General features: G+C 62.9%; 56 protein-coding genes and 1 tRNA gene. 40 read left to right on the forward strand and 17 right to left on the reverse strand.

All coding sequences use genetic code 11. The features are described 5' to 3' along the window. The first annotated feature begins 290 nt into the window (after positions 1-290). Positions 291-683: a nuclear transport factor 2 family protein gene (locus EZV60_RS17725; protein WP_135507185.1), complete on the forward strand. Its 393-nt coding sequence runs from the start codon at positions 291-293 to the stop codon at positions 681-683. A gap of 39 nt (positions 684-722) precedes the next feature. Here EZV60_RS17725 and EZV60_RS19585 read toward each other — a convergent pair whose 3' ends face one another. Continuing rightward, a complete protein-coding gene (locus EZV60_RS19585; RefSeq protein WP_135507188.1) occupies positions 723-1,124 on the reverse strand; it encodes a YybH family protein in 402 nt (133 codons plus the stop codon). Positions 1,125-1,508: 384 nt separating this feature from the next. Continuing rightward, positions 1,509-2,393: a LysR family transcriptional regulator gene (locus EZV60_RS17735; protein ID WP_135507190.1), complete on the reverse strand. Its 885-nt coding sequence runs from the start codon at positions 2,391-2,393 to the stop codon at positions 1,509-1,511. Between the two features lie 95 nt (positions 2,394-2,488). Here EZV60_RS17735 and EZV60_RS17740 point away from each other — a divergent pair, with 95 nt between their 5' ends. From EZV60_RS17740 to EZV60_RS17755, 4 genes are all read left to right on the forward strand, one after another. Continuing rightward, the gene (locus EZV60_RS17740; RefSeq protein ID WP_167853577.1) at positions 2,489-3,247 is read left to right on the forward strand and encodes a class I SAM-dependent methyltransferase; all 759 of its coding nucleotides are present in this window, start codon (positions 2,489-2,491) and stop codon (positions 3,245-3,247) included. Between the two features lie 25 nt (positions 3,248-3,272). Next, positions 3,273-3,974, forward strand: coding sequence for a DUF2306 domain-containing protein (locus EZV60_RS17745; protein ID WP_135507194.1), 702 nt, complete (start codon positions 3,273-3,275; stop codon positions 3,972-3,974). A gap of 1 nt (position 3,975) precedes the next feature. Further along, positions 3,976-4,416, forward strand: coding sequence for a DUF6326 family protein (locus tag EZV60_RS17750; RefSeq protein WP_210115123.1), 441 nt, complete (start codon positions 3,976-3,978; stop codon positions 4,414-4,416). A 158-nt stretch (positions 4,417-4,574) separates the two neighbouring features. Beyond that, the gene (locus EZV60_RS17755; protein WP_135507196.1) at positions 4,575-5,312 is read left to right on the forward strand and encodes a dienelactone hydrolase family protein; all 738 of its coding nucleotides are present in this window, start codon (positions 4,575-4,577) and stop codon (positions 5,310-5,312) included. A 175-nt stretch (positions 5,313-5,487) separates the two neighbouring features. Here the strand turns inward: EZV60_RS17755 and EZV60_RS17760 are convergent, their stop codons facing one another. Together EZV60_RS17760 and EZV60_RS17765 are read right to left on the reverse strand one after the other, a co-directional pair. Continuing rightward, positions 5,488-6,267, reverse strand: coding sequence for a lysophospholipid acyltransferase family protein (locus EZV60_RS17760; RefSeq protein WP_135507199.1), 780 nt, complete (start codon positions 6,265-6,267; stop codon positions 5,488-5,490). 240 nt (positions 6,268-6,507) lie between these two features. Then, a complete protein-coding gene (locus tag EZV60_RS17765; RefSeq protein ID WP_135504181.1) occupies positions 6,508-6,933 on the reverse strand; it encodes an ester cyclase in 426 nt (141 codons plus the stop codon). 515 nt (positions 6,934-7,448) lie between these two features. On the opposite strand from EZV60_RS17765, the gene EZV60_RS17770 reads away from it, so the two are divergent. Genes EZV60_RS17770 through EZV60_RS17780 form a run of 3 tightly spaced genes read left to right on the forward strand, consistent with a single transcriptional unit; the run spans position 7,449 to position 9,206 of the window. Continuing rightward, positions 7,449-7,652 (forward strand): MerR family transcriptional regulator, encoded by a 204-nt coding sequence (locus EZV60_RS17770; RefSeq protein WP_135507202.1) that lies wholly within the window; start codon positions 7,449-7,451, stop codon positions 7,650-7,652. Continuing rightward, complete coding sequence (locus tag EZV60_RS17775; protein WP_135507204.1) at positions 7,652-8,155, forward strand: helix-turn-helix domain-containing protein; 504 nt, start codon at positions 7,652-7,654, stop codon at positions 8,153-8,155. The genes EZV60_RS17770 and EZV60_RS17775 overlap by 1 nt, the downstream gene beginning before the upstream one ends. Then, positions 8,130-9,206 carry a tyrosine-type recombinase/integrase gene (locus tag EZV60_RS17780; protein WP_245306352.1) on the forward strand — a complete coding sequence of 359 codons (1,077 nt, stop codon included), beginning with the start codon at positions 8,130-8,132 and terminating at the stop codon, positions 9,204-9,206. The genes EZV60_RS17775 and EZV60_RS17780 overlap by 26 nt, the downstream gene beginning before the upstream one ends. Here the strand turns inward: EZV60_RS17780 and EZV60_RS17785 are convergent. From EZV60_RS17785 to truA, 4 genes are all read right to left on the reverse strand, one after another. Continuing rightward, positions 9,203-11,038, reverse strand: coding sequence for a 7-cyano-7-deazaguanine synthase (locus tag EZV60_RS17785; protein WP_135507208.1), 1,836 nt, complete (start codon positions 11,036-11,038; stop codon positions 9,203-9,205). The two genes, EZV60_RS17780 and EZV60_RS17785, sit on opposite strands and share 4 nt — an antisense overlap. After that, positions 11,031-11,810 carry a hypothetical protein gene (locus EZV60_RS17790; RefSeq protein WP_135507210.1) on the reverse strand — a complete coding sequence of 260 codons (780 nt, stop codon included), beginning with the start codon at positions 11,808-11,810 and terminating at the stop codon, positions 11,031-11,033. The genes EZV60_RS17785 and EZV60_RS17790 overlap by 8 nt, the downstream gene beginning before the upstream one ends. Positions 11,811-11,951: 141 nt before the next feature. Then, positions 11,952-12,028: transfer RNA gene (locus EZV60_RS17795), tRNA-Arg, on the reverse strand. A gap of 55 nt (positions 12,029-12,083) precedes the next feature. Then, entirely contained in the window at positions 12,084-12,863 is a 780-nt protein-coding gene (truA, locus tag EZV60_RS17800) for a tRNA pseudouridine(38-40) synthase TruA (RefSeq protein ID WP_135507213.1), read from the reverse strand. 107 nt (positions 12,864-12,970) lie between these two features. Here truA and EZV60_RS17805 point away from each other — a divergent pair, with 107 nt between their 5' ends. Genes EZV60_RS17805 through EZV60_RS17815 form a run of 3 tightly spaced genes read left to right on the forward strand, consistent with a single transcriptional unit; the run spans position 12,971 to position 15,821 of the window. Continuing rightward, positions 12,971-14,386, forward strand: a complete 1,416-nt coding sequence (locus EZV60_RS17805; protein WP_135507215.1) for a YcjX family GTP-binding protein — start codon at positions 12,971-12,973, stop codon at positions 14,384-14,386. Then, positions 14,383-14,826: a GNAT family N-acetyltransferase gene (locus EZV60_RS17810; RefSeq protein ID WP_245306353.1), complete on the forward strand. Its 444-nt coding sequence runs from the start codon at positions 14,383-14,385 to the stop codon at positions 14,824-14,826. The genes EZV60_RS17805 and EZV60_RS17810 overlap by 4 nt, the downstream gene beginning before the upstream one ends. Next, positions 14,823-15,821, forward strand: a complete 999-nt coding sequence (locus EZV60_RS17815; RefSeq protein ID WP_135507217.1) for a YcjF family protein — start codon at positions 14,823-14,825, stop codon at positions 15,819-15,821. The genes EZV60_RS17810 and EZV60_RS17815 overlap by 4 nt, the downstream gene beginning before the upstream one ends. Positions 15,822-15,866: 45 nt before the next feature. Here EZV60_RS17815 and EZV60_RS17820 read toward each other — a convergent pair whose 3' ends face one another. Next, complete coding sequence (locus EZV60_RS17820) at positions 15,867-16,277, reverse strand: group III truncated hemoglobin (protein ID WP_135507219.1); 411 nt, start codon at positions 16,275-16,277, stop codon at positions 15,867-15,869. Between the two features lie 118 nt (positions 16,278-16,395). Between EZV60_RS17820 and EZV60_RS17825 the strand changes: the two genes are divergently transcribed. The 3 genes from EZV60_RS17825 to EZV60_RS17835 all read left to right on the forward strand — a co-directional run bounded on the left by EZV60_RS17825 (position 16,396) and on the right by EZV60_RS17835 (position 21,448). Next, complete coding sequence (locus tag EZV60_RS17825; RefSeq protein WP_135507222.1) at positions 16,396-18,000, forward strand: FAD-dependent oxidoreductase; 1,605 nt, start codon at positions 16,396-16,398, stop codon at positions 17,998-18,000. Positions 18,001-18,203: 203 nt separating this feature from the next. After that, entirely contained in the window at positions 18,204-21,176 is a 2,973-nt protein-coding gene (ileS, locus tag EZV60_RS17830) for an isoleucine--tRNA ligase (RefSeq protein ID WP_135507224.1), read from the forward strand. Between the two features lie 23 nt (positions 21,177-21,199). Then, entirely contained in the window at positions 21,200-21,448 is a 249-nt protein-coding gene (locus EZV60_RS17835) for a DUF3253 domain-containing protein (RefSeq protein WP_280952607.1), read from the forward strand. A 10-nt stretch (positions 21,449-21,458) separates the two neighbouring features. Here EZV60_RS17835 and map read toward each other — a convergent pair whose 3' ends face one another. Next, on the reverse strand, positions 21,459-22,322 hold the full coding sequence (gene map, locus EZV60_RS17840) for a type I methionyl aminopeptidase (protein WP_135507294.1): 864 nt from the start codon (positions 22,320-22,322) through the stop codon (positions 21,459-21,461). Between the two features lie 73 nt (positions 22,323-22,395). Then, the gene (gene sfsA / locus EZV60_RS17845; RefSeq protein WP_135507226.1) at positions 22,396-23,097 is read right to left on the reverse strand and encodes a DNA/RNA nuclease SfsA; all 702 of its coding nucleotides are present in this window, start codon (positions 23,095-23,097) and stop codon (positions 22,396-22,398) included. Between the two features lie 48 nt (positions 23,098-23,145). Here sfsA and EZV60_RS17850 point away from each other — a divergent pair, with 48 nt between their 5' ends. The 4 genes from EZV60_RS17850 to EZV60_RS17865 are packed head-to-tail and all read left to right on the forward strand — an operon-like array spanning position 23,146 to position 26,119. Further along, on the forward strand, positions 23,146-23,868 hold the full coding sequence (locus EZV60_RS17850) for a competence/damage-inducible protein A (protein WP_135507228.1): 723 nt from the start codon (positions 23,146-23,148) through the stop codon (positions 23,866-23,868). Then, a complete protein-coding gene (locus EZV60_RS17855; protein WP_135507230.1) occupies positions 23,865-24,605 on the forward strand; it encodes a GNAT family N-acetyltransferase in 741 nt (246 codons plus the stop codon). Before EZV60_RS17850 ends, EZV60_RS17855 begins: the two co-directional genes overlap by 4 nt. Further along, entirely contained in the window at positions 24,602-25,174 is a 573-nt protein-coding gene (locus EZV60_RS17860) for a peroxidase-related enzyme (protein WP_135507232.1), read from the forward strand. Before EZV60_RS17855 ends, EZV60_RS17860 begins: the two co-directional genes overlap by 4 nt. 3 nt (positions 25,175-25,177) lie before the next feature. Then, positions 25,178-26,119 carry an OmpA family protein gene (locus tag EZV60_RS17865; protein WP_135507234.1) on the forward strand — a complete coding sequence of 314 codons (942 nt, stop codon included), beginning with the start codon at positions 25,178-25,180 and terminating at the stop codon, positions 26,117-26,119. Here EZV60_RS17865 and EZV60_RS17870 read toward each other — a convergent pair whose 3' ends face one another. From EZV60_RS17870 to fsa, 4 genes are read right to left on the reverse strand one after another with little or no spacing between them, the layout of a single operon-like run. Continuing rightward, complete coding sequence (locus EZV60_RS17870) at positions 26,120-26,818, reverse strand: CDP-alcohol phosphatidyltransferase family protein (RefSeq protein WP_135507236.1); 699 nt, start codon at positions 26,816-26,818, stop codon at positions 26,120-26,122. 36 nt (positions 26,819-26,854) lie between these two features. Continuing rightward, entirely contained in the window at positions 26,855-27,769 is a 915-nt protein-coding gene (locus EZV60_RS17875; RefSeq protein ID WP_135507238.1) for a tyrosine recombinase XerC, read from the reverse strand. After that, entirely contained in the window at positions 27,766-28,473 is a 708-nt protein-coding gene (locus tag EZV60_RS17880) for a DUF484 family protein (RefSeq protein ID WP_135507240.1), read from the reverse strand. Before EZV60_RS17880 ends, EZV60_RS17875 begins: the two co-directional genes overlap by 4 nt. Before the next feature lie 36 nt (positions 28,474-28,509). Beyond that, positions 28,510-29,163 carry a fructose-6-phosphate aldolase gene (gene fsa / locus EZV60_RS17885; protein ID WP_135507243.1) on the reverse strand — a complete coding sequence of 218 codons (654 nt, stop codon included), beginning with the start codon at positions 29,161-29,163 and terminating at the stop codon, positions 28,510-28,512. Between the two features lie 107 nt (positions 29,164-29,270). Here fsa and EZV60_RS17890 point away from each other — a divergent pair, with 107 nt between their 5' ends. Further along, entirely contained in the window at positions 29,271-31,472 is a 2,202-nt protein-coding gene (locus EZV60_RS17890) for a primosomal protein N' (RefSeq protein ID WP_135507245.1), read from the forward strand. Between the two features lie 131 nt (positions 31,473-31,603). On the opposite strand, the gene EZV60_RS17895 is transcribed toward EZV60_RS17890, so the two are convergent. After that, positions 31,604-32,665, reverse strand: a complete 1,062-nt coding sequence (locus EZV60_RS17895) for a YeeE/YedE family protein (RefSeq protein WP_135507247.1) — start codon at positions 32,663-32,665, stop codon at positions 31,604-31,606. Positions 32,666-32,851: 186 nt separating this feature from the next. Here EZV60_RS17895 and EZV60_RS17900 point away from each other — a divergent pair, with 186 nt between their 5' ends. The 3 genes from EZV60_RS17900 to EZV60_RS17910 all read left to right on the forward strand — a co-directional run bounded on the left by EZV60_RS17900 (position 32,852) and on the right by EZV60_RS17910 (position 35,453). Continuing rightward, positions 32,852-34,084, forward strand: a complete 1,233-nt coding sequence (locus tag EZV60_RS17900; protein ID WP_135507249.1) for an MFS transporter — start codon at positions 32,852-32,854, stop codon at positions 34,082-34,084. Between the two features lie 24 nt (positions 34,085-34,108). Beyond that, the gene (locus EZV60_RS17905; RefSeq protein WP_135507251.1) at positions 34,109-34,990 is read left to right on the forward strand and encodes a 50S ribosomal protein L11 methyltransferase; all 882 of its coding nucleotides are present in this window, start codon (positions 34,109-34,111) and stop codon (positions 34,988-34,990) included. A gap of 118 nt (positions 34,991-35,108) precedes the next feature. Continuing rightward, on the forward strand, positions 35,109-35,453 hold the full coding sequence (locus tag EZV60_RS17910) for a hypothetical protein (RefSeq protein ID WP_135507253.1): 345 nt from the start codon (positions 35,109-35,111) through the stop codon (positions 35,451-35,453). 203 nt (positions 35,454-35,656) lie between these two features. Here the strand turns inward: EZV60_RS17910 and EZV60_RS17915 are convergent, their stop codons facing one another. Further along, complete coding sequence (locus EZV60_RS17915; RefSeq protein ID WP_135507255.1) at positions 35,657-35,851, reverse strand: DUF1127 domain-containing protein; 195 nt, start codon at positions 35,849-35,851, stop codon at positions 35,657-35,659. A gap of 275 nt (positions 35,852-36,126) precedes the next feature. Here EZV60_RS17915 and ruvC point away from each other — a divergent pair, with 275 nt between their 5' ends. The 18 genes from ruvC to EZV60_RS18005 form a co-directional block, all read left to right on the forward strand. Then, complete coding sequence (gene ruvC / locus EZV60_RS17920; RefSeq protein WP_135507257.1) at positions 36,127-36,621, forward strand: crossover junction endodeoxyribonuclease RuvC; 495 nt, start codon at positions 36,127-36,129, stop codon at positions 36,619-36,621. Beyond that, the gene (gene ruvA, locus EZV60_RS17925; RefSeq protein ID WP_135507260.1) at positions 36,618-37,283 is read left to right on the forward strand and encodes a Holliday junction branch migration protein RuvA; all 666 of its coding nucleotides are present in this window, start codon (positions 36,618-36,620) and stop codon (positions 37,281-37,283) included. The genes ruvC and ruvA overlap by 4 nt, the downstream gene beginning before the upstream one ends. 10 nt (positions 37,284-37,293) lie before the next feature. Beyond that, positions 37,294-38,328, forward strand: coding sequence for a Holliday junction branch migration DNA helicase RuvB (gene ruvB / locus EZV60_RS17930; protein WP_135507262.1), 1,035 nt, complete (start codon positions 37,294-37,296; stop codon positions 38,326-38,328). Then, on the forward strand, positions 38,325-39,896 hold the full coding sequence (locus EZV60_RS17935; RefSeq protein WP_135507264.1) for a hypothetical protein: 1,572 nt from the start codon (positions 38,325-38,327) through the stop codon (positions 39,894-39,896). Before ruvB ends, EZV60_RS17935 begins: the two co-directional genes overlap by 4 nt. Positions 39,897-39,947: 51 nt before the next feature. After that, positions 39,948-40,583 carry a hypothetical protein gene (locus EZV60_RS17940; protein WP_245306355.1) on the forward strand — a complete coding sequence of 212 codons (636 nt, stop codon included), beginning with the start codon at positions 39,948-39,950 and terminating at the stop codon, positions 40,581-40,583. A 16-nt stretch (positions 40,584-40,599) separates the two neighbouring features. Then, complete coding sequence (gene thpR / locus EZV60_RS17945; RefSeq protein ID WP_135507266.1) at positions 40,600-41,172, forward strand: RNA 2',3'-cyclic phosphodiesterase; 573 nt, start codon at positions 40,600-40,602, stop codon at positions 41,170-41,172. 71 nt (positions 41,173-41,243) lie between these two features. After that, positions 41,244-41,633, forward strand: a complete 390-nt coding sequence (ybgC, locus tag EZV60_RS17950; RefSeq protein ID WP_135507268.1) for a tol-pal system-associated acyl-CoA thioesterase — start codon at positions 41,244-41,246, stop codon at positions 41,631-41,633. 112 nt (positions 41,634-41,745) lie between these two features. After that, positions 41,746-42,441 carry a protein TolQ gene (tolQ, locus tag EZV60_RS17955; RefSeq protein WP_135507271.1) on the forward strand — a complete coding sequence of 232 codons (696 nt, stop codon included), beginning with the start codon at positions 41,746-41,748 and terminating at the stop codon, positions 42,439-42,441. Positions 42,442-42,552: 111 nt separating this feature from the next. Continuing rightward, positions 42,553-43,026, forward strand: a complete 474-nt coding sequence (gene tolR, locus EZV60_RS17960) for a protein TolR (RefSeq protein WP_135507273.1) — start codon at positions 42,553-42,555, stop codon at positions 43,024-43,026. A 13-nt stretch (positions 43,027-43,039) separates the two neighbouring features. Beyond that, positions 43,040-44,152 carry an energy transducer TonB gene (locus EZV60_RS17965; RefSeq protein WP_135507298.1) on the forward strand — a complete coding sequence of 371 codons (1,113 nt, stop codon included), beginning with the start codon at positions 43,040-43,042 and terminating at the stop codon, positions 44,150-44,152. Next, positions 44,149-45,477, forward strand: a complete 1,329-nt coding sequence (gene tolB / locus EZV60_RS17970) for a Tol-Pal system beta propeller repeat protein TolB (protein WP_135507275.1) — start codon at positions 44,149-44,151, stop codon at positions 45,475-45,477. The genes EZV60_RS17965 and tolB overlap by 4 nt, the downstream gene beginning before the upstream one ends. Positions 45,478-45,553: 76 nt before the next feature. Continuing rightward, positions 45,554-46,069, forward strand: a complete 516-nt coding sequence (gene pal, locus EZV60_RS17975) for a peptidoglycan-associated lipoprotein Pal (RefSeq protein WP_135507277.1) — start codon at positions 45,554-45,556, stop codon at positions 46,067-46,069. Positions 46,070-46,087: 18 nt separating this feature from the next. After that, positions 46,088-46,945 (forward strand): tetratricopeptide repeat protein, encoded by an 858-nt coding sequence (locus tag EZV60_RS17980; RefSeq protein ID WP_135507280.1) that lies wholly within the window; start codon positions 46,088-46,090, stop codon positions 46,943-46,945. After that, the gene (tilS, locus tag EZV60_RS17985; RefSeq protein WP_135507282.1) at positions 46,942-48,195 is read left to right on the forward strand and encodes a tRNA lysidine(34) synthetase TilS; all 1,254 of its coding nucleotides are present in this window, start codon (positions 46,942-46,944) and stop codon (positions 48,193-48,195) included. Before EZV60_RS17980 ends, tilS begins: the two co-directional genes overlap by 4 nt. Positions 48,196-48,274: 79 nt before the next feature. Next, the gene (gene ftsH, locus EZV60_RS17990; RefSeq protein ID WP_135507284.1) at positions 48,275-50,203 is read left to right on the forward strand and encodes an ATP-dependent zinc metalloprotease FtsH; all 1,929 of its coding nucleotides are present in this window, start codon (positions 48,275-48,277) and stop codon (positions 50,201-50,203) included. 101 nt (positions 50,204-50,304) lie between these two features. Further along, positions 50,305-50,985, forward strand: a complete 681-nt coding sequence (locus EZV60_RS17995; RefSeq protein WP_245306356.1) for a methyltransferase domain-containing protein — start codon at positions 50,305-50,307, stop codon at positions 50,983-50,985. Positions 50,986-51,082: 97 nt separating this feature from the next. Beyond that, a complete protein-coding gene (locus EZV60_RS18000) occupies positions 51,083-51,685 on the forward strand; it encodes an MOSC domain-containing protein (protein WP_135507286.1) in 603 nt (200 codons plus the stop codon). Between the two features lie 157 nt (positions 51,686-51,842). Next, the coding region (locus tag EZV60_RS18005; RefSeq protein ID WP_135507288.1) for a formate--tetrahydrofolate ligase at positions 51,843-52,370 on the forward strand (528 nt) is incomplete at its 3' end.

Genomic DNA, 52,370 nt, shown 5'->3' on the forward strand with positions numbered 1-52,370 from the left:
TTGATAGCACGGTAAGATACCTTGGGGTCGAAATCGACGACGCGTTGAGCATCGCCGAGAAGATCGACATTTGAGAGTTTGGCGGACGGCACCAGCCGTTCGTCATTTCAAACTGTTTGTCCGAACGTTCAGACACGAACGGCCGATCCTTGGGATAGCAGACCTTGCTCCATTTGTGTTCGATGACCGCTCAGCGGACAAAGCTGGCATCGGCCCGGCGCTATCGAAAGACAGCTTCTTGCCTCATAGGACCGGGAATCATACGCTTCCAGAAAAGCGGGGGCAAAAGAATGTCATATACTCAAAATGAATTGGATGAACTTGCGCGTCGCTACACGGAGGCTTGGAACTCCAAGATTCCCGAGAATGTTGCGGCGTTCCATGCGTCCAGCAGTAGCATCGTCATCAACCGAGGAGATCCCTCTGTTGGTCACGAGGGCCTAACGGCGATGGCTGCAGGCTTTCACGCTGACGTACCAGATTTACAGCTAACATGTGATGGCATTCGTGGTGCCGGATCACACGTCCTCTACATGTGGACATTTACCGGTCACCACGCCGACACGGGGAACCCGCTGAACGTGCAGGGCTGGGAAGAATGGGAACTAGACGACGAAATGAAAGTCACATCCTCTTTGGGTTGGTTCGACGGTGAGGAATACGACCGCCAAGTCGCTGGATAACCGCGGTTTCCTTTAAAAGAATCAGTTTTGCTGTGTGCCCTATTGCGGCTCGCAGGGTTGGCCAGAAGGCTCTTTCGCGGGCTGGGACTGCGCCTCGTTAAGGCTGCAGTGCGTGATTAACCAGCTACCATCAGGCTGTCGCGACAGAACATTGAGTGAGATGCCTTCCCCTGTCGTGCCTTCGCTGAACTGCGCAACACACCAGCCGAGATCCCCATCTCTGTTCGCACTTGAGACAGTGATTTTCTTGTTTTCTGAGCCTTCCATGACCCACTCGGCGTGTGCGTCTTCTATTGCCCGCCTTCCTATTGCGGGTGGTCCAAACGGTGAGTACATCTCAGCATGTGCTGCATATAAGGACGCGCATCCTTTGGCGTCCCGCGCTTGGTAATACGTAACATAGTGATCGAGCAGATTCTGGCACTCTTGCTTGAAAGACACTCACGTTCTCCTCGTGCATGACCTGAACATTCGTGCTGAATAAACAGCTGTTAGGCCAACTTATACTGTACTCTGGTACTTTTTCGATCATGCACTGCGGAGCTGACATTCATGCGCTGCGCAGCATCCGTCAAAATGGGCGCTAGGCGGTCAATCGCTGCGGTAAGCATGAAGGTCCGGTCTTGATTGGGAGCCGCCGTTCGGCGTGACTGTCTTCACCGGCAGCCATGCGGACAAAATGTGAATTCGCTGCACCTGTTCCATTGACCGAAAATGACGTTTCATCTGTGCTGGGACCTCCCATGAGATGGCACAGCCGAAGGTTCGTTGAACAATCGGAGGTGGTCTTTAAGTAGCAAATCTTAGGAGGGAGCTTCGACGTTTCTAACCAATACCCTCAGCAAGCAAATCAAAAACCACGCGAATTCGTAGATTTGTTTTTAACTCGCGGTGGGCCACCAGCCATGTCTCGATACTGAGCGGCTCAAACGCTGAGAAAGGGTTTTCCAGTTCGGGATAGGCCGCTCCTACTTCAACTGGAAGAATACCAATCCCAAATCCCTGCCGGACAAGTTCGAGCATGAGCGTCGCGCTTGACGTCGAAAAATTGAAATTTGCTGTCGTTAGATTGACGCCACGTGACGCCATTAAACCAAGCCGCAGTTCTGGCTGGTCGAAACCAACAAACGTTAACTCGGACAGGTCAGCGTGCGACTTTGGACGTCCCACTTCATCAAGATACTGCTTTGATGCAAAAAGATGCGCTGTTGTATCCCTGAGCCGCTTTGCAATTAAGGCCTCGTCTGTGGGTCGTCCATGACGGATCGCGATATCAGCTTCACGTCGCCGCAGATCGCTTACTTCATTTGATGCGATAATCTCAATCTGGAGATCTGGCGCGGTTTTGCTCAGTTTCTTGAGGATCGGCGGCAGAAAATATGTCGCCATCATGTCTGTCGCAGAGATCAACACATGTCCGGTGACGGCTTCAGATTGGCCTGTTGCTGCAACGGATATGGTGTTCGCGGCATCGCCCATCGTTCGAAAATGCACAAGCAATTCTACGCCTGATTGCGTCAGCAAGAGCGCCCGCGACGTTCGTTCAAAGAGTGTCACGCCCAAGGCCTCTTCGAGACCTGCAACCTGTCGGCTGAGCGTCGGCTGCGTAAGCCCAAGCGCCCGCGCGGCTGCGGACAGAGATCCTTCCTCGGCGGTAACGAGAAATGCCCGTGCTTGATTCCAGTCGAAGGCTGATCGTTTCCACTCCATGATTTACGTATACCAGACCAACAAGGATGTGCAATTTCGTATTGATGCCCCGCGTTCTATGTCTGCCATCGACCAACCCAAGACAGGCAACGAATATGACACAGCTCCAAAACAAGGGCCTCTTGCCAACGCAAACCCCTGTGATGGAGGACGCAGTTCTCATGGCCTCTCGTCGTATCGGCTCCTGGGAAGTCCTCGTGAAGAGGCTGCCGCTCTCTTCTGCGGATCTTGCCAACCGCTATGATGCTGCTTCAAGCCGTTGGGAGCGCACGGCGGCTCGCTTTCGACTGGAAGCCGCCTATCAAGAACCGCTCTTGACCTCTCATATCGCAACGGTTCTTGGGCAAGCTGGGCCACAGGCGCGGGTCCTTGATTGCGGTGTCGGGACCGGAAGCCTGTCGATTGCTCTTGATCGTATCCTCGTGGATCGGGTCACATTCCATAGCATAGATACCTCTGCCAAGATGCTGGTGCGGGCCCGATCAAAGATGCACGCCGCCGGACTGCGTGCCCACTGTCAACAAGCTGATGTTTTGTCATTGCCTTATGATGATCAGTCTTTTGACGTGGTCATGGCCGCGCATGTCCTAGAACATCTGCCTGATCCGAAACGCGCGCTCAGGGAAATGATCCGCGTTCTGAAACCGGGTGGAATGGTGTTCGTTTGCTTAACACGCCCCTCACTCTTCGGCGCGCTTATCCAACTTAAATGGCGCACATGGGCAGTCACTGAAAAGCAGGGCGTGGCGTGGTTGCATGATTGTCAACTCGCCGATGTCGGATGCGAACCGGTCCACCTTGGCGCGTGTGCTGGGGTCGCAAGCACAGCCTTTTGGGCACGGCGTCCCACATGACTGGAAACCAATTGAGAGATTTCTCATGATAAGTTTGCAAAAAACCGAATGGGCCGTTTTGGGCCTTATCCTGGTCTATTCGTTCATTCCTGCCTTTGGCGGTTTGATCCGTGTTCTGGAACTTGCCGGCGGGCCACAAATTGCACCCGTGAACCCACGGGCCTTGCTTGCCCCAACGCCCATCATTGTTCACATCCTAAGCAGCTTTTTGTTCTGCATTGTCGGGGCGGTTCAGTTCTTGCCAAGCATCCGGCGGCAACATCCGACAACACATCGCATCAACGGGCGGGTGATCGCCGTGGCCGGATGTGTTTCTGCACTGAGCGGTTTGTGGATGACGCATTTCTATGTCTTTTCCGAAGCGCTGCAAGGTCCGGCGCTGTATTGGGTTCGGATTGTCTTGGGCACGGCAATGATCGGGCTCATCTTCTGCGCTGTGGTCGCCATCAGAGCCCGTGACATCTTTCAACATGGCGCATCAATGCTGCGAGCCTATGCCATTGGCCAAGGCGCATCTACACAGGCCGTCGTCGGTATTGCCTGGATCATCACGGTCGGCTCCGAGGCGATGGGACCGCTGCGCGATGGGCTGATGATCTTTGCTTGGGTTCTTAATCTGCTGGTCGCGGAAATCTTGATCCGTTCCATGCTCAGGCCAGCGATAGGACTGCGAAGTAGTTCGTCATTACCCCCTACGCCGCGCTCAACACTACGAAGGGAAACTTGAAATGAAATACGAAAATCGTAATCCCCGCGTCCTTTTGTCGATCCTTTGGATCTTCGTTATCCTGAATTTCTTTGCCCGTGACATTCATGAGTTGGGCCGCCCCGGCATGTTGGAGCAAATGATTTCCGGCACGATTGACGGGGTCGTCGTGACTGACATCTTGATGCTGCTGGGGGGGGATCATGATAGAGATCCCGATTTTGATGACAGTTCTCGCATTACTGTTGCCAAGTGGCGCAAATCGATGGGCGAACATTGGTGTGGGCCTTTTGACCATGGCCATGATCGTCGCGATGAACCTCAAACCCGACCTCGACAATGTCTTTTTCATGGGTATTCAGTTGATCGCTCTAATTGCCATCGTTGGTATAGCATGGCGGTGGCAGACCCCGGACCGGACAGATGCAATAACACCTTAAATGCGCGGCGTCTGACCGCTTGATCCAAGCGCACGTCCAAACGCCAGCCGAGAAATTTGAAGCCTGTGTTGCAGCGATCAGTTGAAACCACAGGACAAACTGGGCATCCGTTGAGGGAATATGGAGGTCCGGTTTCAATGTGTTTAGCCTCAGTCGAAGTTCCATTTTGCAGGGCAATCAAATGATATCCGAAATCGCAACCAAGCCTTTCGTGTATGACGGCCCAGGTGGCCCCTTCGAAGGTATAGTTAGTCGGCCCCTTGAGGATGCAAAGTCGGTACGAGGCGGCGTGATGGTTTGCCATGCGTTTGGCGGTCAGTCCGATGTGGATGCAACCCATGCTGAACGACTAGCCCGACTGGGCTACGTCGGCTTCGCTATTGATGTGTATGGTCAAGGTCGTCGTGCCACGACAGGTGATGAAGCGACAGAATTGATGGGCGAGATGGACGCAGATCGGGTCCTTTTGCTTGAACGGCTGAAGGCTGCACATACCGCCATGCAAGAGATGGAAAACGTTGCAGCGGACCGTACAGCCGCAATAGGTTTCTGTTTTGGCGGAAAATGTGCGCTTGATGCCGCGCGCGCAAACTTGGGGCTCAAGGCGGTGGTATCGTTCCACGGACTATTTGACCGTCCAGCTTGGGCATCAACGCCTCCCGATGTAATTGAGGCTTCTGTTCTCGTGTTGCACGGATGGGATGATCCGCTCGCCAAACCAAACGATGTTATCAGTCTCACAGATGAACTTACGATGGCGTCCGCTGACTGGCAGCTTCTTGCATTGGGCCATACGAGCCACGCATTCACTCATCCCCGGGCAGACGCTCCTGCTGAAGGCATCGTTTACAGCGAAAAAGCCACGCAAAGAGCGTGGAGCATAGCCGAACGTTTCTTAGCAGAACACCTTTCAGAATAAGAGCTGTTCGACTGAAGCTGCCGTTCATGCGGAGTGCAGCATCAAGCACTTTGGGCTCTTTCCGGTCATCAGCTGCAACAAGCGCCAAGGTCTGCTTCGCGGGACCAAACGGACACGGGCGCGCTGGGGCATGCGCCTGGTCTGCGGCGAAAAGCAATTAATACCCGACAAGGGATTACTTTAGATCGACCTGACGGTCGGACAGCGCAGCGTAGTTTTGGGAAATGACCCGCTGCAACTTGTCCGCAAGCTCCCGCGCGTCGACTTCGTCATAGGGTTCGGTGGACACGGGCTTGCAGAAACGGACTCGGATCTTGCCCGGACGCGCACGGACGGTTCCAAGCCGCATGGCATGGTGGCCACCCTGTATCACCACCGGTATTATGGGTGCCTTCGCCCTGATCGCGATGATACTGCCGCCTACCTTGAAGCGTCCGATTCCGTCCCGGCCCGAAAGCCTGCCTTCGCCCCCCCAACCAACTCTTTTGCCGTCCTTCGCCGCGGCCACCATGCGGTCGACAAGGGGATCGGTGGAACTTCGGTTGCCCCGTGAAACCAACTCAATATCGAGTTTCTCGCATGCTTTGCGGGCAAAGGGGATGTGCCGATACACATCGGCACCGGCGAGCCGATCTACATGCGGCCAGATAGCGACGAAATACGCCGCCAAGTCCGCGAACGATGTCTCGTTGTGAGAAAGGATGCAGCCCGTGCCTGCCGCAGGAATCTCCCCTTCGACAGCGACTTCAAATCGACAGTCCTCGAGATACGTCGCAAAAAGACTCTCGAGTGGTGCCCGTGCCTGTCTGCCGACATGCGCTCCGCGCGCTATCCTGCGCATCGCTAACGGTGCACCTATAAGAAACCGGAGTGAAGCTTTCCCCCCACGCCAGTTTTCTTCAATCGATTCCAGGGCGTGTGTCATAAGACCTAAAGCTTTGATTGAATTGGCCATACCCGCGCCAAGTCAATTAATCAATTTGAAAGGCCTGGGCGGATGGAGCTTGTTTTACGGATGGCTCGCAGCTGGTCCCCTGATTTCTTTCACGCAGGTGCTTTGTGATGACAGAATCGGGCTCGTTCCGGTCGTCAGCTGCACAATGCGCCAAGGTCTGGTGTGCGGACTTAATGTATCCCGCCCGATGCTTGGCTTGCCACCTGTGAAACTCACGCTGCGACAGGGTTATCTCTTTGGTCAGCTGATTAATCCCAGCTGCCGAGCGATGGTTGCGCTGTCGTAATAATCCCGGCCCTCGACCACCATGCCGTCTTTGACGCGCATCACTGAACAATACCGGACTTCAGCTTTCTTGCCGGTTGGCTGAAAATTTCCAAGGCTGGAGCGCAGAACGCCGGTATGTGTGCCAGTGTTCCGAAACTCGACCGTAGCCCATTGCCCGTCTTGGCTGACAATGACGTTTTCGACTTTGCAAAGCCCGTCAGGGAATGCCTCTCGCCAGCGATAGTAGTCAGATTTGTAGGCTTCCTTGCCGGGAAGCTTCTCGCCTCGGGCAATATCCTCAAAAGCACAGTCTTCAGCGATGACCTCCGCGCCGCGATCTGGATCGCGCATATCCCAAGACTCGTGAAATTGTCGAACTACCTTTTCAGTAGGGTGCATGTCCCTGGCCCCTTATGGGTGTTGGTTCGGCGAGATTAGCAGCCGGCCTTCACAAGTCCACTGGAATGGCTAATCCGGGCTCGGAGCTGCCTTGCAGCGGCGCAGCGATATGCTCGATTTCAAACTGTTCTGAAAGTCTGCTTTCTATTCCCACGCTCGATACCTTCGCGCTGGCCGCGAATGACCTGAAACCGCCCTTTTCACCGATTTCTGCGCTCGACACGAATGTCTTGGATGGGCTCGAAGCAGTCTTCCAATTATTTTGATTAACGTCAGCTTTCCGGCCATTTGCAGACCCTAGCGAAGATGATTCCCAACCGGGTGGTTGCGACGTCACGCATTTTTCTGATGTGTCACATCTTTCGAAAGTGAGTCATTTTATATCAATGACTTAGCCTTTTTATTTGTCACGCCTTTATCAGCAATGTCCACATACTACACGCCAATCAGCCTCCAGACTTGATCACAGAAGCGGGGCGAAATTCCTCGTGCCGCGACGAGCAGCAGAGGCTGGAATGGAAAAGATTACACAACAGCAACTGGCGGTCCGGTGGCATCTGTCGCCGCGGACGTTGGAACAGTGGCGATGGCTTGGGAAAGGGCCAAGGTTTCTCAAGATCGGCGCGCGGGTTCTCTATGACGAGGCGGACATCGAGACCTATGAGGCAGGACAGCGGTGTCAGAACACCTGCGGACCGCTGCCTCCGGAGGATGGGTGATGGCCAAGCGTCCCTCACCGTTCCGGATCAAGACTCACCGGATTTACACGCCGGCTGAGGCAGCTGAAGTACTGAAAGTACACAGGCAAAGCGTCCGTCGCTGGATCACGCAGCATGGTCTCACTGCGGACACTTCCCGCAAACCGTGGCTGATCAAGGGATCAGATCTCAAAAACTTCCTGGGTCACAGGCGCGAGAAACGGCGCTGCAAATTACAACTGCACCACTGCTATTGCCTCGGCTGCAAAGGCCCGCGCGAGCCAGACGGTAAGATGGCTGATTACCAGCAGCACTCGCCGACATCCGGCATGCTCACCGCGCTCTGTCCAACCTGCGGTAGCCTCATGCACAAAGTGATCCGACGCGACGACCTCGACGCCATCCAGGCCAAAATCGAGGTCACAATTCAGAGGCCAAGCCCAAGATTAGTGTCCCGGACAGATGCCCCCTTGAATGTAACCTTCCAACAGGAGGCAAATGACCATGCCAAGACACAACGCTGACAACCTGCGTATCAAGCGCAAGTACCTGGTCTGGCTCAAGGAGGCCAAGGGCTTTTCCGAAGCCTCAATCGACAAAGCGGCTGCTGCGATTTCCACCTATGATCGTTATCTTGAGGGGAAGGATTTCAGAGCGTTTCACCCCGAACGGGCACGCGCCTACAAACGCCATCTTGGCCGTCAAAAGAACGAACGGACCGGCGCGCCATTGTCGCCCACAACCATCGGCAGCACACTTCGGGAGGTCAAATCGTTCTTTGGCTGGTTGGCAGATCAGCCCGGCTACAAGTCGAAGATCACGCATGCGGACGTCGCCTACCTCACACCCGATCGTAGAGCTGAGAATGCGCGTCGATCTAACCTGTGGAAACCGCATCCATCGCCGGAACAGGCGCGACGCGTTGTCCGTGCAATGCCATCTGAGAAAACTGTCCAGAGACGAGACCGAGCGTTTATCGCCTTCCTGTTCCTGACCGGATCGAGAGTAGCTGCGGCGATCAGCCTGCGTCTGGGTCATATCGACCTGGATCATGCTTGCGTTACCTTCGATGGTCGCGTGGTCGATACGAAGTTCGCCAAGTCTTTCACAACCGCGTTTTTTCCCATCGGAGACGAGGTCGAACAGATTGTGAGGGAGTGGATTACAGAACTGCGCCAGGAGTATTGCTGGTCCCATGCAGATCCGCTGTTTCCAAAGACAAGGATCGGGGTCGGCGCCTCGCGCCGCTTTGAGGCTCTCGGCATCGCGCGCGAACCTTGGACAAACCCCTCAAGTGTCGCCCGGATCTTCAAGACGGCATTCGAAGACACTGGTCTGCCACCTTTCTCCCCCCATCGCGTGCGGGATACTTTGGTGGAGCTATCCAATGACCATTGCCGAACACCAGAAGACTACAAGGCATGGTCGCAAAACCTCGGTCATGAGGATGTTCTGACCACGTTCCGGTCATACGGCTCTGTTGCGCCGGGTCGGCAGGTGGAGCTCATGGCAAGGTTTCGCGACCGCGGGACTGGTTCTTCGGAAGACGACTTTAGTGTACTTGAAGACGACTAAGGATCGCTACGGACGCGAACGATCACGCCTTCAGGGTTCAAACGATAGCCTTGCCCGGGAATGTTCTCGATCAACGCTTCAGCGTCTTCCACGCCTAGATCGGCCGATATGAACTTCTTTTTCAGATCAGAGCGTGTCCTGTTAATGCGTTTACGAACGGCCTCACCGCCCTCCACCCCAAGCCTCAGAGAGATTATGACCGCACTTATTAGCGTGTAGTCCAGCGGGTCTTTTCCCTCGCCTGAGCTTTCGAGCCAACTTTTCGCGAGGAGTATCAGCAGGTCGGCGGCTGCAGATTTCCTGAGTTCAACACGTTTCGCAATCAGAACAAACCGTCTTGCGTCGTCGATTTCCATCAAGATGGGTTCACGGTTCTTGAGGCTTTGCGCTGTCGAAATCGGCACAGAGGGCGGGAACACAGCGCCACGCTGCAATTCTCCGTAGAGCCTTGGGAGACTGTCGGGGGGATAATCACCAAGGCGGGTGGTCCGGTTTGCCTCTCGCATCACCGAGCAGACGCCCTCGCCATGCCGCTTCAATAGTTGGGAGATCATTTCAAGTGCGGTGTTTGGCGGTTTGTCGAGTTGGTCCACTGCATCCAGCACGGCCGGAAAGCTGCGTTCCAGTGTGTCCGGCGATATGTGCTCGAACGTCTGTGCACTGCGGAGATAGGACAACGCCATTTCTCGATCCATAACGTTGCGTCTTGGACCTTGCATCAGATCCAATCGGTAAGCTTCTTCCGGGTCAAACCTTTCCGTCTGGGTGGCGAGGATTGCGAACCGCCGGTCGATGCACTGCGAGCAACGTCCACAATGCGGATACTGCTTCGTTTGATTATGGGTATCGGCGCAGCTCCGGGTGTGCTTGATCTGGTCTCCCATACCAAGCCGCACGATCGTTTCAATCACGTCTGACTTGGTACGCCAGAAAAACGGATTGTCGACGCGCATACCCCGCTTGAAGACCTTTCCCAGGAACTCGGTGAACCGCGTAAGCGTCTGTGGATGCGTTGTCCGGGTTGCCCGCGTGCCCAAAACATTTCCGACAGGCGGCAGATTGAGACTGACGATCCCGTTCTCATGGAAGGAGACACGGTCTCTTCCAAAGGCTTGCGCGGTAATCGCACCCAGTACGGCGAAGAGAAAAGATCGGCTGCGATGCGTGCTCTCCTTTGCCGTGCCGGCCGTCAGTTGTGCACGCACCGGCAGATGTCTGCACGTATCAGGACCAAACTTTTGACTGAGGGCCTTCTGCAATGCCCTTTGTATCGGCGCGATCTTGGTAGAGGAGAAATGACTGACAAGGGCCACGCTGCTGCCTTGTTCCGCGATCTCTTCGACGGCACCTGCAAAAGAGTCGAGGCCACCAGAGAACATCAAAACACGGTTTGCCTCCCACGCCTGGTCCCGGACAAATTTGAAGAACCGGGAGCGTTCGGCTTCTGGCTCCGTCTTAAGGTCAAATTCGAACACGAACCGATCGCCCGACAAGAACATCAGGGCTTGTTCCAATGCCTTGAGCGCGTCGGATTGTTGCCAAAAAAACAGGTCGCGCACCGGCATATCGACAAGGAAACGGCGATGCCATTTGGCGCCCATCTGCTGATCGGCCGGACCTCCGCGACTGACGGCGGAATCGGCGCAGTAAACGAGGGCCGCAATCTCCAGCAGATCCAGGGCGCGATCCGGGAGAGCTGCAACCAATTGTCGGTTCAACTGTTCGATGCAAAGTTTGATGCCCACCTCGCGACCATCGATGGCAAGCCGCAACTCCTCGTCGCCGCCACTTGTTGTCACAGCGGGCAGGCAAGTGACGCGATACTCAGGCACTGTCTTGCCGACGCGCTAGTTCGGCTCTCATCTTCCGAAACGCGTAGCGCGTGAACTGACCGATCGAGTCCTGGTCCAGCGACTGTTTTTGCCAGATCGTCTTGCCGTACCAGCCACCGGCATACGACTCGACGATGCGGGAGACCTCAAATGTGTGTTGCGCCAGCGCCTGTTGGAACGCGACCCGTTGCGCATCAGAGCTGAAGCGGCGATCCTCGCCTGTATGGTTGGCGAGTTCTCTGCTGAGATAATAGTCAAGAGATCGATAGGTCAGCCTTGCGAAGAAATCGCGGGCCAGCAGGGCAAAGTTGTCTCCCGAGGAAAAACGACCAAGGGCCTTCCGAACTTCCTGAGGTGTTGGTTCAAAGAGCGTTGGGAGCTGATCCCTCATCTGGACGGAGAGGCTTTCAAGCAGAGCCGCCTTCGCGAGGTCACCTACATCGCTTGAGTGTCCGGTCTCAAAGCTCTGCCGGTCGATTGCGCTCTCCAGTCCTGACAGCAATCTTGTGACAGAGCTTAACGCATCGCGACCGACACCGAGGTCGTCCAGTGCAACTTCGAAGCCCGGCGCACGCGCCAGGAACGGCAGTTTTACAAGCAGAGAGCTGACGAACTGGAAGCCGGGATCTTCGGGCGCTCTCGCTAAGTCTGTCTCGGATGCTTTCGACGCAGCCGCTGCAAGTAAGTCGATTGATGCGTCGGTTTCCAGAAGCCCAACGACATCGCGCCACTTTTTCGACTGCGGTAACGTGCCGAGCCGGATGTGGCCCATGTTTTCCTCCCTGTTGCGGTAACGCTATTCACGACAGGAAAAATGGCAACAGAAATCAGAAAAACCAATGTCGCATGCTTCCCTGCGCTTACCCCCCTTTCGGCTGTATGCGCTGGATACATGCTAAATCCTTGAAATTAATGGCGATCCCGGAAGGACTCGAACCCTCAGCCTGCTGATTAGAAGTCAGCTGCTCTATCCAGTTGAGCTACGGGACCGCTTGCGCGGGCAGCTTTACCCGGCGTGGTGGACAAGATCAAAGGTAATTCAGATCTATCCGAAACCTTTTGCGAAGGGATTGTTTGGATAGTCCACGGCCGCGAGATAGAGGCCGTGAGGCGGGCATACTGGACCGCAGGCGGCGCGAGTGCGGGCCTCAAGAGCGGCTTTCACGTCTTCGGCGGACCAACTGCCAGCCCCCACGCGTGCAAGTGTGCCGACGATGCTGCGAACCTGGTTATGAAGGAAAGAACGGGCATGCAGGTGGAACCGGATTTCCGGGCCGGCAAGGCCCTCGGCCTCAACGATGTCGATTGTATCGAGCGTTTTCACCGGGCTCTTGGCCTGACAAATCGTCGAGCGGAAGGTGGTGAAGTCGTGATAGCCGATCAGATGCGCCGCGCCGGCGCGCATCGCGGTCACGTCCAGAGGGTGCTGCACCTGCCAGACCAGCCCCTTGTCGTGCGTGGCAGGCGCGCGGCGTATCAGCAGTCTGAACAGGTAATGGCGGCGCACGGCCGAGAACCGCGCGTGCCAGTCCTCTTCAACCTCTGCGCAATCCAGGATCGCGACGGGTGCGGGCCTTAGATGAAAATTCAGCGCCTCGGACAGTCGAAACGGATCCCAGTCCTTTGAAAGATCGCAATGTGCGACCTGTCCAAGCCCATGCACACCGGCGTCGGTCCGCCCGGCCGCAGCGATGGTGTGCGGCCCGTCCTCGAGCCGGGCGAGCGCGTCTTCGAGCGCCCCCTGCACCGACGGCTGGTCGGCCTGCCTTTGCCAGCCGGAAAAAGGCGCACCGTGATATTCGATCTTGAGCGCGTATCTGGGCATGACGCGGCTCATAGCGCGCGACGTCACGGGGAACAATCCCCTCACGCTCCCCTCTGGTGTGCCCGTGCGGGCGAGACTATCTTGAGGTGGAAGGGGGCGGGTTTCTCGTGTTTATCAGCAATATCGCCGAAGGTCTTACGCGCGGCGTCGAGTCCGTGACCGATACGATGTCGGAAACGTTCTTCGAGCCGGCCATCCGTCTTGGCGTGACGGGACTGAGCCGGGCTGGCAAGACCGTCTTTATTACCTCGCTGGTCGCCAACCTGATGAACCGCGCGCGCATGCAGGGGCTTGCCGCCGTTGCGGAAGGCCGGATTGCTGCGGCGTATCTTCAACCGCAGCCGGACGATACCCTGCCACGGTTCGATTTCGAGCAACATCTGGCCGCCTTGACCGGCCCGGAACCGCATTGGCCCGACAGTACGCGGTCGGTTTCCGAGTTGCGCCTTTCCTTGCGGGTGCGTCCGGCCGGGTTGCTGGCCGGTTTGCAGGGTCCGCGCACGGTCCATCTCGATATCGTCGATTACCCGGGCGAGTGGCTTCTCGATCTTGTGCTTCTGGAAAAGGATTATGCAACGTGGTCTGCCGAGGTTCTCGACCGGATCGCGGCGCGCGAAGGTGCGCAAGACTACCTGCGTCTGGCGGCGAAAACGGAAGTGGCGGAAGAGCTGGAGGAGCCGAAGGCACAGGCGCTTGCTGCCAGTTACACCGCCTATCTGCAGAGCGCGCGAGAGGCCGGATTGTCCGATTGCACGCCGGGCCGCTTTCTATTGCCCGGTGATCTAGCTGGGTCACCGGTGCTGACTTTCGCGCCGCTCTCCCGCCCGGAAAGGACCCCGCGAAAATCGCTGTGGCGGGAAATGGAGCGGCGTTTCGAGGCGTACAAGGCCCGGGTGGTTCAGCCTTTCTTTCGTGACCATTTCGCACGCATTGACCGCCAGATCGTGCTGGTCGACGCGCTTGGCGCCATTCACAACGGGCCGCAAGCGGTCGAGGATATGCGTCGCGCGATGGCTGAGATCCTTGGCGCCTTCCGCCCGGGGCGCAACGCGTTTCTGACAAGGCTGCTGATGGGCCGCAGGGTCGAAAAGATCCTGTTCGCCGCGACCAAGTCCGATCATTTGCACCACAAACAGCATGGCCGCCTGACAGCGATCATAGAAGCGCTGATGCGTGACGCCCGCAACAGAGCGGATTTCGCCGGTGCGGAAACGGCGGGTATGGCCATTGCGGCGTTGCGCGCCACCACCGAAGAGACCATCACCCATAACGGTGCGCCGCTCGATTGCGTGCGCGGCACGCTTCTGGACACGGGCCGCCGGGCGGCGTTTTATCCCGGAGAACTGCCGAAGGATCCCGCGCAGCTTCTGACGGCGGCTCGTGACGGGGCGGAGAGGTGGTTGAACGCGGATTACGAGATCATGCGATTCGCCCCTGCGCCGCTGACGCTGCGCCCCAATGAAGGCCCGCCGCATATCCGGCTTGGCCGCGCGGCGCAGTTTCTTATCGGGGACAGGCTTTGAGATCGCCCGCGCGTCTGCGCCCCGCGCGTCTGTGGCACGTGCCACGGCTGGTGGCGATTTTGCGCGCGACCTCGCGGGCGCGCGCGGCTTGGGTCGATGCGAGACTGATCGCCAAGGCCGTCGCGCGGGGCTGGGTGCGGGTCGTGTGCGACCACCGCGGCGTGGCCGGTTTTTCGATTCGGGACGGCGCGAGGCTGCATGCGCTTTACGTGGACCCTCGGCGTCGGGGGCAGGGACTTGGCCAGATGCTTTTGACCGAGGCCAAGCGCGCGGCCGGGCGGCTTGATCTGTGGGTGATCCAGCGCAATCGCGGCGCGCGACGGTTCTACGCAAGATCGGGCTTTGCCGAGAAGGCCCGTGTGCCGCAAGGCGGCGGCAATGATGAAAACCTGCCGGATATCCTGATGGTCTGGCCGCCGGAAAGACGAGTGGAAAGATGAGCAAACGACCGGTTCTGATCGACCTGGAGGACAGCGCCGACACCCCGAGTCCGGCCACGGCCCCGCCGGTGCCCGAGCGCGATCTTCCGCCCGCGCCCGAAGGCCGTGCAATGCAGACGGTGGCGACGCTGGCCGCACGCCGACCCTCTCGGCTGGCGCGGCTTTTCTGGGGGCTTCTGCTGGCGCTGCTTGGCGCGGTGCTTTCGGTGGCGGCTTGGGATTTCATCACGGCGCTTTTGGCTCGAAATGCTGTTCTGGGCTATGCCGTCACCGGGCTGGTTGCAGCGTTCGCACTGACCTGCTGTGTCATTGCTCTGCGGGAATTGGCGGCGTTTTCAAGATTGTCCAAGATCGACGGTTTGCACCGCGCCGCGGATGCCGCCCTTGCGGCCAGCGACCTGACCGCGGCGCGGCGGGTGATACAGGATCTGTCGAAGCTTTATGGCGCACGCGACGACACCCGCTGGGGCCGCGAGCGGATGCGGGATTACGGACCCGAACAGGTCGAGGCCGCCGATCTTCTGGGACTGGCGGAGACCGAATTGCTCAAGCCGCTCGATCAGGCGGCGCGACTGGAAATCGAGGCCGCAGCGCGGCAGGTGGCGACAGTAACGGCAGTTGTACCTCTGGCCTTTGCCGATGTCATCGCGGCGCTTACCGCGAATATGCGAATGATCCGGCGTATCGCCGAGATTTACGGTGGCCGCTCCGGCACTTTGGGAAGCTGGCGGCTGGCGCGCGCGGTGATGACTCATCTGGTGGCTACGGGCGCGGTTGCCGTGGGCGACGACCTAATCGGATCGGTGGCTGGCGGCGGGCTATTGTCAAAGCTTTCGCGCCGTTTCGGCGAGGGGATAGTCAACGGTGCGCTGACCGCGCGGGTGGGCGTTGCCGCGATGGAGGTCTGTCGGCCGCTGCGTTTTGCCCGCATCGCCAAGCCGTCCGTTTCGTCCATCGTGTCGCGGTCGTTGACGGGGCTCTTCTCCCGCGCTTGAGCAAGCTGAAGAGCGGCCCGGAAATTTCTCTACGGACGACGGGGTTCAGCGCAGTTTTGGAATGCCGCCGGGATGCGTCTCGCGTTCGACAACGCCGGCGCGCAGGGTGTTGCCGATCCGATGAGCAAGCGCCGACCATGCCGCCGCCTGATCAGGACGCAGCTCGGCCCGCAAAACGCTGTCGAAGAGCCCCAGCCAGGTGGAAAACATGCCGGGCTTCACGTTGCCCGCCTGCACGTGGGCGCGGTGCGCATTGCCGTCATAACACCGCTCGTGCAGGATGGTGTTGGCCCAGAAATCCGCCGCACGCGCCTCGTGCGCGGGCCAGTCTGTGACGTGCTTGGCGAACACCGGCCCAAGCCCCGGATGGTGTCGGCAGGCGTCATAGAACGTTGCGACCACCCGCTCGATCTCGGGGCGTGTGATGTCGAAACGCGGGGGCAGGGCGGACGTCATGCCCGAACTTTGACGGCGGCCTCTTGCGATTGCAACAGCACCGGACGTGACAAGACCCGGAGATCAACTAAAACTGGCAGGCGGCGTGCGGGGTCGCGCCACACGTCAGGAGTTTGATATGGAAAGTCTGGCAGGTGACCTCAAACAGATGGTGCGCACGCCCTTGCACGACAGCCATGTCGCAGCACTGAAGCGGCACGGCGAATTGCGCCGGTTCAAGGCGGGCGAGATCATCGCCGATATCGGCGATCCGATGGCGGATTTTCTGTACGTGATCGAGGGCGGGATCGATGTGCTTGATCCGCAGACCCGCGAACCCTTCCTTCCGCACGGTCTTGGCCCGTCGCAATTCATGGGCGATATCACCTTTCTCAACGGCGGTAACCACGGCATGCCTTTCCGGGCGTCCGAGGACACCACGCTGCTTGCCGTGCCGCGCGAAAAGGTGCTGGAGCTTATGTCGAGCATCCCGGAGATGAGCGATATCATCATTTCCGTTATGGCCGCCCGCCGCCGTCGCCAGATCGAGGATCAGGACGGGGCCATTGCCATCATCGGGGCCGATCAGGATCGGGAGATGCGCCGCATCGCCTCTTTCGCGTCGCGCAACCGCTTGCCGTTTCGTACGCTTGATCTGAATGGCCCCGAGGCGCGTGCGCTTGCCAAAACTTGTGGCATTGCACCCGACACGCCTGCGGTGATCATCGGCAGGGACACGGTGCTGGACGATGCTGACCCGGCCAAGCTGGCCGCGCTTTTCGGCCAGGATCTTGAAATCTGCGACAACCGGTTGGTCGACGTGTTGATCGTCGGGGGCGGACCCGCCGGCGTGGCGGCTGCGGTTTACGCCGGGGCCGAAGGCTTGTCGGCGCTGGTGGTCGAGGACATTGCCGTCGGCGGTCAGGCCGGCACGTCCAGCCGGATCGAGAATTACATGGGTTTCCCCACCGGCATTTCAGGGGGCGATCTGGTCTGGCGGGGGCATGTGCAGGCCATGAAGTTCGGTACGACTTTCGCAATGCCGTTGCGCGTGACCGCGTTGAAGCGCCGGGATGACCTTTTTCTCGCCATGCTGAGTGACGGCACCGAGATCCGCGCCAAGGCTGTGGTCGTGGCAACAGGTGTGCAGTATCGCCGTCTGCCGATCGACGGGCTGGAGCGGTTCGAGGGCGTCGGGGTCTATTATGCCGCGACCGAAACCGAGGCGCGGTATTGCAGGGACGGCGATGTCTATGTCGTGGGCGGCGGCAACTCGGCCGGGCAGGCGGCGATGTTCCTGTCGCGCAGTTCCGCGCATGTGCATCTGCTGGTCCGGGGTACGTCATTGGCCGCCTCGATGTCCGACTACCTGTCCAGCCGGCTGGAAAAAGAGCCGAAGATCACCATCCAATACCGGACCGAGGTTGCAGCCCTGCACGGCGCGTCTACGCTTGAAAAAGTGACGCTGAAAGGACCGGACGGCACCCGCAATGTCCTCGCGAACGGCTTGTTTTTAATGGTGGGTGCAGCGCCGAATACCGAGTGGCTTTCGGGTGTGTGCGACCTTGATGATCGGGGTTTCGTCAACACCGGAACGGCACCCGAAAGCCCCTTCGAAAGCTCGTGTCCGGGCATTTTCGCCGTTGGCGATGTCCGTGCGGGTTCGGTCAAGCGCGTGGCCTCGGCCGTAGGCGAGGGATCGGTGGTGATTTCGAAGGTCTGGGAGCATGTGAACGCCGAGTAGGCACGGTTTGTCGCCGCGTCGCGGCTGGCTCTGGACGCCGCCTGACCTGCACCATATAACGCGCATCATGATGGCTTGTTTTTCGATCATCGTTCGAATTACCTGCCCGGCGCTCTGACCCTCTGAGCCGCCGGGACAAGGCGTATGACACATCCGCGCCGCCCCCCAGACCCTGACAGATCAAGACCAGAAGGACGCATCCGATGTGCGCCGAGACGACTGACACGACACCCGATTACAAAGACACGCTGAACCTGCCGCAGACGGATTTCCCGATGCGCGCGGGCTTGCCCAAGCGCGAGCCGGAATGGTTGGAGCGTTGGAACGAGATGCGGATCTACACCCGCCTGCGCGACAAGGCCAAGGCGGAGGCGCGCGCGCCCTTCACGCTGCATGATGGCCCTCCCTACGCAAATGGGCATCTGCATATCGGTCACGCGCTCAACAAGATCCTCAAGGACATGGTGGTGCGGTCCCAGCAGATGATGGGCCGCGACGCGCGCTATATCCCCGGCTGGGACTGTCACGGTCTGCCCATCGAGTGGAAGATCGAAGAACAGTACCGCAAGAAGGGCCTTAACAAGGACAAGGTCGACGTGGTCGACTTCCGGCAGGAATGCCGCAAGTTCGCCGAAGGCTGGATCGACATCCAGCGCGACGAATTCAAGCGCCTTGGCGTGACCGGCAAGTGGTCGAAGCCGTATCTGACGATGGATTTCCGCGCCGAGCGGATCATCGCGGAGGAATTCCAGAAGTTCCTGATGAACGGGACGCTCTACCAGGGCTCCAAGCCCGTGATGTGGTCGCCCATCGAGAGGACGGCGCTGGCCGAGGCGGAGGTGGAGTATCACGACAAGGAAAGCTTCACCATCTGGGTGAAGTTCAGAGTTGTTGGAAAGCAAATCAAGTCGGACGACGGCACTCAGCTAGCAACGCGTATAATCGCTGACGACCTGCAACATGCAAGCGTCGTCATCTGGACCACGACTCCCTGGACCATCCCGTCGAACAAGGCTGTCGTTTATGGTGAGCACTTCGCCTACGGCCTCTACGAAGTCACCTACACGCCCGAGGAATGCTGGGCCGTCAAGGGCGAGCGTCTGATCCTGGCCGACAAGCTGGCGGGCGACGTGATGCGCCGCGCGCGTCTGGAAGAAGGCATGTACACGCGTGTTCGTGACGTCAGCGCCGAGGAGCTGTCGGGCCTCAGCCTCAAGCATCCGCTGGCTGGCGCCGAGGGCGCCAATGGCGAATGGGATGACCTGCGCGATTTTCGCGCCGCTGATTTCGTGACCGATGAGGAGGGCACCGGGTTCGTCCACTGCGCGCCCAGCCACGGGATGGAGGAATATGACCTCTATCGCGGCCTCGGCATGCTGGATCAGGTCATCACCTACAACGTGATGGATGACGGCTCTTTCCGGGAAGATCTGCCGTTCTTCGGCGGCACGTACATTCTCAATCGCAAGGGCGGTGAAGGGGATGCCAACAAGGCCGTGATCGACAAGCTGGTCGAGGTCGGCGGCCTTCTGGCGCGCGGCAAGATCAAGCACTCCTACCCGCATTCCTGGCGCTCCAAGGCGCCGGTGATCTATCGCAACACGCCGCAATGGTTCGCCGCCATCGACCGCAAGGTCGGCGACGGGCAGGACACCTATGGCGAGACGATCCGCGAACGCGCGCTGACCTCCATCGACGAGCTGGTGGAGTGGACACCCAAGACCGGCCGCAACCGGCTTTATTCCATGATCGAAGCAAGGCCCGATTGGGTGCTATCGCGGCAGCGCGCCTGGGGCGTGCCGCTGACCTGCTTTGTGAAGGTCGGCGCAAAGCCGACCGACCCCGACTACCTGCTGCGCGACGAAACGGTGAACGCGCGAATCCTGGAGGCGTTCGAGGCCGAAGGCGCGGATGCGTGGTACAAGCCGGGCGCGAAGGAACGGTTCCTCGGCAATGACTACGACCCGGGTGAGTGGGAGAAGGTCGACGACATTCTCGACGTCTGGTTCGATTCCGGCTCCACCCACGCCTTCGTGCTGCGCGACCGCGAGGATGGCTCTGACGATGGCCTCGCCGATCTTTACCTTGAAGGCACCGACCAGCATCGCGGGTGGTTTCATTCCTCGATGCTGCAGGCCTGCGGCACCATTGGCCGCGCGCCCTATCGCGGCGTGCTGACCCACGGCTTCACGCTGGACGAGAAGGGCAACAAGATGTCCAAATCGCTCGGCAACACCGTGGCGCCCGAGGAGGTGGTCAAGCAATACGGTGCGGATATCCTGCGGCTTTGGGTGGCGCAGTCAGACTATACCGCCGATCTGCGGATTGGGCCAGAGATCCTCAAGGGCGTGGCCGACGGCTATCGCCGGCTGCGCAACACGATGCGCTTCATGCTGGGTGCGCTGTCGCATTTCCGGGAAGAGGATCGGGTTGATCCGGCGGATATGCCTGAGTTGGAGCAGTGGGTGCTGCACCGGCTGGCGGAACTCGATCACCGGGTGCGCACCGGCTATGCGGCCTATGATTTCCAGGGCGTGTTCCAGACGCTCTTCAACTTCGCGACGGTGGAGCTTTCTGCCTTTTATTTCGATATCCGCAAAGATGCGCTCTACTGCGACGGGGACACGCCGCGACGCAGGGCGGCGCGCACGGTCATGGACCTTCTGTTCCACCGGCTGACCACGTGGCTGGCACCGGTGCTGGTCTTCACCATGGAAGAAGTTTGGCTGGAGCGGTTCCCGGGCGACGAAAGCTCGGTGCATCTGGTGGATATTCCCGAAACGCCTGCAGATTGGCTGAACGAGCCGTTGGCGCAGAAATGGGCCGGGGTGCGAAAGGCGCGCCGGGTGGTGACCGCCGCGCTGGAGGTGCAGCGCACGGACAAGGTGATCGGGGCGAGCCTTGAGGCTGCGCCGGTGGTTCATGTGGAGGACGCTGATCTTCTGGCGGTTCTGAAATCGGTGAATTTCGAGGATATCTGCATCACGTCGGATATTCGGCTGACCGCCGATCCGGCGCCGGCAGAGGCCTATCGGATGCCCGAGACACCGGGTGTTTCGGTCGTGTTCGAGAGAGCCGAGGGCGAAAAATGCCAACGCTGCTGGAAGATCCTGCCAGACGTGGGACAGCATGCGCATCCCGCGACCTGCAGCCGCTGTGACGCGGCGCTTTCGTGACGGAAAACAGTAGGGCGGGCAGATTGCCCGCCCTGCCGGAAGAAGTCACGCAAGAAGCGATCGAAGAAAAGCTGATGGAACTGGCGCGGTCGCGCGGGCCGGGAAAGACCTTTTGCCCGTCAGAAGCAGCGCGGGCTTTGGCGCGGGACTGGCGTCCGCTTATGCCGTATGTCCGCGAGATCGCCGCGCGCCTGCCAATGCGCGCGACCCAGAGAGGAAAAGAGGTCGACCCGCTGTCGGCAAAAGGTCCGATCCGGCTGTCCCTGCGCTGAGCGGAAGAGTTCAGGCGCTTTCGCGCCAGGTCGGATGGAAACGGCCCGCGGGCGAGAGCGTGAAAATTTCGAACCCGTCCGCCGTCACGCCGATGGAATGCTCGAACTGCGCCGAGAGTGACTTGTCGCGGGTCACCGCGGTCCAGTCGTCCGACAGAACCTTGGTTTCGGGACGACCCAAATTGACCATCGGCTCGATGGTGAAGAACATGCCCTCTTCCAGAACCGGGCCCGTGCCCGGGCGGCCGTAATGCAGAACATTGGGCGGTGAGTGAAAGACCCGGCCCAGCCCGTGCCCGCAGAAGTCGCGCACGACGTTCATGCGGTGGCCTTCCACGAACGTCTGGATCGCGTGACCGATGTCGCCGAAAGTGTTGCCGGGTTTGACCGCCTCAATCCCTTTGAACAGGCTGTCGTGGGTGACTTGGATCAACTTCTCGGCATAAGGCTTGAGCTTGCCGGCCACGTACATGCGGCTGGTGTCGCCGTACCAGCCATCGACGATCACGGTCACATCGATATTCAGAATATCGCCATCCTTCAGCGCGTCATCGTCCCGGCGATGAATATCGTTTTTCCATTTGCGGATCTTGTCGCCGGGAATGCCGTGGCAAACCACGTGATTGACGCTGATACAACTGGCGTGCTGGTAGCCCTTGTAGCCAATCGTTGCGGATTTCGCGCCTGCTTCGGAGACATGCGCTTCGATGATGCGGTCCAGCTCTCCGGTGGTCTGGCCGACGAAGACGTGATCTGCGAGGCGGTCGAGGATCTCGGCCGCCAGTCGGCCTGCTTTGTGCATGCCGGAAAAGTCCGCGCTTTCGTGAATGCGGATACCGTCTCTGGTCAGTCTGCCTCGGTGCTGTTCGTTCACGGCTTCGTCTGAAATCTGTTTCGCGTTTTTCAATACTTAGGTCTAAATATCGGGCAGGACCAGTGCCACACGTCTAGCTAAGCGCCAATTTCCGGCCAATGACAAGGGTTTCTGACGTTATGCGTGTGTCGTATGCGAGGATTTCAACTCCGAATTGCTGCGCCGCGGCAAAAGCCTCGGCATATACCGGGTCGATATCGGCGGCGACAGCGACGCGGGTGCAATCGGTGCGCTGCACCAGATAGAAAAGCACTGCCCGATGCCTATTTTGGGCCATCTTCGCGAGTTCTGCCAGATGTTTCGCGCCACGCGCGGTGACACTGTCGGGAAACTCGGCGAGCCCCGGCGTGCGGCAAAGCGTGACCGATTTTACCTCGATATAGGCGTCGGGCAGGCCCGGACCGCGCAGAAGGAAGTCGATGCGGCTTTTATCCCCGTATTTCTGTTCCGGAAGCACCTCTGCATAGGCAGAGAATTCGGGGATTTCCCCGGCCTTGAGCGCCGCCTTGAGTGCACGATTGGGCAGTCCTGTATCGACACCGGTGAAATGGCCGTCGCCGTGGTCGACCAGCCGCCAGCCATATTTCAGCTTTTTCTTCGGATCATCATTGGGTTCGACCCAGATGCGCGTGCCGGGATCCGCCAGACCCATCATCGAGCCGGGATTGGCGCAATGGGCGACGGCCTCGGTGCCGTCATCGAGGCGGATGTCGGCAAGAAAACGTTTGTAGCGCCGGATCAGGGTCGCGGGCACAAGGGGGGTTTGAAAGCGCATCGGCTCAGCCCTATACCCGTCCGAGACACCAAGCAAGGAGTGCCAGTCATGTCCAATCCTACCGCCGCGATGCTGGTGATCGGTGACGAGATCCTGTCGGGTCGGACCCGCGATTCGAACATGCACCATCTGGCCAACGCGCTGACGGCGCATGGGATCGACCTCTGCGAGGTACGGGTGGTCTCGGACAAGCCCGCGGCGATCGAGGCGGCGGTGCGCGCGTTAAGCGATGCCTATGACCACGTTTTCACCTCCGGCGGGATCGGACCCACCCACGACGATATCACCGCGGAAAATGTCGCGCGGGCCTTTGGCGTGTCGATCGGCTTGCGCGACGACGCCCGCGCGGTGCTGCAGGCGCATTATGACCGACAGGGCATTGAGTTGAATGAGGCGCGCCTGCGGATGGCGCGGATTCCGGAGGGGGCGACGCTGATCGACAACCCGGTGAGCGCCGCGCCCGGCTTCACGCTGCGCAACGTGCACGTGATGGCCGGGGTCCCGGCGATTTTCGAGGCGATGGTCGCGGGCGTCCTGCCGGAACTGACCGGCGGTGCGCCGGTGCAGTCCCGCAATATGACGGTTTCGAAAGGGGAAGGCGACATCGCCGGACCGCTGACCGAGTTGGCCGCGCGTTTCCCTGAGCTGTCCTTCGGATCCTACCCGGCGATGAAAGATGGCAGGTTTTCGGTCAATATCGTCATCCGAGGTCAGGACGAAGCCCGCCTTGACGCGGCGATGGACGCCCTGCGCGGGGCAGTGCAGGCATGACCGGGCTGCCGGGCATCGCCGAACTCTATGCTGTGACAGAGGCGACCTGGCCGCCTGCCGCGACGCGGCAGGTCGGCGCGTGGACCATCCGGAACGGGCAAGGTGGCGGCAAGCGGGTGTCGGCGGCGACGCTGGCGGGCGATGCCCAAACGGCCGACCTCGCCGAGGCAGAGGCGGCGATGCAGGCCTTGGGGCAATCGAGCCTGTTCATGCTTCGTGACGGGGAAGGGGTCCTTGACGACCGGCTGGACAACGCGGGCTATGACGTGATCGACCCGGTCAATGCCTATGCCTGCCCCTTGGACAGCCTGACCGGCGCGCGCCTGCCGCGAGTGACCACCTTCGATATCTGGGAGCCGATGGCGATCCAGCTGGATATCTGGAAGGCCGGCGGCATAGGCCCCGCGCGGATCGAGGTCATGCGGCGCGTGCGGGAGCCGAAAACCACACTTTTCGGTCGCCATGACAACCGGCCCGCCGCCACCGGGTTCGTCGCCGTGCATGACGGCGTGGCGATGATCCACGCGCTTGAAGTCCTGGCGCGCGCGCGCCGTGCGGGTATGGGCCGGAACCTGACCCGCCATGCGGCCCATTGGGCCAAAACCCAAGGGGCGACACATCTTGCCGTTCTGTGCACCAAGGCCAACACGGGCGCCAATGCGCTCTACGCTTCCCTCGGCATGACGCTTGTGGGAGAGTATCATTACCGTATCAAGAAGGACGCGTCGCCCAGATGAGTCAGGAAGACCGCCCCACCGCCCTCGACCTGTCGATGGTCGATCCGCTGCCGCCCGAAACCCGGAAATACTTCGACGTGTGTCAGGAAAAGCTGGGCATGGTGCCCAATGTCCTGCGCGCTTATGCGTTCGACATCGACAAACTTAACGCGTTCACGGCGATGTATAACGACCTGATGCTGGCAGACAGCGGGCTGAGCAAGCTGGAGCGCGAGATGATCGCGGTGGTGGTCAGCTCCATCAACCGCTGCTGGTACTGCCAGGTGGCCCATGGCGCGGCGGTGCGCGCGCTTTCGGGCCGGCCCGAACTGGGCGAGGCCATGGTCATGAACTGGCGGGCCGCCAAGCTAGACGCCCGGCAGACGGCCATGCTTGTGTTTGCCGAGAAGGTTGCCAAGGCGTCCGCCGAAGTGGTGGAAGCCGACCGCGCTGCGCTGCGCGAGGCGGGCTTTTCCGACCGGGATATCTGGGACATCGCCTCGGTTGTGGGGTTCTTTTCCATGACCAATCGCGTGGCCAGCGCGACGGGCATGCAGCCCAATCCCGTGTATCACGGACAGGCCCGGTAGGGCGTGCCGCACCGCGTCGCAATCGCTCTTTTCATTGGCCTTTGGCCGGGGATCGCCACGGCTTTGAACCTGTCCCTTCCGTCGAGCGCCGACAAGACGCGCGAGATCCGTGAGGCCGCGGCGTCCTATTTCGTGCCCGTCGGCCCCTATGACGGCAGCGAGGTGCCCGCACTGCGGGTCGAGGGGGCCCTGGTCCAGGAAGCGTGGCGCATGGAGGCACCGGGACTGACCACGCTGCAGATCCTGCGGCCGCTACGCCGGCAGGTGATCGACGCCGGTTACGACATCCTTTTCACCTGTGCCGCGCGCGACTGCGGCGGGTTCGATTTCCGGTTCCAGACACGGGTCCTGCCCGCCCCGGACATGTTCGTTGATCTGTTGGATTACCACTTTCTGTCCGCCCGTCGCGGTGAAAGCGGCGAACCGGTCAGCTTCGCCACGCTGCTGGTTAGCCGGGTCGGCGGCGCGGGGTATATTCAGGTTATTCGGGTGGATCCAGGGGACACCGCGCGTCCAGCCTTAGAGGTGGCGCCGGAAGCCGACACGCCGGATGAGCCGGCCTTGCAGGCGCGGTCATTGGCAACGCGGTTGATGCGCGAGGGCCGGGCCGTTCTGAACGATCTGGATTTCGCGTCCGGCACGGTGGCGCTTGGCGCGGGGCCTTTCGCCTCGCTCGATGCGCTGGCGGAGTTTCTTCAGGAGAAGGAAACCAGGCGCGTGGCGCTGGTCGGCCACACCGATACGGTGGGCGGCCTTGAGCCCAACATTTCCCTGTCGCGCCGCCGGGCGCAGGCTGTGCTAGAGCGTCTCGTCTCGACCTACGGCATCGCGCGCGACCGGTTGGAGGCGGGCGGCATGGGCTATCTCGCGCCGCTGACCACAAACTTGACCGAAGACGGGCGCGAACAGAACAGACGGGTCGAGGCGGTGCTGCTTAGCGATTGATCACGCGCCGTTGCGCGCGGGGAACACCTGCTGCGCGATCCCGGCCAGCGTGAGGTAGATGCTGGTTACGACGAGCCCCCAATGGGCCCAGCTTTCGGGGTGGAAATCGACCCAGGCCGCCCAGCCGCCAAAAAATGTCCAGGCGAAGGCCACCGGCAGCGTGACCGTCCGCCAGCGTTCCGTACGCACAGGGTGGACGAATTTGAGCGGCAGGAACATCGCCATCGCCAGCAGGGTCACTAGCGTGAGAGAAACATAGAAATTCGGCTCGATCGCGAACAGCACCAGCACCAGCATGTTCCAGCATCCTGGAAAGCCGGAAAAGGAGTTGTCCTTGGTTTTCATGCGGGTATCGGCGAAATACATCGCACTGGCAAAGGTGATCAGAATGATCGCGACCCAGCCTGTCCAGCCCGGCAGAAGATCGGATTTGAAGAGCGCAAAAGCCGGGATGAACACGTAAGTCAGGTAGTCGATGATGAGATCCAGTAGGATTCCGTCGAACTGCGGGGCGTTGTGCTTGACGTGGTATTTCCGCGCCAGCGGCCCGTCGATCCCGTCCACGGCGAAGGCCACCACGAGCCAGAGATACATCAGGCTCCATTTTTCCTCGACCGCCGCCAGCATCGCCAGCATGGCGAAAACCGCACCGGTGGCGGTGAGGAGGTGGACGAGCAAGGCCTTCAATTCGCGTGTCATGGGCGGTCTCTTGGTACAATTCCCGGCGGAAGGCAATCAGGCTTTGGGATGGGCGCGGCGGTAGACATCCATGAGCCGTGCGCTGTCCACCGCTGTGTAGGCCTGTGTCGTCGACAGCGACGCGTGGCCCAGAAGTTCCTGGATCGCGCGCAGGTCGCCGCCGGCGTTGAGCAGATGGGTGGCGAAGCTGTGGCGCATGGCGTGAGGTGTTGCCGTCGCGGGCAGGCCAAGCTGCGCGCGCACCTGCGCCATCACCTGTTGCACCGCGCGTGGCGACAGCGCGCCGCCGCGCACGCCGCGAAACACGGGCGCGTCTGGCTCGACCGGGTAGGGGCAGAGATGCAGGTAGCGCTCCACCGCCGCGATGGCCGGCGCGATGACCGGCACCACCCGTTCCTTGCCGCCCTTGCCGGTAATCCGCAGGCTGTGGCCCAACGGCAGGTCGCGGCCTTTCAGGCCCAATGCTTCGGAGATGCGCAGACCGCAGCCGTAAAGCAGCGTGACCACCGCCTGGTCGCGTGCGCAGATCCAGGGCTTGGCGTGCTGCATGTCCAGCGTTTCGATCACGTCTCGGGCGGCGTCAGGCGTGACCGGACGGGGAAGCTTGCGCTGATATTTGGGTGCACGCGCCGAGAGTACGGCGGAAGGATCGAAACCCTCGCGCTCGGCCAGCCAGCGATAGAAGCTTTTGACCGCCGAGAGCTTGCGCGCGAGGCTGCGGGGGCCCACGTCCTTGCCGCGGGTGAAGGCCATCCACGCGCGCATGTCCGACACCTCAATGCGGGCCAGCGCAGCAAGGCCCTGTGCCGCACCGCTATGTTCGGTCATGAAAGCGAGAAACCCGGCCACATCGCGGGAATAGGCGTCGATCGTGTTATCGGAGGCCCCGCGCAGCGCCTTTTGATGGTCAAGCCACTTCGACAGCGCGTCGCGGGCGGCAATCGAGATCATGCCAGCCAGCGGCGCATGGCCCTTTCGAAGATACCCGCGAAAAAGGCCAGAAGATCGGTCCCTTGCTGGGGGCTGAACTGATGCGGGTCCTCGGCCCCCATGACCAGAAGGCCGGGCAGGCGGTCCTCACCGAAATCCAGAAGCAGGCACGCCTCGGAGCGCATGAACTCTGCCTCGCGGCCGTAGATCCGCGCATCGCCTTCGCTGATCTGGCGCAGCGTCACCTGCCGGACCGGACCGGCGCGATCCGACGTAAGGTAGCGAGCGATGAAGCCAGGTTCGGCGACGGACAGAACGTCGCCCAGTCGTTTGACCGCCGGGTCGTCATCGTTCTGGACCGACTCGAGCACAAGCTTGATGCAGTCGACGCGCAGGATGGTGGCGACGTCACCGCCGAGATCGCGCAGGAAGCTTTCGAATTCCACCGGATCGAGCATCCGCAGGATCGCCCGGTGCACCTGGTTGGTGCCGGCGAGGTTCTCGTAAGCCGCTGCGATCACGCTGCGGTGGGTGTCTTCGAGACGTTCGAGGCGCGCTTCGAGCCGTTCCATCGCAATGCCGCGCAGATCGACGATATTGTTGCCCATCGCGCGTTCGTTCGCCGCGATGAGCGCGCGCATAAGATCTTGATCCTCAAGGATTACATCGGGCTGCGCGATGATCTTTTCGCGCAGCATATCGTTCATCAGGGGCTTCGTGCTCATCTGTGCCTCGGTTTTTTTGGGTCTTATAGCACGCCCTTACAGGATTTTCTGCCCTGTTTTTTCCCAGTCTTTCAAAAAGGTTTCCAAGCCCTTATCGGTCAGCGGGTGCGCGGCCATCTTTTTGATCACGTCCGGTGGCGCGGTCATCACATCCGCCCCGATCATGGCCGATTGATGCGCGTGATTGACCGTGCGTATAGAGGCGGCGAGGATCTGCGTCTCGAAGCCGTAATTGTCATAGATCTGCCGGATGTCCGCGATCAGCTCCATTCCGTCGAGGTTGATGTCATCGAGACGCCCGATGAAGGGCGAGATGAACGTGGCCCCGGCCTTGGCCGCCAGAAGGGCCTGATTGGCGGAAAAGCAGAGCGTCACGTTGACCATGTTGCCCTCGCCCGAGAGCACCTTGCAGGCCTTGAGCCCGTCCCAGGTGAGCGGCACCTTGACCGCGATGTTGGGCGCGATCTTGGCCAGCTTGCGGCCTTCCTCGATCATCTGGTCGGCCTCCAATGCCACGACCTCGGCCGAGACCGGACCTTCGACAATGTCGCAGATTTCCTTGGTGACTTCGAGGATATCGCGGCCCGATTTCAGGATCAGCGAGGGGTTGGTGGTCACGCCGTCGACCATGCCGAGCTCGTTGAGTTCACGGATGGCGTCGACCTCGGCGGTGTCTACGAAAAACTTCATGGGGCTTGCCCTTCTTGCGCGGGATGGGGTTTCTTCCCCTCGCGTTTACCCCATAGAGTGCGGTGCCGAAACCCCTCACCTTTGCGCCCTTTTGCACAGGAGTTCCCTTGTCCTTCACCGGTGCCGATTTCTTTGACACAGGGCAGCTGGTGGGCGTTCTGACCACGCAGCCGCTGGACCGCGTGCTGGATTACAAAGCGCCCGAGGGCGGCTGTCACCTTGGCGCGTTCGTCGAGGTGCCTTTGGGGCCGCGCAAGGTTCTGGGCGTGGTCTGGGGTCCGGGGAAGGGGGATTACGACCGCGCGAAGATCCGGTCGGTGATCCGGGCGCTGAACGTGGCGCCGATGCGCGACGAGATGCGGAATTTCCTTGAGAAAGCAGGGGATTACACCCTGACGCCCATGTCGGCGATGCTGCGGCTGGCCACCCGCGCGCCGGGCCTGGGCGACCCGCCGTCTATGCAGAAGATTTACCGCTTGGGCGAGGGCAAGCCCGACCGGGTGACCGACGCGCGGACGCGCGTGCTGGCGACGCTGGAGGAGTATGGCGGGCTGGCCTTTACGCTCAAAGAGCTGAGCGAGATGGCCGGGGTGACGTCCTCCGTGGTCAAGGGCTTGGTCAAGCAGGGTGTCGTGCGAGAGGAAGACACGCCGCGCGACACGCCGTTTCCGCGGCTCGATCCGGGGTATGCGTACACCGATTTGACCAAAGATCAGGCGGTGGCGGCGGATGCGTTGCGTGACAAGATCAGATCGGGGACGTTTTCTGCAACACTCCTGCGGGGGGTGACCGGATCGGGCAAGACGGAGGTCTATCTCGAAGCGGTTAGCGAGACGTTAAGGCAACGGCGGCAGGCGCTTGTGCTTTTGCCGGAAATCGCGCTGACGCCCGAGTTTCTGACCCGGATGCAGGCGCGGTTCGGGGCGATGCCCGCCGAGTGGCATTCGGGGGCCACGATGACCGAGCGGCGGCGGATCTGGAAGATGGTCGGGCAGGGCGGCTGTGACGTGGTGGTGGGCGCGCGCTCGGCGCTCTTTTTGCCGTTCCGCGACCTGGGGCTGATCGTGGTCGATGAAGAGCATGACACGTCGTATAAACAAGAGGATGGCGTGCTCTACAATGCCCGCGACATGGCCGTTTTGCGGGCCAGTCTGTGCGGCGCGCAGGTGGTCCTGGCCTCGGCCACGCCGAGCCTGGAGACATGGGCCAATGCCGAAGCCGGCAAGTACACGCGGCTGGATCTGACCGCGCGGTTCGGCCCTGCGGTGATGCCGGAGTTGCGCGCGGTGGATATGCGGGCCGAAACTCTGCCTTCGAACCGCTGGATTTCGCCCACGCTACGGCGCACCGCCGAGGCGCGGATCGCGCAGGGCGAGCAGGTGTTATTCTTTTTGAACAGAAGGGGTTACGCGCCTGTCACCATCTGCCGGGCCTGCGGGCACCAGGTGGGGTGCCCGCATTGTGACGCGCGCATGGTCGAGCATCGGTTCCTGAAGCGGCTGATGTGCCATCAATGCGGCGAGACGCAGCCGCTGCCAGAGGTGTGTCCGGCCTGCGAGGTGGAGGGCAAGATGGCTGCCGTTGGGCCGGGGGTGGAGCGGCTGGCCGAGGAGGCCGCGGAGGTTTTCCCGGAGGCGAAGATCGCGACGCTGAGTTCGGACATGTTTGGGTCGGCGCGGGCCCTCAAGGCGCAGATCGCGGAGATCGCGGAGGGCGATACGGATATCGTGATCGGCACGCAGCTGGTGGCGAAAGGCCATAATTTTCCAAGACTTACGCTGGTAGGGGTGATCGATGCGGACCTTGGTTTGCAGGGCTCTGACCTGCGCGCGGCGGAGCGGACGTTTCAGCTTATGCGGCAGGTGGCGGGGCGCGCGGGGCGGGTGGAAAAGCCCGGCACGGCGCTTTTGCAGACGTTTCAGCCCGAACATCCGGTGATCCGGGCCATACTGTCGGGCGACGAGGAAGGGTTCTGGCGGGCCGAAGCCGCCGAGCGGCAGGCGGCGGGCGTGCCGCCTTTCGGGCGCATGGCAGGGCTGATCCTGTCCTCGACGGATATGCAGGAAGCCTTTGATATCGGGGCGCTTTTGGCGCGGAATGACGGACCTATAAGGGCGGTAGGCGCGCAGGTTTTTGGCCCTGCCCCGGCGCCGATTGCGCGGGTGAGGGGGCGGCACCGGGTACGGCTTTTGGTGAAGGCGCCCAAGGGCGTGGCGCTGCAGGGGGCGCTGGCGAAGTGGATCGCGCCGGTCAGGGGATCTGCGCAGTTCCGGCTGTCGGTGGATATCGATCCGCAGAGTTTCTACTGAGCATCGTGCGGGGTGTTAATCACGTCTCTGAGGCCCGAAAGTGCGATATGACATGCGTACACACCCTGTACACCGTCCGTACACCGAACGCGCGAGACTTGGAGGCCGGGCCGGGCGTTAACGCTTTGCGCTCAGGCGGTCACGAGACGGTGCTTTTGATCGACGAGGAAATCCGTGACGACCGCCCCGGCCCACATCGCGCAAAGTGCCAGCCACGCAGTGCCAGCGAAGACCGAGCCGCCGGTCACGCCGTTGCCGATGGCGCAGCCGCCCGCCAGCATGCCGCCGAAGCCCATGAAGGCCGCTCCGGTCATGGCGCGGCGCATATTGGCCTCGTCCTCGAACCCCTGAAAGCGGAACTCGCCCGCGAGCCACGAGGCCGCGAACGCGCCCAGGAAGACGCCCGGCACGAGGCCTATATCGAAATTCAGCACCATGGCGCGGTCCAGGAAGAACATCAGCGTATTGGCAGAGGGGCCGGTGAAGGTGGCGGAGGTCACCGCGACCGGCTCGAACGCGGCCTGGGCCAGGGTGAAGGTGGCGACCCAGCCAACGGCGACGGCAAACCCGACGCCCGAGGCAAAGACCAGCCGTGAGAGACCGATGCGGTTGTGAAAGGCGAGGGCCAGCGCGACGAGAGCGCAGGTCAGGCCGAAAAAGAGGCCGGAGATCTGCGGCAGGCCGGCGACGGTCAGAAGGTTCACATTCTGCCCGCCGGTCGTGATCCAGAGACCAGCGAGCGCGTTGCGCGCGGGCGCGAGCCAGCCTGCCAGCGACATCTGCGCCACCACCGCGAAGACCAACCCCGAGACCACGGAACGCAGGTTGCCCGTGGCCGCCAGAACCAGAAGCCGCCCCGAGCAGCCGCGCGCGAGGATCATGCCGACGCCGAAGAGGAGCCCGCCGATCACCGCGCCGGACCAGCTTCCGGGGATTGCGAGGATGCGCGCGTCGGCGCTGCGGAAGAGCCCCAGCGCCTGTGCGCCCTGAACCCACACGAGCGCTGTCGAGAAGGTCAGCAGCCAGACCGCGAGTCGGTCACCCAGTTGGCCGCGCGCGAACTCCACGCAGGCGGCGCGGAGGCAGAAGCGCGAGCGCTGGGCGGCGACGCCGAAGATGAGGCCGGTGAGCAAGCCCAGAAGGGCGGCGGCGGGGGTCTCTCCGATACGGTCGAGGAGCGGGATGATATCCATGTCTGGGCCTCGGGCGGTGGTTTCCCGGGGGTCTAGCCGCTGCGATGCGGGCCTGCCTTGATCAAGATCAGACCGGGCGGGAGCGGAATTTTTGAAAAATTCCGCTCCGGAAAATTTTGAATTTTCCGGGTGGCGCCCGGTGCGGGGCCTCTCGCCAAGGCGGGGCTTTGGGCGTAAGGGACGCATATGAGCCGCACAGTGCCCCTGTCCCATGCGCGAGAGCTGCCGTTCTGGCGGCGGCCCATTGCGCTTCTCTTCGTCATGGCGGCGGCGATGCCGGTGGCCTTTGCGACGTGGTCGGCGCTGCTCAATAACTTCGTGATTGAGGCGGCGCAGTTCGATGGCTCGGATATCGGATGGCTGCACACCGTGCGCGAGATCCCCGGGTTCCTGGCGATTGGTGTCATTGCCATCATCATCTTCGTGCGCGAGCAGGTGCTGGCGCTGGTCTCGCTTGTGCTGTTGGGCGTGGCGACGGCGATCACCGCGCAGTTCCCGAGCCTCGGCGGGATTCTGATGGTGACGATGCTGAGTTCCATCGGGTTTCACTATTTCGAGACTGTGAACCAGAGCCTGCAATTGCAGTGGATCGACAAGCTGCGCGCGCCGCAAATGCTGGGCTGGCTGGTGGCGGCAGGGTCTGCCGCGACACTGGTGGCCTATGTGCTGATCGTGATGACGTGGGAGACGCTCGATCTGAGCTATAATACTGTCTACGTGATCGCGGGCGGGTTCACTGTGCTGGCCGCGCTTTTCTGCTTTGTTGCCTATCCGCAGTTCGAAGCGCCAAACCCGCAGATCAAGCGGATGGTGCTGCGGCGGCGCTATTGGCTTTATTATGCGCTGCAATTCATGGCCGGTGCGCGGCGGCAGATCTTCATTGTCTTCGCGGGCTTCATGATGGTCGAGAAATTCGGCTTTGCGGTGCATGAGGTCACGGCGCTTTATCTGATCAACCTTGTCGCCAATATGGTGTTTGCGCCGATCATGGGGCGGGCCGTGCATGTCTATGGCGAACGCGCGACGCTGCTCTTTGAATATGCCGGGCTGGCGCTGGTCTTTCTGGCCTATGGCGGCATCTACATGTTCGGCTGGGGTGTCGTGCTGGCCGCCGCGCTCTACGTCGTCGATCACCTGCTGTTTGCGCTGGCGCTCGCGCTCAAGACCTATTTTCAGAAGATCGCCGATCCGGGTGACATCGCGCCCACCGCGGCCGTGGCCTTTACCATCAACCATATCGCCGCCGTGTTCCTGCCCGCGTCGCTGGGATATCTGTGGCTGGTCTCGCCGGTGGCGGTGTTCGTGCTGGCCGCAGGGATGGCGTCGGTGTCTTTTCTTCTGGCGCTCCTGATCCCGCGCCACCCGGTGCCGGGGCATGAGACCATCCTGAGCGGGCCGGAGCCGGCCCCCGCCGAATAGACCCCTGATTAGAGAGGAGCCGGCATGCCGACTTTCACCGCATTGACCACCCTGACCGGCAAGGACGCGGCCGAGGCGCTTGGCGAGGCGCTTGAGGCGCTGGAGCCCGCGCCCACCGGCGTCGGTGTCTTCGAGTTGGAAGACGGCTCGGGCCTTTGGGAAGTGGGCGGGTATTTCGAGGGCGCGCCGGATCTGGCCGGGCTTGCCTTGCTGGCGAAAATCCACGGGGCGAAGGATTTCGTGGTCTCCGAACTGCCCGAGACCGACTGGGTCGCCAAGGTGCGGCGCGAGTTGAGCCCCGTGACCGCCGGACGGTTCTTCGTTTATGGCAGCCATGACGCCGACAAGGTGCCCGAGGGGATGGAGCCGCTTTTGATCGAGGCGTCGATGGCCTTTGGCACCGGGCATCACGGCACCACGCAGGGCTGTCTTCTGGCGCTGGACAAGCTCGTGAGCACGGGCGGCGCGCCAGAGGCGGTGCTCGATCTCGGCTGCGGGACGGCGGTGCTGGCCATGGCGGCGGCCCGGATCTGGCCCGGCGCGCGGATCCTGGCAAGCGACATCGACCCGGTGGCGATCGAGGTGGCGGAGGTGAACACCGGGGCCAACGGCCTGTCGGAGCATGTGCACTGTCTGGTGGCCGAGGGCCTCGATCATCCGGACCTCGCGGCGGCGGCGCCCTATGGTCTGATCTTCGCCAATATCCTTAAGGGGCCGCTCATTGCCTTGGCGGAGGGAATCACCGGATCCCTGAAAGAGGGCGGAAATGTGATTCTTTCGGGCATTTTGAACGAGCAGGCTGACGAGGTTTGTGAGCACTATATCGCGGCAGGAAACAGTCTTGTCTCACGCCAGGAGATTGGCGACTGGACGACGCTAATGCTTCATAAATTTGGCTCAAAATAAGTGGAAACCCAGCTTTTTTGGGGCGCCTGCCCAATTGCTGCCACATTTCAGACCTAAAAAAATCTTCAAGCGGCGGGGGCACGCAAACAGACGAAACGAGACATCAAAGGACGCTGCCATGACCAACGCATTTGACACTTTCGACTCGCGCCTCAAGAAGATCGACCGCAACCGCACGCGCCTTGCGCAGGGCTACTCCGCCAAGGTGACCAATGACGGCCTGATCGTGTTCCGCCCCAAGCGCATCAAGCGCAGCGTGCCGCTGCAGGGCCTGCTGTTCCTGATTGGCGGCTTCTTCCTGTTCAAGGCGATGATCCTGGCCGGGCTGGGCACCGACACCTACGAACAGCGCGTCACCGCGCTTAGCAGCGGCACGGTCATCGAGCAGGCCGGCGCCTATGTGATGCAGAAAGATCCGGTCACCGCCGCGGTGGCAGAAAAGCTGCGCCCGCTTCTTTACTAAGCCGGATCCGGCCGGCACGGTCCCGAAGATACAGGATTGCACACCGCGCTTGCACCGGGACCCTCCATCCGGATTGCGCACCAGATGTCTCGCCATATGCCAAAACGCCCTGCACGTTGGTCCCGTGCAGGGCTTTTGCATGAAAAAAGGCGACCCTAGGGGCCGCCTTATTCCGTTTTGTCCGGGAGCGTGTCCCGTCGCGTTCAGGCGCGGATGCGCTCGATATCGCCGCGGTTGAGGCCGATATCGTCCAGTTCACGGTCCGACAGGCGCGACAGCGCCTTGCGCGTCACGCGCGCGTCGTTCCAGGCCAGAACGGCGGCGACGGCGCTGCGCATCATGCGGCCCAAACCGGTGCCCATGTCGCCCGTCGTGCGGTTCGTCTCGAAGACAGCCATTGTCTTGGTCCTTTTTTGATCGAATGTTCAGAAATTCTTTTGTCAACGGCACATAGAAGTGGCACGCGGCCCGGGCAAGCCGTGATTTCTGCATAGTCCTTATGCAGTTTTTGCATGCGTTGCCGCCCCGCCCGGACCGCGCGACCGGGTGCGGCGGCGGCGCGTCGGTCCACGGCCCCCGGCGGGCCATTTGGCCCGCGCATTCCGCTTGGTGTTTGTTCCCGTTTCGTGCTAGCCCTTGGTCAACAACAAGTCGACAAGGGCGGGCAGACAAGATGCGGGTGATCGGGATAGATCCCGGATTGCGCAACCTAGGCTGGGGCGTGATCGACGTGGCGGGCAGCCGTCTGAGCCATGTCGCCAACGGGATCGTGAAAACCGGCGCCGGCGAGTTGTCCGCCCGGCTGCTTGACCTGCACGCCGCGCTGACAGAGATCCTGACGCGCTTTGCGCCAGAGGCGGCGGCGGTGGAACAGACCTTCGTGAACAAGGACGGGGCGGGCACGCTCAAACTGGGGCAGGCGCGCGGCATCGCGGTTCTGGTGCCCGCGCAGTTCGGGCTTACGGTGGGGGAATACGCGCCCAACACGGTGAAAAAGACGGTGGTGGGCGTCGGCCATGCGGACAAGGCGCAGGTCGCCCACATGGTGCGCGTGCAGCTGCCCGGGGTCGATCTGGCCGGGCCGGACGCCGCCGATGCGCTGGCCATTGCCATTTGTCACGCGCATCACGGCCTTCGCGGGGCCCCGCCGGCGAGGAGGCGGGCATGATCGGGCGGATCGCGGGCCGGCTCGATTATCGCGGCGCGGATCACGTGCTGATCGATGTGCGGGGCGTCGGCTATCTCGTCTATTGCTCGGACCGTACGCTGGCATCTCTGCCCGGCCCGGGCGAGGCGGTGGCGCTCTATACCGATCTTCTGGTGCGCGAGGATTTGCTGCAGCTTTACGGGTTCCCGACGCTGGCCGAAAAGGAGTGGCATCGCCTTTTGATGAGCGTGCAGGGTGTCGGCGCGAAGGCGTCGCTGGCCATTCTTGGCACGCTGGGCCCCGAGGGCGTGGGCCGCGCGATCGCGCTGGGCGACGTGACGGCGGTGAAGGCCGCCAAGGGGATCGGCCCGAAGACCGCGCAGCGCGTGGTCAACGAGCTGAAGGACAAGGCGCCAGAGGTGATGGCGATGGGGGCGGCCGCTGCGACGACACCCGCGCCGGTGGGCGATGACGCGGTGATCGAGCCGGCAGTGGCCGCACCCGCGCCCCCGCCCGCGCCGAGTGGCGCGGCGCAGGCCGAGGCGCTGTCGGCGCTGACCAATCTGGGCTACGGCCCGGGCGAGGCGGCCGGGGCCGTCGCCCAGGCGGCGGGCGCGCAGGCCGAGGCCGATACCGCGACGCTGATCCGCGCGGCGCTGAAACTGCTGGCGCCAAAGGGATGAGGGCGGGCATATGAGCGATCCCGATCCCACCCTGCGGCCCGATCCGCTGCCCGAGGACGCGGACCGCGCGCTGCGGCCCCAGAGCCTTGACGATTTCATCGGCCAGGCCGAGGCGCGCGCCAACCTGCGGGTGTTCATCCAGTCGGCCCGTCAGCGGGGCGAGGCGATGGATCACACGCTCTTTCATGGGCCCCCGGGGCTGGGCAAGACGACGCTGGCGCAGATCATGGCGCGCGAACTTGGCGTGGGGTTCCGGATGACCTCTGGCCCGGTGCTGGCGAAGGCCGGCGATCTGGCGGCGATCCTGACAAATCTTGAACGCAACGACGTGCTGTTCATCGACGAGATCCACCGGCTCAACCCGGCGGTGGAAGAGGTGCTTTACCCCGCGCTGGAGGATTTCGAGCTGGATCTGGTGATCGGCGAGGGGCCGGCGGCGCGCACGGTGCGCATAGAATTGCAGCCCTTTACGCTGGTGGGGGCGACGACGCGGCTGGGCCTGCTGACCACACCCCTGCGCGACCGGTTCGGCATCCCGACGCGGCTGCAGTTCTACACCGAGGACGAGCTGCACCGGATCGTGTCGGGCAATGCGCGCAAGCTGGGGGTGCCGGCGGAGGAGGACGGCGCGCGCGAGATCGCGCGGCGCGCGCGCGGCACGCCGCGCATCGCCGGGCGGCTCTTGCGCCGGGTGGTGGATTTCGCGGTGGTCGAGGGCGACGGGCGAATCACGCGGGATCTGGCCGACGGCGCGCTGACGCGACTCGGGGTGGATCACCTGGGCCTCGACGGGGCCGACCGGCGCTACCTGCGGCTGATCGCCGAGGCCTATCAGGGCGGGCCGGTGGGCATCGAAACACTGAGCGCCGCGCTGAGCGAGAGCCGCGACGCGCTCGAAGAGGTGATCGAGCCGTATCTGCTGCAACAGGGGCTCATTCAGCGTACGCCGAGGGGGCGGATGCTGGCGGCCCGCGCCTGGGCGCATTTGGGGATGGCGGCGCCCAAGGCACCGGGGCAGAGCGATTTGTTCGAAGGTGGCACGTGAGCCGGCCGAGGTTCTGGAACCTTACGTCTGCGGAACGGGCAGTCGTGCGGGGGCTGCGGACGGGGCGTGTGACCGCGCTGGGCGATGGCATGCTGCCGGGGGTGGAGGCTGGGGAGGATCGGCAGGTGCGGGCAAGTCTCATCCGGTATCTTGCGCTGGGCGCGCCGGGGAGCAAACGGCTGCGGCTTCATGAGCACGGGCTGCAGATCGCTGCGGCGCTGATCGTCAGCGACGGGCAGGCGGATCCTCTTATACAAGTGACGACGCCCGGACTCGACCTTCAAGGGTGCCAGCTAGAACATGACCTTTTGCTGGCGAATTGCCGATTCGAGCATGTGCCGGCGCTGCGCGGCGCGCGGATACGGACCTTGAGCTTGGAGGATTCGCACCTGCCCGGGCTCCAAGCCGACGGGCTGGAGGTTCTAGGTTTTATTTTTCTGCGCGGGGTGCGGGCCACAGGCGAGTTGTGCTTCTTGCGCGCTCGGATCGGCGGGGACTTCGACTGTGAGGGGGGGCGGTTCGAAAACGCAGGCGGCGACGCGCTCAATGCCGACGGCCTTGAGGCGCAAGGTAACGTTAACTTGCGTAGGGGTTTTGAAGCTCATGGAGAGGTGCGGCTGTTGCGGGCGCGGATCGACGGTGATCTAGACTGTGAGGGCGGGCGGTTCAAGAATGAGGGGGGCAGGGCGCTCAGTGCCGATGGTGCGTGGGTGGCGGGCGCTTTCTTTTGGCGGGAGGGCAGCGATGCCAAGGGCGCGCTCGGCTTGAACGCGACGGAGTTAGGGCACATCGCTGACGATCCCGCCTGCTGGCCGGGGGCAGGCGATCTGCTGCTCAATCGTTGTCGCTATGGCGCGTTCACGGGCAAGGGGATCAGCGCAGAAGAGCGGATCCGCTGGCTGGATCTGCAATCGCCCGAAAAGTACGGCCATGATTTCTGGCCGCAGCCGTGGGAGCAGTGTGCCAAGGTTTTGCGCGAGATGGGGCATGTGGAGGACGCCCGCAAGGTGCTGATCGCCAAGGAGGAACGGCAGCGCGCGGTCGCGCGCGCACGATTCCGACGCGCGACTGAAGGCACGTGGCGGGAAATGCTCTGCCCGCTGCCGTGGCTGCGCGACGGCGCTCTCTGGCTTCTGCTCGCCTATGGTCATCGCCCCCTACAGGCCTTGGCAGGGCTGGCGGTGTTCTGGCTCGTCGGATTCGTGGTGTTCTCGGCAGCGTATGATCGTGACGCCTTCAAGCCCAACAATGCCTTCGTTCTGCGCAGCCCGGAATGGGCGCAATGCGCGGACACAGGCGAGAGGCGGGCGGATCACGCCTCGACGCTGGTCTGTTACCTCGATCAGCCCGAGGCGGCGGGGTATCCGAAGTTCAACGGGTTGCTCTATTCGCTCGACACGCTGGTGCCTGTAGTGGACCTTGAAGTGCAGGATTTCTGGGTGCCGGACGAGCGGGTCGCGGCCTGGGCGCGGGTGTACCTGTGGCTTCATATCGCGCTGGGCTGGTTCCTTGCCCTTCTTGCGGTTGCAGGCTTTTCCGGGCTGATCCGGCCCGGCTCGGGCGGCTGAGCCGCGTGGCGGGGCTTGCGCGTGGGGCCTGCGCTGCGGTAGCCCTCCGCCATGGCTGATCTGATCTCTCCCGAAGATGTCGAGGCGCTTTTCACGCGTGCGGACGGGTCCTATCTTTTCGCGCGCTGGGGGCGGCCCATCGTGCCGGTGGTGTTTGGCACGGATGACGCGACGCTTCAGACGGTCAAGGGCGCGCTGGAGGCGGTGGTGCTGATGGCCGGGCACCAGATGGCCGAGACAGACCCGGAACTGGGCGTGAACCTCATGGTCTTCTTCTTCCGGGAGTGGGACGAGCTTCTGGAGGTGCCCGATCTCGACCGGCTGGTGCCGGATCTCGCGCCGCTGGTGGCGCGGCTCAAGGCGGCGGAGGCCAACCAGTACCGGATCTTCCGGTTCGACGAGGCGGGCGCGATCAAGGCCAGTTTCGTCTTCGTGCGCATGGACGAGGAAATGTCGAAAGTGCCCGCCGAGACGCTGGCGCTGGCGCAGGCGGCCCAGACCGTGGTGCTGTGGTCCGACACCGCCTTTACCGAGCGGTCGGTGCTGGCCCGCGCGCCCGAGGGCAGGGTGATCCTGCGGCCCGATATCGGCGCGGTGATCCGGGCGGGGTACGACCCGGTGATGCCGGCGGTGGCGCAGGATCCGAGCCACGCGCTGCGTCTTGCGGCGCGGGTGGCGCAGATCTGAGCCGCGGGCGCGGGGCATGCGGCTTTTCCTGGGACTTCCGCTGTGCGAGGACGCGGTCGCGGTACTGGAGGACGTGCAGGCGCAGCTCGATCTCGGCCGGCTGGTGCCGGAGGACAACCTGCACCTGACGCTGGCCTTTCTGGACGAGCAGCCCAAGACCGTGGCCGAGGCGCTGCACGCCGCGCTGGAGGAGATGACCCTGCCCGGGGCGGCGATCTCTTTCGACGGGGTCGAGGTGAGGGGCCGTGCGCGCCCCAGGCTGGCCTGGGCCGCGGTGACGCGCACGCCGGCGCTGCGTGCGCTGCGCGACAAGGTGCGCGGGGCGGCGGTTGCGGCGGGGGTGGATCTGCCGCGTGACCGGTTCCGTCCGCACGTGACGCTGGCCCGGTTCGGTCCGCGCGTGGCCGGGGATCCCCGGCTTGACCGGTGGCTGGCCGAGATGGCGGCGCTGCGCGCGGGGCCCTACGCCGTCGACCGCGTCTGCCTTTACCGCTCGACCCTGACGCCGGACGGGCCGCTTTACGACGTGCTGGCCGCCTACCCGCTGGCCGCGGCCTCGGGCGGGTCCGGCGGGCCGTCCGCGCCGTAAGGTCGGGCACTTTATTGCCTGGAGGACGCCGGGGATTGTCCTGGCCCGGCGTCGCGCCTATGAGGAGGGGCATGACCCACCGTTTTCCGATCCGCGTCTATTATGAAGACACCGACATGGCGGGGATCGTCTATTATGCGAATTACCTGAAGTTCATCGAGCGCGCGCGCTCGGACTGGGTGCGCGAGCTGGGCATTGACCAGAACCAAATGCGTGCCCGCGACGGCGTGGTCTTCGCCGTCCGGCGGGTGGAGGCCGATTACCATCAGCCGGCGCGCTTTGACGATGTATTGGAGGTGCGCACCGTCGCGCAGTCGGTGACCGGCGCACGGCTGGTGATGGCGCAGGAGGTCTGGCGCGGCGGCGACATGCTCTTCTCGGCCGTGGTGACCATCGTGTGCCTGTCGGAGACTGGCCATCCGGCGCGCCTGCCGGCGAATATCCGCCGGATCGTGCATTAATTCTGCGCAAACGGCGCGTCTCTCCCTGTTGTTATTGGCTTTCGGCCCCCAATTCGGATAGCGTGCCCGCAAAGGGCCGAAAAAACAGGTCCGCAGGCGGAAGAGCAGGCATATGGAAGCAGAAACCCTCGCAGTGGCGCAGGAGATGGATTTCTCTTTGTGGGCGCTATACGCGCGCGCCACCCTCATCGTCAAACTGGTGATGCTGATGCTGATCGTCGCGTCCTTCTGGGCGTGGTCGATCATCATCCAGAAGATCCTCATGTACCGCAAGGCCCGCACCGAGGCCGAGGTCTTTGACCGGCGGTTCTGGTCCGGCGATCCTCTGGACGAGCTTTTCGACGAGATCGGCCCGGACCCGGACGGGCAGTCCGAGCGGGTCTTTGCCGCCGGCATGATGGAATGGCGGCGCAGCCACCGCAACGATGGCGGGCTGATTGCCGGGGCGACAGCGCGGATCGACCGCAGCATGGATGTGGCCATCGTCAAGGAAAGCGAAAAGCTGCAATCGGGGCTGCAGGTTCTGGCCACGGTCGGCTCGACCGCGCCCTTCATCGGGCTTTTCGGTACGGTCTGGGGGATCATGAACGCTTTTATCGAGATCGCCGAGCAGCAGAACACCAACCTCGCCGTCGTGGCGCCGGGCATCGCCGAGGCGCTTCTGGCCACGGGGCTGGGGCTGCTCGCCGCCATTCCGGCGGTCATTTTCTACAACAAGCTGAGCGCGGATGCCGACCGGATCGTGGCCAATTACGAGGCCTTCGCCGACGAGTTCGCCACCATCCTCAGCCGCCAGCTGGACAGTTGAGTCATGGCGCGCAACTTTACATCCCAGCCGTGGCCCGGACGCATTCGCAGGGCCCATGCCGACCCGGACAGGGTCGATCCGCGGTTTCGCGCTAAGCGAGGCGTGGCTTAAATGGGCGCGGGCGTCATGCAGAAAGCCGAGAGCGGTGGACGCCGCCGGCGGGGCCGGGGCCGGTCGCGGCCCATGTCCGAGATCAACGTCACGCCCTTCGTGGACGTGATGTTGGTGCTTTTGATCATCTTCATGGTGGCAGCGCCGCTGATGACCGTGGGCGTGCCGGTGGAGCTGCCGAGGACGGCGGCAAACGCGCTGCCGGGCGAGGAGGAAGAGCCGCTGACCGTGACGCTGACCGCCGAGGGCGTGGTGATGATCCAGACCACCGAGGTGGCGCGCGACGAATTGGTGACGCGCCTGCGCGGGATCGCCGCCGAGCGAGATGGCACGCGGGTCTACCTGCGCGCGGACGGGGCCGTGCCCTATGCTCAGGTGATGGAGGTGATGGGCGCGCTCAATCGCGGCGGCTTCGGCAATATCGGGCTGGTTACGGACACCGGCGGGCCCGCGCTTGACGAGCGCGGCGGCTGAGGCCGGCGGCGCCGTGAACACCGGACAGATCATATCGGGGGCGGGCCATGCCGGCCTGATCGCTTGGGCGGTGTTCGGGGGCACGTTCAACGCCGATCCCTTGCCGTTCGAGGTGACGGAGGTGACGGCGATTTCCGCCGAGGAATATGCCGCGCTGACCGCGCCGCAATCGCGCCCCGAGGCGGTAGCCAATATCGACACGCCCGAGGCGCCCGAGGCCGGGGATGCCCCGACGCTGAGCAGTGAGGCCGACAGCGCGCCGGCGCAGGCCGAGCCGGAGGCAACGCCACAGACCGAGCCCGACGCGGTGCCCGAGGCCGTGGCGCCGGTGCCCGAGCCCGAGATTGCCGAGACCCCGCCCGAGCCGCCCGCGCCGCAAGAGGACGTGGCGGTTCTGGCGCCCGAGATCTCGGCCCGCCCGCAGGCGCGCGAGGCGCCGCGCGTGGCGCCAGAACCGATGGCACCGCCCGAGCCGGACGTGCGCATCGACGAGGTCGAGCGGCAGGAGAGCGCGCCGGATCCGCAGGCCGAGACACGCCAGCCCGACGAGGAGGCCACCGCGCCCGAGGAAGCCACGACCGAGATCGTGACCGAGGCCGAAAAGGCCGAGCAGGCGGCACCATCACGCTCCTTGCGCCCCAGATCCCGCCCTGCCGCGCCCGCGCCGTCCGAAGACGCGCCGACGCAGACCGCACAGCCTGAGCAACCCGCAGCGCCCCAAACCGATGACAGCGCCGTCGCCGACGCGCTGGCCGAGGCGCTGGGACAGGCTGGGGCCACTGGTACAAGCGGCACGCCGCAGGGCCCGCCCTTGACGGCGGGCGAAAAGGACGGGCTGCGCGTGGCGGTGCAGCGGTGCTGGAATGTCGGCTCGCTCAGTTCGGATGCGCTGCGCACGACGGTGGTGGTCGCGGTCTCTTTGAACCGGGACGGCACGCTTTCGGGCGACGTGCGGCAGTTATCGGCCCAGGGCGGCAGCGGCGACGCGGCACGGCAGGCCTTCGAGGCGGCGCGGCGGGCGATTCTGCGCTGCGGCGCGGGGGGTTTTGACCTTCCGCCCGAGAAATACGACCATTGGCGCGAGATCGAGATGAGTTTCAATCCCGAGAGCATGAGGATCAAATGATACAACGCTTGGCATGGCTCTTGATGGTGGCGCTTTGCGCCGCGCTGCCCGCAACCGCGCAGGAGCGCGAAGGCCCCTTGCGGATCGAGATCACCGAAGGGGTGATCGAACCGCTGCCCTTCGCCATCCCCGATTTCGTGGGCGACGATACGACGGCCGCCGACTGGGGCGCGCGCATTTCCAGGGTCGTCGCCTCGGACCTGACCGGCACGGGGCTCTTTCGGGAAATCCCGGCGAGCGCGCATATCGGGCGGATCACCAGTTTTTCGAGCCCGGTGCAATTCACCGACTGGACGCCGATCAACGCGCAGGCGCTAATCGTGGGGGCGGTCAGCGTGGACGACGCGGGCAAGCTGATCGTGCGGTTCCGGCTTTATGACGTCTTCGCGGGACAGGAGCTTGGCCAGGGCCTGCAGCTTGTCGGCACGACCGACGGCTGGCGGCGCATCGCGCACAAGGTCGCCGACCAAGTCTATTCACGGCTGACGGGCGAGGCGCCCTATTTCGACAGCCGCGTGGCCTTCGTATCGGAAACCGGGCCGAAGGACGCGCGGCAGAAGCGGCTGGCGATCATGGATTACGACGGCGCCAACGTGAGCTATCTCACCGACAATTCTTCCATCGTGCTCGCGCCGCGGTTTTCGCCCTCGGGCGACCGGGTGCTTTACACCAGCTACGAAAGCGGCTTTCCGCGGATCTATGTGCTGGACGTGGCCACCGCCGGGCGGCGCGTGCTGGAAAGCAACGACGGCACGATGAGTTTCGCCCCACGCTTTGCGCCGGACGGGCGCACCATTGTCTATAGCCTTACCCAAGGGGGCAACACCGACCTTTACACCATGGATATCGGGACGGGGCAGGCGCAGCGGCTGACCACCGCGCCTTCGATCGAGACCGCGCCGAGCTATAGCCCCGATGGCAGCCGGATCGTCTTTGAATCCGACCGCTCGGGCACGCCGCAGCTTTATATCATGCCGGCGGGCGGCGGCGAGGCGCAGCGCATCAGTTTCGGGCAGGGGCGTTATGGCACGCCGGTCTGGTCGCCGCGCGGCGATCTGATCGCCTTCACCAAGCAGTCGAAAGGCCGGTTTCATATCGGCGTGATGCGCACAGACGGCAGCGAGGAACGGCTTCTGACGGCCTCGTTCCTGGACGAAGGACCGACCTGGGCGCCGAATGGCCGGGTGATCATGTTCACCCGCGAAACCCAAGGGGCCCAGGGCCGCGCAAGCCTTTATTCCGTGGACATCACGGGGCGCAACCTCAAGCAGGTGCCGACCGATACGGGGGCGTCCGATCCGTCCTGGTCGCCGCTGCAGAAGTGATATGCAAGAAATGCCGCGCTATGCTATCGGTAGGGCGCGGTGAGGACCATCAAAACCGAGTGGGGCAGAACCAACCATGACCTATCTGAGCAAAACCTTCATTCTCGTGGCCGGACTCACGCTGAGCGCCTGTTCGCAGCCGGACCGTTTCGGCGACGGCAACACGACCGATCTCAATGCCGCCGGCGCGGGCGGCGTCGTGGCGGGCAGCGCCAGCGATCCGACTTCGCCGCTTTATTTCCAGCAGGCGGTGGGCGACCGGGTGCTTTTCGCCGTCGACCAGTCGACCCTGTCGCCGACGGCGATGGCCACACTTGACGGGCAGGCCCGGTGGCTGATGACCAATGTGGAATATAACGGCATCATCGAGGGCCATGCCGACGAGCAGGGCACGCGCGAATACAACCTCGCGCTGGGCGCGCGGCGGGCGAACGCGGTCTCGGAATACCTGATCGGCAAGGGCGTCAGCCCGGCGCGCCTCAAGGTGATCAGCTATGGCAAGGAACGCCCGCTGGAGATCTGCAGCGAGGAAAGCTGCTATGCCAAGAACCGCCGGGCCGTGACGGTCATTTCGGCGGTGCCGACAAGCTAAGCTGAAGGGGCGGGAATGATGCGCCGGGTTTTGACGATTTTGACGATGGTGATGATCGGGGTGCCGGCGCTGGCCCCCGCACAGGGCGGGTCCGAGACGCTGGCCGATATCCGGCAGGAGCTGTCGGTGCTCTATGTCGAGCTGCAAAAGCTCAAGCGCGAGCTTTCGACCACGGGCGGGGCGGGACAGCTCACGGTCGGCGGGTCGGTGCTCGACCGGGTGGCGGCCATCGAATCGGAACTGCAGCGGCTGACGGCCAAGACCGAGCAGCTTGAGTTCCGGATCGATCAGGTGGTGACCGACGGGACCAACCGCGTGGGCGATCTGGAGTTTCGCATTTGCGAGCTGGAGCCCGGCTGCGATATCACCAAGATCGAACCGGGCGACACGCTGGGCGGGGTTGCGCCCACGACCACGGGCACGACGGCGCCCGCCCCGGCGGATCTGCCCGGCACCGATACCGGGCTCGAAGGCACCGGCGGGGTCGAGCTTGCCGTGGGCGAGCAGGCGGATTTCGATGCCGCCATGGCCGCGTTCGAGGCCGGCGAGCACATCGCCGCCGCCGAGCAGTTCGAGCTTTTCCAGAGCAATTATCCCGGCAGCCCCCTGTCGGGCCGGGCCGGGCTTAAGCGGGGCGAGGCGCTGGAGGCCGCGGGCGAACAGACCCAGGCCGCGCGCGCCTATCTCGACACGTTCAGCGAAGCGCCGCAGGGCCCGCAGGCCGCCGAGGCGCTTTACCTGCTGGGCCGCGCGCTGGGCCGACTGGGCCAGACCAACGAGGCCTGCGTCACCCTGTCGGAGGTCGGCACGCGCTTTCCCGGCGCAGACGTGGTGGCCGAGGCACAGGGGGAACGACAACGGCTGAGCTGTCCGTGACGGAGCGCTCGGCGCTTTTGTGTGAACGGGTCGCGGCGCATTTCGGGCCGCGGGGGCCTGACCGGCTCGGCATCGGCGTTTCTGGCGGCAGCGACTCTCTGGGTTTGCTCGTGCTTCTGGCGGACTGGTCGGATCATGGCGGACCGGAAGTGAGTGCGGTGACGGTCGATCACGGGCTGCGCCCCGAGGCCGCCGACGAGGCGCGGCACGTGGCGATGGTGTGCCGGGAGCTGAATATCTCGCATGACGTGGTCATCTGGGACGGGTGGGACGGGCAGGGCAACCTGCCCGACAAGGCGCGGCGCGCGCGGTACGGCCTTATGGCCGAGTGGGCGCGGACGCACGAGATCGGGCATGTCGCGGTGGCGCACACGCTCGACGATCAGGCGGAGACCTTCGTCATGCGCCTGGCGCGCGAGGCGGGCCTTGACGGGCTATCGGCGATGGCGCGGCACTGGCGGCTGGACGAGGTGCAATTCTGCCGTCCTGCGCTGTCGCTGTCGCGCGACGATCTGCGCAGTGTGCTGCGCGCGCGGAAAATCGACTGGGTCGACGACCCGAGCAACAGCGACACCGGGTTCGAGCGGGTGCGCGTGCGACAGGCGCTCGACACGCTTGAGGAGCTCGGGATCTCGGCGCGCACGCTGTCGAACGTGGCGCATCACATGGGCGAGGTGCGCGAGACGGTCTACTGGTACGCCTTCGTCGCCGCGCGGGATTGCGTGCGCTTTCAGAGCGGCGACGTGATCATCGACCGGGCTACTTTCCGGACCCTTCCGCGCGACATCGCCCGTCGGCTTGTGCAGCAGGTGCTGCACTGGCTGAGCGGTGCCGAATACCCGCCCCGGGGCCGGTCGGTGGACCTGCTGCTCGAGGCGATCCGGGGTGGCACCAACATGACGCTGCACGGCTGCATGATGACGGTGGATGCAACGACGCTGCGCTTTTCGCGCGAGTTCATGGCGGTGGCGCAGGCCCGGTGCCGGCCCGAGGCGCCGTGGGACGGGCGCTGGCGTCTGCAGGGGCCGTGGGGCCAGGGCGTGGAGATCGCCGCGCTGGGCGAAGGGGGGCTGGAGAACTGTCCGGACTGGCGCGACAGCGGCCTTCCGGCGTCAAGCCTTGCGGCCGGTCCGGCGGTCTGGCGGGGCCAGCGGCTCATTGCCGCGCCGCTTGCGGGGTTGAGAAATGGCTGGCAGGCGACACTTATCAGAGACGAAGATCACTTCTTCGCCGCGTTTCTGGCGCATTGAAGATAGATCTAGGATGTCTATTTAAGTGGTCACCGGCCTGTGCTAGGCCTGATCCGGTCATGACGTAAGGAGAAAGCCCTTGGGCAACGCGAGAAACATCGCCTTCTGGTTGGTTCTGTTCCTGTTGATACTGGCGCTCTTCAACCTGTTCAGCGGATCGGGCAACACTCTCCAGAGCAGGTCGATCCCGTATTCGGAATTCGTGCAGTCCGTCGAGGACGGCAACGTCGCCCAGGTCACGCTCGATGGTGAAAGCGTGCGCTTTCGCGGCAGCGACGGCAGCGATTACGTCACCGTCAAACCCGAGGATGCCGAGGTTACCAACCTCCTGATCGAAAACGGTATTCCTGTTTCGGCCGAGCCGCAGGAACAGTCCGGGTTCCAGACGTTCCTGATCTCGCTTCTGCCTTTCGTGCTGCTGATCGGCGTGTGGATCTATTTCATGAATCGCATGCAGGGCGGCGGCAAGGGCGGCGCCATGGGCTTTGGCAAGTCGAAGGCCAAGATGCTGACCGAAAAGCATGGCCGCGTGACCTTTGACGACGTGGCGGGTATCGACGAGGCCAAGGAAGAGCTTGAGGAAATCGTCGAGTTTCTGCGCAACCCACAGAAATTCTCGCGGCTTGGCGGCAAGATTCCGAAAGGCGCGCTGCTAGTGGGCCCTCCGGGTACCGGTAAGACTCTGCTGGCGCGCGCCATCGCGGGCGAGGCGGGCGTGCCCTTCTTCACCATTTCCGGCTCGGACTTCGTGGAAATGTTCGTGGGCGTGGGTGCCTCTCGGGTGCGCGACATGTTCGAGCAGGCCAAGAAAAACGCGCCCTGCATCGTCTTCATCGACGAAATCGACGCCGTGGGCCGGCACCGCGGTGCGGGCTATGGCGGCGGCAATGACGAGCGCGAACAGACCCTTAACCAGCTTCTGGTAGAGATGGACGGGTTCGAGGCCAACGAGGGCGTGATCATCGTCGCGGCCACCAACCGGAAAGACGTGCTTGATCCCGCGCTTCTGCGTCCCGGCCGTTTCGACCGCCAGGTGACGGTGCCCAATCCCGATATCAAGGGCCGCGAGAAAATCCTCGGCGTGCATGCCCGCAAGACGCCGCTGGGCCCCGACGTGGACCTGCGCATCATCGCGCGTGGCACGCCCGGGTTTTCGGGTGCTGACCTTGCCAACCTTGTTAATGAGGCGGCGCTGATGGCGGCCCGAGTGGGACGCCGCTTTGTCACCATGACGGATTTCGAACAGGCCAAAGACAAGGTCATGATGGGGGCCGAGCGCCGCTCGATGGTGCTGACGCCCGATCAGAAGGAAAAGACCGCCTATCACGAGGCCGGGCACGCCATCGTCGGTCTGTCGCTTCCGCAATGCGATCCGGTCTACAAGGCCACGATCATCCCGCGCGGCGGCGCGCTTGGCATGGTGGTCAGCCTGCCCGAGATAGACCGCCTCAACTGGCACAAGTCGGAATGCGAGGAAAAGCTCGCCATGACGATGGCCGGCAAGGCCGCCGAGATCATCAAGTACGGCCCCGATCAGGTTTCGAACGGGCCGGCGGGCGACATCCAGCAGGCCAGCGGCCTGGCGCGCGCCATGGTGCTGCGCTGGGGCATGTCCGACAAGGTCGGCAATGTCGATTACGAGCAGGCGCATGAGGGTTACATGGGCAACGCCGCCGGTGGCTTCTCGATCTCTGCGCATACCAAGGAGCTGATCGAGGACGAGGTGAAGCGCATGATCGACGAGGCCTATCAGCGCGCCTTCGATATCCTGACCGAGCGCAAGGACGACTGGGAGCGTCTGGCGCAGGGGCTTCTGGAATACGAGACGCTGACCGGCGAAGAGATCGAGCGGGTGATCCGTGGCGAGCCGCCCGAGGCCGGCGACGACAGCGGCAGCGCGGCGTCCAAAGACGACGAGACGCCGTCGGTCACCGCCATTCCGAAGACTAAGCCGAAACCCGCCTCCGGCGCGGGCGACGGCGGGATGGAGCCCGAACCCTCGACGTGACGACGACCCAAAAGAGCAAGGATTGGAACCCGGGCGCTTACGCCCGGTTCCACGATTTGCGCCTGCGCCCCGGTCTCGACCTGCTTAACGCGATCAGCAGCATGGGCGCGGGCGCGGTTTACGATCTGGGCTGCGGCAACGGGGCTTTGGGCGAGGCGCTGCACGCGCGGGCCGGCCAGCGGCCCGTGATCGGTGTCGACGCAAGCCCCGCGATGCTGGCCAAGGCGCGCGCCGCCAAAGGGTATGACAGCGTCTGTCAAGCCGATATCGCCGAATGGCATCCCGCGAAAACGCCCGGACTTCTCTTCTCGAACGCGGCGCTGCACTGGGTTGGCGCGCATGAACAGCTCATGCCGCGGCTGGTGCGGTTTCTGGGAAAGGGCGCGACGCTGGCGGTGCAGCTGCCACATCAGAACAAGGCGCCCTCGCACCGGGTCTGGCTGAGCCTGAGCGAAGAGATGTTCCCGGGTCGGGTGGAAAAGATGGGCACGCCCGGGGTCATGGCCCCGGTGAAATACGAACAGCTTCTGTCCGGGCTGGGCCAGTTCCGCATGTGGGAAACCGAATATTATCAGCGCCTTGTGGCCGAACCGGGCAGTCACCCCGTGCGTCGTTTCACCGAAAGCACCTATGCCCGGCCGGTGCTGCAGGAACTTGACCCCGACGAACGCGCGGCGCTGATCAAGCGCTACGAGGAGGCGATGCATGCGGCCTATCCGGTGCGCGCCGATGGTTCGGTGCTCTTTCCCTTCCGGCGTCTCTTCTTCACGCTGACCGTCTGATCGTTTTGCCGGCGGCACTGGCCGCCCGCACAATTCGTGGTTTGACGGGCAGGGCGCGCGCCGCGACAGTGGCGCTGACCGGCCACCGGAGGATTCCATGCCCGCCCTGATCCCGACCGCGTATCACGCCACCATCACCTGGCTCGGCCATGTTGCCGACCAGACGACCGATATCCGCTCTGCCCCGAGCGATGCGATCGACCTGACGTGGGAGGGCCTGCCAGGCGATGTTCATGGCGGGCGCACGCGCCCGTCCTGCAGCCGGGTGACCACGCAATACAAACGCGGCACTGAAATCGCCAATACGCGGCAGCTTTCCATCGTGTCGGCCGAAGAGCTGGCCCTGATCGCCGGAAAACTGGGGCTGGAGCGGATCGAACCGGAATGGCTCGGCGCCTCGATGGTGGTCGAAGGACTTGACGATTTCAGCCACCTGACGCCCTCGTCGCGCCTACAAGCAGAGAACGGCACTTGCCTTGTGATCGATATGCTCAACCTGCCGTGCCAGTTTCCCGCCCGCGAGATCGAGAAGGATCACCCCGGTCAGGGCAAGGCATTCCGTGCTGCGGCCAAGGGCCGGCGCGGCGTTACCGCCTGGGTCGAACGGCCGGGCCGCCTTGCGGTTGGCGACCGGATGCGCCTGCATGTACCGGGCCAACGGGCGTGGGTCCACGCGGAAACCGCGCGCGGCGCGGGATAGGCCATGGGCCGCGCCGTTTCCCATATGAAACGGCGGCGCGACAGCTCGCCGCATCCCGCGCGCAGAATGTCGGAATCCCCGCCTGTCGCGCCCTCACGGCCTTGTAAGCGTTGCGCATCACGCAACCGGCCCGGTCAGGGCCAGCAAAGGACCAGTCATGAGCTACAAGTCAGATATCGAGATAGCGCGGGAGGCGTCGAAGCGTCCGATTCAGGAGATCGGGGATCAGCTTGGCATTCCGGGGGAGCATCTGCTGCCTTACGGGCATGACAAGGCGAAGGTGAGCCAGGAGTTCATCAACGAGGTGCAGGGCCGCGACAACGGCAAGCTGATCCTTGTGACGGCGATCAACCCGACGCCGGCGGGCGAGGGCAAGACGACGACCACGGTGGGTCTGGGCGACGGGCTCAACCGGATCGGCAAGAAGGCCATGATCTGCATCCGCGAGGCCTCTCTGGGCCCGAACTTCGGGATGAAGGGCGGGGCCGCGGGCGGCGGCTATGCGCAGGTGGTGCCGATGGAGGACATGAACCTGCATTTCACCGGGGATTTCCATGCGATCACCTCGGCGCACTCGCTTCTGAGCGCGATGATCGACAACCATGTCTACTGGGGCAACGACCTTGGCATCGACACCCGCCGCATCACCTGGCGGCGCGTGGTGGACATGAACGACCGCTCCCTG

The organism is Roseovarius aestuariivivens, assembly GCF_004761875.1.
Taxonomy (GTDB): domain Bacteria; phylum Pseudomonadota; class Alphaproteobacteria; order Rhodobacterales; family Rhodobacteraceae; genus Roseovarius; species Roseovarius aestuariivivens.

What these genes read in the sequence shown, in the direction of transcription:
- EZV60_RS17725 (WP_135507185.1), top strand. Translation starts at nt 291, where the DNA reads ATGTCATATACTCAAAATGAATTGGATGAACTTGCGCGTCGCTACACG.
- EZV60_RS17735 (WP_135507190.1), bottom strand. Translation starts at nt 2,393, where the DNA reads ATGGAGTGGAAACGATCAGCCTTCGACTGGAATCAAGCACGGGCATTT.
- EZV60_RS17740 (WP_167853577.1), top strand. Translation starts at nt 2,489, where the DNA reads ATGACACAGCTCCAAAACAAGGGCCTCTTGCCAACGCAAACCCCTGTG.
- EZV60_RS17745 (WP_135507194.1), top strand. Translation starts at nt 3,273, where the DNA reads ATGATAAGTTTGCAAAAAACCGAATGGGCCGTTTTGGGCCTTATCCTG.
- EZV60_RS17750 (WP_210115123.1), top strand. Translation starts at nt 3,976, where the DNA reads ATGAAATACGAAAATCGTAATCCCCGCGTCCTTTTGTCGATCCTTTGG.
- EZV60_RS17755 (WP_135507196.1), top strand. Translation starts at nt 4,575, where the DNA reads ATGATATCCGAAATCGCAACCAAGCCTTTCGTGTATGACGGCCCAGGT.
- EZV60_RS17760 (WP_135507199.1), bottom strand. Translation starts at nt 6,267, where the DNA reads ATGGCCAATTCAATCAAAGCTTTAGGTCTTATGACACACGCCCTGGAA.
- EZV60_RS17765 (WP_135504181.1), bottom strand. Translation starts at nt 6,933, where the DNA reads ATGCACCCTACTGAAAAGGTAGTTCGACAATTTCACGAGTCTTGGGAT.
- EZV60_RS17770 (WP_135507202.1), top strand. Translation starts at nt 7,449, where the DNA reads ATGGAAAAGATTACACAACAGCAACTGGCGGTCCGGTGGCATCTGTCG.
- EZV60_RS17775 (WP_135507204.1), top strand. Translation starts at nt 7,652, where the DNA reads ATGGCCAAGCGTCCCTCACCGTTCCGGATCAAGACTCACCGGATTTAC.
- EZV60_RS17780 (WP_245306352.1), top strand. Translation starts at nt 8,130, where the DNA reads ATGACCATGCCAAGACACAACGCTGACAACCTGCGTATCAAGCGCAAG.
- EZV60_RS17790 (WP_135507210.1), bottom strand. Translation starts at nt 11,810, where the DNA reads ATGGGCCACATCCGGCTCGGCACGTTACCGCAGTCGAAAAAGTGGCGC.
- truA (WP_135507213.1), bottom strand. Translation starts at nt 12,863, where the DNA reads ATGCCCAGATACGCGCTCAAGATCGAATATCACGGTGCGCCTTTTTCC.
- EZV60_RS17815 (WP_135507217.1), top strand. Translation starts at nt 14,823, where the DNA reads ATGAGCAAACGACCGGTTCTGATCGACCTGGAGGACAGCGCCGACACC.
- EZV60_RS17820 (WP_135507219.1), bottom strand. Translation starts at nt 16,277, where the DNA reads ATGACGTCCGCCCTGCCCCCGCGTTTCGACATCACACGCCCCGAGATC.
- EZV60_RS17825 (WP_135507222.1), top strand. Translation starts at nt 16,396, where the DNA reads ATGGAAAGTCTGGCAGGTGACCTCAAACAGATGGTGCGCACGCCCTTG.
- ileS (WP_135507224.1), top strand. Translation starts at nt 18,204, where the DNA reads ATGTGCGCCGAGACGACTGACACGACACCCGATTACAAAGACACGCTG.
- sfsA (WP_135507226.1), bottom strand. Translation starts at nt 23,097, where the DNA reads ATGCGCTTTCAAACCCCCCTTGTGCCCGCGACCCTGATCCGGCGCTAC.
- EZV60_RS17850 (WP_135507228.1), top strand. Translation starts at nt 23,146, where the DNA reads ATGTCCAATCCTACCGCCGCGATGCTGGTGATCGGTGACGAGATCCTG.
- EZV60_RS17855 (WP_135507230.1), top strand. Translation starts at nt 23,865, where the DNA reads ATGACCGGGCTGCCGGGCATCGCCGAACTCTATGCTGTGACAGAGGCG.
- EZV60_RS17860 (WP_135507232.1), top strand. Translation starts at nt 24,602, where the DNA reads ATGAGTCAGGAAGACCGCCCCACCGCCCTCGACCTGTCGATGGTCGAT.
- EZV60_RS17870 (WP_135507236.1), bottom strand. Translation starts at nt 26,818, where the DNA reads ATGACACGCGAATTGAAGGCCTTGCTCGTCCACCTCCTCACCGCCACC.
- EZV60_RS17875 (WP_135507238.1), bottom strand. Translation starts at nt 27,769, where the DNA reads ATGATCTCGATTGCCGCCCGCGACGCGCTGTCGAAGTGGCTTGACCAT.
- EZV60_RS17880 (WP_135507240.1), bottom strand. Translation starts at nt 28,473, where the DNA reads ATGAGCACGAAGCCCCTGATGAACGATATGCTGCGCGAAAAGATCATC.
- fsa (WP_135507243.1), bottom strand. Translation starts at nt 29,163, where the DNA reads ATGAAGTTTTTCGTAGACACCGCCGAGGTCGACGCCATCCGTGAACTC.
- EZV60_RS17895 (WP_135507247.1), bottom strand. Translation starts at nt 32,665, where the DNA reads ATGGATATCATCCCGCTCCTCGACCGTATCGGAGAGACCCCCGCCGCC.
- EZV60_RS17900 (WP_135507249.1), top strand. Translation starts at nt 32,852, where the DNA reads ATGAGCCGCACAGTGCCCCTGTCCCATGCGCGAGAGCTGCCGTTCTGG.
- EZV60_RS17905 (WP_135507251.1), top strand. Translation starts at nt 34,109, where the DNA reads ATGCCGACTTTCACCGCATTGACCACCCTGACCGGCAAGGACGCGGCC.
- EZV60_RS17910 (WP_135507253.1), top strand. Translation starts at nt 35,109, where the DNA reads ATGACCAACGCATTTGACACTTTCGACTCGCGCCTCAAGAAGATCGAC.
- EZV60_RS17915 (WP_135507255.1), bottom strand. Translation starts at nt 35,851, where the DNA reads ATGGCTGTCTTCGAGACGAACCGCACGACGGGCGACATGGGCACCGGT.
- ruvC (WP_135507257.1), top strand. Translation starts at nt 36,127, where the DNA reads ATGCGGGTGATCGGGATAGATCCCGGATTGCGCAACCTAGGCTGGGGC.
- ruvA (WP_135507260.1), top strand. Translation starts at nt 36,618, where the DNA reads ATGATCGGGCGGATCGCGGGCCGGCTCGATTATCGCGGCGCGGATCAC.
- ruvB (WP_135507262.1), top strand. Translation starts at nt 37,294, where the DNA reads ATGAGCGATCCCGATCCCACCCTGCGGCCCGATCCGCTGCCCGAGGAC.
- EZV60_RS17940 (WP_245306355.1), top strand. Translation starts at nt 39,948, where the DNA reads ATGGCTGATCTGATCTCTCCCGAAGATGTCGAGGCGCTTTTCACGCGT.
- thpR (WP_135507266.1), top strand. Translation starts at nt 40,600, where the DNA reads ATGCGGCTTTTCCTGGGACTTCCGCTGTGCGAGGACGCGGTCGCGGTA.
- ybgC (WP_135507268.1), top strand. Translation starts at nt 41,244, where the DNA reads ATGACCCACCGTTTTCCGATCCGCGTCTATTATGAAGACACCGACATG.
- tolQ (WP_135507271.1), top strand. Translation starts at nt 41,746, where the DNA reads ATGGAAGCAGAAACCCTCGCAGTGGCGCAGGAGATGGATTTCTCTTTG.
- tolR (WP_135507273.1), top strand. Translation starts at nt 42,553, where the DNA reads ATGGGCGCGGGCGTCATGCAGAAAGCCGAGAGCGGTGGACGCCGCCGG.
- tolB (WP_135507275.1), top strand. Translation starts at nt 44,149, where the DNA reads ATGATACAACGCTTGGCATGGCTCTTGATGGTGGCGCTTTGCGCCGCG.
- pal (WP_135507277.1), top strand. Translation starts at nt 45,554, where the DNA reads ATGACCTATCTGAGCAAAACCTTCATTCTCGTGGCCGGACTCACGCTG.
- EZV60_RS17980 (WP_135507280.1), top strand. Translation starts at nt 46,088, where the DNA reads ATGCGCCGGGTTTTGACGATTTTGACGATGGTGATGATCGGGGTGCCG.
- EZV60_RS17995 (WP_245306356.1), top strand. Translation starts at nt 50,305, where the DNA reads ATGGGCGCGGGCGCGGTTTACGATCTGGGCTGCGGCAACGGGGCTTTG.
- EZV60_RS18000 (WP_135507286.1), top strand. Translation starts at nt 51,083, where the DNA reads ATGCCCGCCCTGATCCCGACCGCGTATCACGCCACCATCACCTGGCTC.